General features: G+C 62.0%; 36 protein-coding genes and 2 pseudogenes. 20 read left to right on the top strand and 18 right to left on the bottom strand.

The window, feature by feature from the left end; genetic code table 11:
* The 3 genes and pseudogenes from DJ70_RS17375 to DJ70_RS08315 all read left to right on the top strand — a co-directional run.
* A pseudogene (locus tag DJ70_RS17375) lies at positions 1-403 on the top strand (hypothetical protein); the annotation flags it as partial.
* Positions 342-2,624, top strand: a complete 2,283-nt coding sequence (locus tag DJ70_RS08320) for a CARDB domain-containing protein (RefSeq protein WP_143420982.1) — start codon at positions 342-344, stop codon at positions 2,622-2,624. The pseudogene DJ70_RS17375 and the gene DJ70_RS08320, both read left to right, overlap by 62 nt.
* A 94-nt stretch (positions 2,625-2,718) precedes the next feature.
* Positions 2,719-3,492 carry a hypothetical protein gene (locus DJ70_RS08315; RefSeq protein ID WP_094531880.1) on the top strand — a complete coding sequence of 258 codons (774 nt, stop codon included), beginning with the start codon at positions 2,719-2,721 and terminating at the stop codon, positions 3,490-3,492.
* Between the two features lie 217 nt (positions 3,493-3,709).
* Here DJ70_RS08315 and DJ70_RS08310 read toward each other — a convergent pair whose 3' ends face one another.
* Complete coding sequence (locus tag DJ70_RS08310; RefSeq protein ID WP_094531878.1) at positions 3,710-4,828, bottom strand: DUF1616 domain-containing protein; 1,119 nt, start codon at positions 4,826-4,828, stop codon at positions 3,710-3,712.
* 125 nt (positions 4,829-4,953) lie between these two features.
* On the opposite strand from DJ70_RS08310, the gene DJ70_RS08305 reads away from it, so the two are divergent.
* The 3 genes from DJ70_RS08305 to DJ70_RS08295 are packed head-to-tail and all read left to right on the top strand — an operon-like array spanning position 4,954 to position 7,465.
* Entirely contained in the window at positions 4,954-5,229 is a 276-nt protein-coding gene (locus DJ70_RS08305; protein WP_094531876.1) for a hypothetical protein, read from the top strand.
* The gene (locus DJ70_RS08300) at positions 5,230-6,381 is read left to right on the top strand and encodes a DUF4350 domain-containing protein (RefSeq protein ID WP_094531874.1); all 1,152 of its coding nucleotides are present in this window, start codon (positions 5,230-5,232) and stop codon (positions 6,379-6,381) included.
* Complete coding sequence (locus tag DJ70_RS08295; protein ID WP_094531872.1) at positions 6,374-7,465, top strand: AAA family ATPase; 1,092 nt, start codon at positions 6,374-6,376, stop codon at positions 7,463-7,465. Before DJ70_RS08300 ends, DJ70_RS08295 begins: the two co-directional genes overlap by 8 nt.
* Positions 7,466-7,556: 91 nt before the next feature.
* On the opposite strand, the gene DJ70_RS08290 is transcribed toward DJ70_RS08295, so the two are convergent.
* From DJ70_RS08290 to DJ70_RS08280, 3 genes are read right to left on the bottom strand one after another with little or no spacing between them, the layout of a single operon-like run.
* Complete coding sequence (locus DJ70_RS08290) at positions 7,557-8,567, bottom strand: hypothetical protein (RefSeq protein ID WP_179234013.1); 1,011 nt, start codon at positions 8,565-8,567, stop codon at positions 7,557-7,559.
* Between the two features lie 4 nt (positions 8,568-8,571).
* The gene (locus DJ70_RS08285) at positions 8,572-9,069 is read right to left on the bottom strand and encodes a hypothetical protein (protein ID WP_094531870.1); all 498 of its coding nucleotides are present in this window, start codon (positions 9,067-9,069) and stop codon (positions 8,572-8,574) included.
* Positions 9,069-10,493, bottom strand: a complete 1,425-nt coding sequence (locus DJ70_RS08280) for a DUF58 domain-containing protein (protein WP_094531868.1) — start codon at positions 10,491-10,493, stop codon at positions 9,069-9,071. Before DJ70_RS08280 ends, DJ70_RS08285 begins: the two co-directional genes overlap by 1 nt.
* 162 nt (positions 10,494-10,655) lie before the next feature.
* On the opposite strand from DJ70_RS08280, the gene DJ70_RS08275 reads away from it, so the two are divergent.
* The 3 genes and pseudogenes from DJ70_RS08275 to DJ70_RS08265 all read left to right on the top strand — a co-directional run.
* Entirely contained in the window at positions 10,656-12,917 is a 2,262-nt protein-coding gene (locus DJ70_RS08275; RefSeq protein WP_094531866.1) for a DUF4129 domain-containing protein, read from the top strand.
* Positions 12,918-13,198: 281 nt separating this feature from the next.
* Positions 13,199-23,317, top strand: a complete 10,119-nt coding sequence (locus tag DJ70_RS08270) for a PKD domain-containing protein (RefSeq protein WP_094531864.1) — start codon at positions 13,199-13,201, stop codon at positions 23,315-23,317.
* A gap of 1,546 nt (positions 23,318-24,863) precedes the next feature.
* Positions 24,864-25,720: pseudogene (locus tag DJ70_RS08265) on the top strand (NAD-dependent epimerase/dehydratase family protein); the annotation flags it as partial.
* Positions 25,721-25,975: 255 nt separating this feature from the next.
* On the opposite strand, the gene DJ70_RS16830 reads toward DJ70_RS08265, so the two are convergent.
* Positions 25,976-26,203, bottom strand: coding sequence for a hypothetical protein (locus DJ70_RS16830; RefSeq protein ID WP_143420981.1), 228 nt, complete (start codon positions 26,201-26,203; stop codon positions 25,976-25,978).
* 599 nt (positions 26,204-26,802) lie between these two features.
* Here DJ70_RS16830 and DJ70_RS08260 point away from each other — a divergent pair.
* The 4 genes from DJ70_RS08260 (at position 26,803) to DJ70_RS08245 (ending at position 30,499) form a co-directional block, all read left to right on the top strand.
* Positions 26,803-27,336, top strand: coding sequence for a metal-dependent hydrolase (locus tag DJ70_RS08260; RefSeq protein ID WP_094531862.1), 534 nt, complete (start codon positions 26,803-26,805; stop codon positions 27,334-27,336).
* Complete coding sequence (locus DJ70_RS08255; protein ID WP_094531860.1) at positions 27,326-28,069, top strand: ABC transporter ATP-binding protein; 744 nt, start codon at positions 27,326-27,328, stop codon at positions 28,067-28,069. Before DJ70_RS08260 ends, DJ70_RS08255 begins: the two co-directional genes overlap by 11 nt.
* On the top strand, positions 28,020-29,270 hold the full coding sequence (locus DJ70_RS08250; RefSeq protein ID WP_179234012.1) for an ABC transporter permease: 1,251 nt from the start codon (positions 28,020-28,022) through the stop codon (positions 29,268-29,270). Before DJ70_RS08255 ends, DJ70_RS08250 begins: the two co-directional genes overlap by 50 nt.
* Positions 29,271-29,347: 77 nt before the next feature.
* Positions 29,348-30,499, top strand: coding sequence for an ABC transporter permease (locus tag DJ70_RS08245; protein WP_321169296.1), 1,152 nt, complete (start codon positions 29,348-29,350; stop codon positions 30,497-30,499).
* Between the two features lie 65 nt (positions 30,500-30,564).
* Here DJ70_RS08245 and DJ70_RS17370 read toward each other — a convergent pair whose 3' ends face one another.
* Positions 30,565-30,717 carry a hypothetical protein gene (locus DJ70_RS17370; RefSeq protein WP_179234011.1) on the bottom strand — a complete coding sequence of 51 codons (153 nt, stop codon included), beginning with the start codon at positions 30,715-30,717 and terminating at the stop codon, positions 30,565-30,567.
* Positions 30,718-31,089: 372 nt separating this feature from the next.
* Between DJ70_RS17370 and glmS the strand changes: the two genes are divergently transcribed.
* A complete protein-coding gene (gene glmS, locus DJ70_RS08240) occupies positions 31,090-32,892 on the top strand; it encodes a glutamine--fructose-6-phosphate transaminase (isomerizing) (RefSeq protein WP_094531888.1) in 1,803 nt (600 codons plus the stop codon).
* Between the two features lie 10 nt (positions 32,893-32,902).
* On the opposite strand, the gene DJ70_RS08235 is transcribed toward glmS, so the two are convergent.
* The 7 genes from DJ70_RS08235 to DJ70_RS08210 form a co-directional block, all read right to left on the bottom strand.
* Complete coding sequence (locus DJ70_RS08235; protein WP_094531854.1) at positions 32,903-34,060, bottom strand: sugar phosphate nucleotidyltransferase; 1,158 nt, start codon at positions 34,058-34,060, stop codon at positions 32,903-32,905.
* Between the two features lie 224 nt (positions 34,061-34,284).
* Positions 34,285-34,980, bottom strand: coding sequence for a nucleotidyltransferase domain-containing protein (locus tag DJ70_RS08230; protein WP_179234010.1), 696 nt, complete (start codon positions 34,978-34,980; stop codon positions 34,285-34,287).
* Between the two features lie 671 nt (positions 34,981-35,651).
* Positions 35,652-37,451, bottom strand: coding sequence for a hypothetical protein (locus tag DJ70_RS16825; protein ID WP_143420980.1), 1,800 nt, complete (start codon positions 37,449-37,451; stop codon positions 35,652-35,654).
* Between the two features lie 70 nt (positions 37,452-37,521).
* Positions 37,522-40,179, bottom strand: coding sequence for a hypothetical protein (locus DJ70_RS08225; RefSeq protein ID WP_143420979.1), 2,658 nt, complete (start codon positions 40,177-40,179; stop codon positions 37,522-37,524).
* A gap of 55 nt (positions 40,180-40,234) precedes the next feature.
* On the bottom strand, positions 40,235-41,116 hold the full coding sequence (locus DJ70_RS08220; RefSeq protein ID WP_094531850.1) for a hypothetical protein: 882 nt from the start codon (positions 41,114-41,116) through the stop codon (positions 40,235-40,237).
* Between the two features lie 1,025 nt (positions 41,117-42,141).
* Positions 42,142-42,639 carry a type II toxin-antitoxin system VapC family toxin gene (locus tag DJ70_RS08215; protein ID WP_245810768.1) on the bottom strand — a complete coding sequence of 166 codons (498 nt, stop codon included), beginning with the start codon at positions 42,637-42,639 and terminating at the stop codon, positions 42,142-42,144.
* A complete protein-coding gene (locus tag DJ70_RS08210; RefSeq protein WP_094531848.1) occupies positions 42,639-42,950 on the bottom strand; it encodes a hypothetical protein in 312 nt (103 codons plus the stop codon). Before DJ70_RS08210 ends, DJ70_RS08215 begins: the two co-directional genes overlap by 1 nt.
* Before the next feature lie 202 nt (positions 42,951-43,152).
* Between DJ70_RS08210 and DJ70_RS08205 the strand changes: the two genes are divergently transcribed.
* Positions 43,153-43,554, top strand: a complete 402-nt coding sequence (locus DJ70_RS08205; protein WP_094531846.1) for a PIN domain-containing protein — start codon at positions 43,153-43,155, stop codon at positions 43,552-43,554.
* 18 nt (positions 43,555-43,572) lie between these two features.
* On the opposite strand, the gene DJ70_RS18040 is transcribed toward DJ70_RS08205, so the two are convergent.
* Together DJ70_RS18040 and DJ70_RS08195 are read right to left on the bottom strand one after the other, a co-directional pair.
* Positions 43,573-44,007: a hypothetical protein gene (locus tag DJ70_RS18040; RefSeq protein ID WP_094531844.1), complete on the bottom strand. Its 435-nt coding sequence runs from the start codon at positions 44,005-44,007 to the stop codon at positions 43,573-43,575.
* An 8-nt stretch (positions 44,008-44,015) separates the two neighbouring features.
* Positions 44,016-44,549, bottom strand: a complete 534-nt coding sequence (locus DJ70_RS08195) for a DUF7342 family protein (protein ID WP_094531842.1) — start codon at positions 44,547-44,549, stop codon at positions 44,016-44,018.
* A 391-nt stretch (positions 44,550-44,940) separates the two neighbouring features.
* Between DJ70_RS08195 and DJ70_RS08190 the strand changes: the two genes are divergently transcribed.
* Positions 44,941-45,936, top strand: a complete 996-nt coding sequence (locus tag DJ70_RS08190; protein WP_094531840.1) for a hypothetical protein — start codon at positions 44,941-44,943, stop codon at positions 45,934-45,936.
* Positions 45,937-46,085: 149 nt separating this feature from the next.
* Here DJ70_RS08190 and DJ70_RS08185 read toward each other — a convergent pair whose 3' ends face one another.
* From DJ70_RS08185 to DJ70_RS17940, 3 genes are all read right to left on the bottom strand, one after another.
* On the bottom strand, positions 46,086-46,568 hold the full coding sequence (locus DJ70_RS08185) for a hypothetical protein (protein WP_094531838.1): 483 nt from the start codon (positions 46,566-46,568) through the stop codon (positions 46,086-46,088).
* Between the two features lie 3 nt (positions 46,569-46,571).
* A complete protein-coding gene (locus DJ70_RS08180; RefSeq protein ID WP_094531836.1) occupies positions 46,572-47,162 on the bottom strand; it encodes a DUF7342 family protein in 591 nt (196 codons plus the stop codon).
* Positions 47,163-47,363: 201 nt separating this feature from the next.
* The gene (locus tag DJ70_RS17940) at positions 47,364-47,495 is read right to left on the bottom strand and encodes a hypothetical protein (RefSeq protein WP_271930182.1); all 132 of its coding nucleotides are present in this window, start codon (positions 47,493-47,495) and stop codon (positions 47,364-47,366) included.
* A gap of 50 nt (positions 47,496-47,545) precedes the next feature.
* Here DJ70_RS17940 and DJ70_RS08175 point away from each other — a divergent pair, with 50 nt between their 5' ends.
* The 4 genes from DJ70_RS08175 to DJ70_RS08160 all read left to right on the top strand — a co-directional run bounded on the left by DJ70_RS08175 (position 47,546) and on the right by DJ70_RS08160 (position 49,621).
* On the top strand, positions 47,546-47,812 hold the full coding sequence (locus DJ70_RS08175; RefSeq protein ID WP_094531834.1) for a hypothetical protein: 267 nt from the start codon (positions 47,546-47,548) through the stop codon (positions 47,810-47,812).
* Between the two features lie 27 nt (positions 47,813-47,839).
* Positions 47,840-48,913, top strand: coding sequence for an RNA ligase family protein (locus DJ70_RS08170; protein ID WP_094531832.1), 1,074 nt, complete (start codon positions 47,840-47,842; stop codon positions 48,911-48,913).
* A gap of 235 nt (positions 48,914-49,148) precedes the next feature.
* Positions 49,149-49,439 carry a nucleotidyltransferase family protein gene (locus tag DJ70_RS08165; protein ID WP_094531830.1) on the top strand — a complete coding sequence of 97 codons (291 nt, stop codon included), beginning with the start codon at positions 49,149-49,151 and terminating at the stop codon, positions 49,437-49,439.
* Entirely contained in the window at positions 49,436-49,621 is a 186-nt protein-coding gene (locus DJ70_RS08160) for a HepT-like ribonuclease domain-containing protein (RefSeq protein WP_094531828.1), read from the top strand. The genes DJ70_RS08165 and DJ70_RS08160 overlap by 4 nt, the downstream gene beginning before the upstream one ends.
* Positions 49,622-50,107: the final 486 nt, after the last annotated feature.

The following is a 50,107-nucleotide window of genomic DNA, read 5'->3' as shown; positions in this document are numbered from 1 at the left end:
CATCGAGAACACGACCACCACCAGGGACACTACCGACGGTACCAATCAAACCACCACCGACGGTACCACCAACGAGACAGACGAGACCGACGACACCAATCAAACCACCACTGACGACACCAATCAAACCACCACTGACGACACGGCTACGCCGGACGGAGGAGATGAAACCGTCGGAAATCAGACATCGGATGACGACTCCGACGGCGGAAACGAAACGGAATATACGACATCGGAGGAAGACGAAACCGACGGAGCGAACTCAACCGCGTCGACGACGATCGCTTCGTCCGGAATCCTGACGACGACCGGGAAGACGACCGACACACGGACCGGAAGGAGTGATCCCGCTTACGCCGCTGCTGGAGGAGAGGCGAGACGGCCGGAGGGGCAGAATGCGTAGCGACTCGGAGGATATGCGAGGAGGGACGGGCGTGAGACCGGCCACCGTGACCCCACATCGCGTCTGTGTGCTCGCACTGATCGGATGCGTCCTCTGTGCGACGCTGGCGGCCACCGCGCCCGTGACCGCCGACGAACAAGACGAGCCACCATCCGTGCCCGCAGCTTACTACGGCGAGATCACGATCGACGGCGAGCCGGCGGCGACGGGAGTCGAAGTCGAAGCCGAGGTGAACGGTGAGGTTCGCGGCTCGATCACCGTCGAGGATCCGGGAGAGTATGGCGAAGAGACCGCGGGGGGTGAACAGCTGTACGTGGAAGGTAACTCCGACGACGAGGGGACGCCCGTCCGGTTCTACCTCATCACGACCGACGGCGAGCGGATCAAGGTCAACGAGACCGATCCGGACGATGTCACGTGGTCGTCCGGAGAGCTCGAGCGAATCGACCTCTCGGTCTCGACCGGATCTGCGGAACAGCCCGCGGTGTTCACGCTCCCGGAGGTGAGTCTCGACCCCGAAGCGATCACCGAAGGCGGCACCGTTACCGTGAACGCGAACGTGACTAACGGCGGCGATCGCTCAGGCGAGCAGTCGGTGGCGTTCTCCGTCGATGAGGAGGTCCTCGCCGATCGAACGGTCGACCTCGGACCTAACGAGAGTCGATCGATCGAGTTCGAGAACGTCACCGTCGATCGGGACCCGGGCAACTACGAGTACGCGATCCGGACGGACAACGAGACCCGGACGGGCACGCTGACTGTCGAGGCTGCCGTCGAATCCGCATATTTCAACCTTACGGACGTCGAGCCGAACGAGCCCGCGGTCGAGCAGGGCGACCCGGTCGCAATCAACGCGACGATCAGCAACGGAGAGAACGTCTCCGGCGAACAAGCGGTACGATTCGTCGTTAACGACCGAGTCGTCGACGACCGGACTGTGGAGGTAGCGGGCGACGAGACCCGGACCGTCACTCTCGAGAACGATAGTCTCGAGCTCACGCCGGCAAACTACGAGTACGCGATCCGGACGGACAACGAGACATGGACGGGCACGCTGACTATCGAGGCGGCTACGCAACCACCGTACTTCGAGGTCATGGACGTCGACCCGGACGAACCCACGGTCGAGCAGGGCGATCCGGTCGCAGTCAATGCGACGATCAGCAACGGAGAGAACGCCACTGGTGAGCAGACGATACGATTCGTCGTCAACGATCGAGTCATCGACGATCGAACCGTGGAGATACCAGGAGACGAGACCCGGACCGTCACTCTCGAGAACGATAGTCTCGAGCTCACGCCGGCAAACTACGAGTACGCGATCCGGACGGACAACGAGACATGGACGGGCACGCTGACTATCGGGCCATCTCCGGAACCCGCCTTCGTTGCGGTAAGTAACCTGACACCGAAGAAACCCACCGTGGAGGAAGGCGGATCGATCACACCCGAGGTGACCGTGACGAATACCGGCGACGAACGCGCCGAAGAGACCGTCGAACTCCGTATCGACTCGGAAGCGATCGACAGCAAACAGGTGAACCTCGCACCGAACGAATCTCGCCGACTCGCCTTCGAGGAGCAAGCGATCGAGATCGCTCCCGGCAACTACACGTACGGCGTGTACAGCGGGAACGACGATCTGACGACGACCCTTACCGTCGAAAAAGCTGGAGATTCGGATCCGGATGGTGACCCCGGTGACAGCGACGATTCCGACGACGGCAACGGTTCCGACGACGGCAACGGTTCCGACGACGGCAACGGTTCCGACGACAGAGATAACGGGTCTGATGACGGAGATGGCTCCGGCGACGGACCAACAACCGAACCGGAAACACTCGTGATCAGTAATCTTGCCCCGGCCGCAGTCGAGGTCGAGCAGGGCGAGGAGGTAACGATCTCGGCAACGATCGAGAACGTGGGTAATGAGTCGACCACACAAGACGTTACGCTCGAGATCGGGAACGATCAACTTGTAGAGCGACAGGAGATCACTCTCGGCGCCGGCGAGGAGACGACAGTGAATTTCTCCGGACTCGACACTTCCGGAGTACCGACCGGGGAAACGGAGTACACTGTCAGCACGAATGCCGATCGGAGCGCGGGTACGCTAACCACGGTCGTCGAGGATGAAACCTCGGGATTCACCTTCATGACCGCGGTGCTGGCGATAACCGTCGCAGTCGCAACTCTTAGACGGCGGACACGTTGCGAGTGAGATCCGTCGATGGATACGCTCGATTCGTGAGCATACCATCGACTCGCCGAGGAGACGCGTTAGTTTCAAATGAATAAATTACTTTGCTGTCTGTATGGACAGACGGCGGTTTCTCGCCGCGACGGGCGCGGGCGTGGCGGGGTCGACGGGGCTCGCCGGCTGCCTCGCGAGCGCGTCCGCGGGTCCACCGGCCGTCCCGGACGACAGGCTCGACGCGAACGGGTGGGAGCTCGTCGACCGCGTACGGACGGAGGCGTTCGACTTCGCGATCGCGGGACAAGGGGTGACTGCGACGTCGACGACCGAGGTGTACGAGAACGCGACCCTCCGCGAGGAGATAGTCGAGAAGACGCTCGGCCAGGTACGTGACGCGCCGCTGCTCTTCTTCGCCGGGCGAGTCACGATCGACCCGGATCTCACGAGTCTCCCCGGCGAGATCGGACAGGAACGAATGATCGATGAGGTGGAAGCGATCGCGCGTACGATCATGGTGAACCAGATGGGCACGAACGGGGTCGAGGGAATCGAACGCGTCGGAACGGGGACGCTTCGCGTCGGTGCCGACGAGCCGGCGCGGCGAACCGATCTCCGCGGAACGGTCCCGGTCGGTCCGATATCGATCCCGATCGCTGACGGTGAGGCCGTCGAACTCGACGCCGACGCGCTCCCGATAGCCGGACGGCTGGCGGTGTGGGGGGCCGAGGGGAGCGTACTCGTCGGCGGCGGTGCGTTTCCGGCCGAGAACCTCGCGGTCGAAACCGAGGCGGCGCTGTCCACCGCGATCTCGGTGTCGGTCGGCGTCGACCTCGGTCTGAAGCCGGAAGAGTACGAGGAGCGTGTCCTCACGCTCGTCCGTGGGATCGAGTGAGGACGGTGGGCATCCTACGAAGGGGGTCACCGGCGGAGTCGGGTAGCGAAGCGAGACGTGCCGAGCCGAACCGCGTCAACGACGTTACCGACGACCGCCGCTCGTCGAGGACGAGACTGGCCAGCCGTCAGTCGACTGACTGGACGACCGGATCCGACGACGGCGCTGACCGAGGACCGATCGCGGCGGGTCGACGGGCCGGCGTCGATCCGGACGGTCACTCGACGTCCATCCAGAGGTGAAGTTCACGGTACGCGTTCTCGCCGGTCGGATCATCCGGCGGCTCTTCCATATACAGGAGGTACTGAACGCGAAGGTTCTCGCCGCTCCGCGTCGGGCGAAGCGTGTGTCGCCGGTGATGAGTTTCGTTGTGGGGAACCGTCGTCTCGAACCTGTCGAGCTCCGTTCGATCGAGCACCGTCGTGGAGTTGTTCGCCACCTGAACCTCCTGGAGCTGGACGACGACGGTGTACGTCGCGGTCCGGTACTCGTTGTTGCCGATCCCCACGACCAGTTCGGTCGTCTCTCCCCGCTCCATCGTCTCCGGATATCCGTCGGCGACTAACTCGCCATCCGGATCCTCGGTGAGGAGGTAGAACTCGGTGAACTGCTCGCCCTGGGGCGGAACCGCCACGGCGTATCCGACGCTGCCGACGGCGAGCAGCACGGAGACGACGAGTAGGACGGTGAGCGTCGCGTCGACGCGGTCGTCGGGCTCGAACAACTCCCTCCTGGCGGCGGCGATCCACTGGTCATACGGAACCGCGAACCGCTCCGATTCGGGCAGTTCTCGACGACGCCGTGCCGCGACGGCGACGCAACCCAGCGTGAACCCGGCGACCGCCGTCGTGACGGGGACGAGGCGGATCCCCCACGGCGTGAAGTTCAACACGAGCCCGATCAGCGGGACGACGGCGATCGAGAGCCCGAACGACAGCGCGACGCGTTCGATCCCGTCGATGCCCGACCGACCGGACGCCCCGGCGGGGTCGGCGTCGCGTTCGGGGCGGACGGTCGAGGCGTTCTCGGCCGCCTCGGTGCCCGGAACCGGGCGGGGCCCGTCGTCTGAGTTGAAGGTCGTCTCCGTGGCGTCGAGTCCGTGTTCGTCGGACGCCTCGCTTCCGGACTCCGGAAACAGCGCGGCGATGAACGCGTAGCCGGGTAAGAACAGGACGAAGACGATCCCGAAGGCCACACGCAGCGGCGTGTCGTTGACGACGGGGACGAACACGGTCGCGAGCGTCAACAGCGTCACGGCGACCGTCGCGGCGAGGTCCGCCGGGAGCCGGCGAAGGGGGGCCGGGAGCAGCAGCCACGCGCCGCGACGATCGACCATACATCACGCCAACGACACGGCAAACAAAAGCGACTCGGTCGCCGAAGCGGTGCGGACCGCTCACGGCGGGGAGCGGAATCCATCGTACCACAGGATTGATATCTCCTCGCACGAAGCGGAGCGTGATGGCCATCGGAAAGCGACGACGGTTCGTGTACGGCGTCGTCGCCTGGATGCTCGCCACGATCGTCCTCCTGAGCGTGCTCGGGTCGCTGTCGTTAGAGCTCTTCTTCGTCGTCTCGCTCATCGGGCTGCTCGTCGTCGTCGAGTTGACGGCACCGTTCAACGTGACGCCACGCTGGCGACGCCGACTGCTCCCGGTGATCGTGATCGGCCTCGCCGGGTTCGGCTACATCGTCGTGCGCAGGATCCTCGAGATCCTCCCGGAGGGGATACTGTAGATGCGCCGGCCGGCGCTCCCGCAGCTCGTCCTGTACGCGTTGGCGCTCGTCGTCGCCGTCGCGCTCGTCGTCGCCGCGAGCACGACGACGGCCGCGTTCGGCGCGTACAACGTCGAGTGGGACGGGACGAGCGACTTCCGCGAGGTCGCCGATCGGGAGTCGGACGCTCGCGTCGTACTCGAGACGAGTGCGTATGAGACGGCCGATCCCGACGACGCCGTCGCGGTGGCGCTCGCGCCGACGGAGGCGTACGGGGAGAACGACTCACGGTACGTCCGCGAGTTCGTCGCGGCCGGCGGGACGCTGGTCGTCGCGGACGACGTCGGCCCGCACGGGGATCGCCTCCTCGGCGACGTCGGCGCGACCATGCGGTTCGACGGCGCACGGCTCCGCGACGAGCGGAGTTACTACCGGGCGCCGTCGCTGCCGGTCGCGACGAACGTCGCCGAGAGCCCGTATACGGTGGGCGTCGGGCAACTGACGCTGAACGGCGCGACCGCCGTCGAGTTCGCGAACTCGACGGCGGTCGGAAACGAAACGCCGGCGACGAACGCGACGGCGATCGTCACCACGTCGCCGTTCGGGTATCTCGACCGCAACGCGACCGGCGCCCTCTCGCCCGACGACGAGCTGGGAAGGTATCCGGTGGTCGCCGTCGAATCGGTCGGTGACGGACGGGTGATCGCCGTCGGCGACCCGAGCGTCTTCATCAACGCCATGCTGACCGAGCCGGACAACGAGGCGTTCGCGACGGCGCTTCTGGAGGCGGGCGATCGTACCCTGCTCGACTACTCGCACGCCGGCGACCAGCCGCCGCTGGCCGTCGCCCTGTTGGAGTTCCGGTCGTCGCCGGCGGCACAGGTCGCGTTCGGGCTGTTCGGTGTCGCCGCGATCTGGAGGTACGGACGGCACGGAGCCGGCGACACGCGCACCGTCAAACGTCGACTGCGCGCAGCGTTGCCGCGACGCTGGCGAACTCGGCTCCCGGTCTGGCTCCTCGGGTCGGGTTCCGAGGACGACGGGCCCGCCGTCGACGAGGCGACCGTCCTGGCCGCGCTCCGGCGTCGATACCCCGAGTGGGACGAGACGCGACTCCGGCGTGCGATGACAGACGTTTTGTCCGAGCGGGACCGAGGTGGGGAGGATGAGTAGCCCCGAGACGGTGTACGACGCGATCCGGGAGGCGACGAGCGACGTCGTCGTCGGCAACGACGACGTCCTCGAAGGGCTCACGGTCGCGCTGCTCACCGACGGACACGTGCTTCTCGAGGGCGTTCCCGGCGTCGCGAAGACCACGATCGCGAACGCGTTCGCTCGCGCGCTCGGACTCTCGTACGGGCGGGTCCAGATGACCCCCGACATGGTCCCCGCCGACGTCTCGGGAACGAACGTCTACCAACAGGCGACCGGCGAGTTTCAGCTCCGCAAGGGACCGGTGTTCTCGAACCTCGTCGTTGCCGACGAGATCAACCGTGCCACGCCGAAGACCCAGAGCGCGCTCCTAGAGGCGATGGAGGAGTCGACGGTCACCATCGAGAACCAGACCCTCGAGCTTCCCCGGCCGTTCATGGTGGTCGCCACGCAGAACCCCATCGAGATGGAGGGTGTCTTCGAGTTACCCGAGGCACAGCGGGACCGCTTCCAGCTGAAGTATACGGTCGACGTGCCGAGTCGCCCCGACGAGCGGGAGGTCCTCGATCGATTCGACAACGCGCCCTCGCTCGACGCCGAGGACGTCCCGCAGGTCGTGGAACGGGAGGAGGTGCTGGCCGCGAGCGAGGCGGTCAGCGACGTGTTCGTCGCGGACCCCGTCAAGGAGTACATCCTGGATATCGTCTCGGGGACGCGTGACTCGCCGGCGCTCCGGTACGGCGGCTCTCCACGGGCGACGCTGGCGTTTCTCAGGGGAAGCAAGGCTCGCGCCGCGATCCGTGGCCGGTCGTACGTCATCCCGGACGACGTCAAGGCCCTTGCGGAGCCGGTGCTCGTCCACCGGGTGATCCGAACGACTGACGCGGAGCTCGCCGAACGGTCAGTGACCGATGTCATCGCGGAGGTCGTCGACGGGATCGCACCCCCAGGCGCCGACGTGTCGTTCACGGAAACGGAGAGCGTCGAGGCGACCGGTGAACGGGACACGGGCGAAACGACCGACGGGACGGAGCCGGATCCGAAACCGCTGACCGACGGGGCGGAACCCGAGACGGATCGATCCGACTCGGAGACGATCGAGTGACCGGATCTGACGGGAGAACGGACGACGAGAGGGGATCGCCGACGCCTTGCTGACGGTCACGTGCGGGAACGCCTGACGCTCGAATCCGGCACTACACCGTCGTTTCCGAGCCGTTCACCGCCTCATCCGCGTCTGCGTCGTCTCCATCCACGTCGTCCGGTGCCGCGTCCGCCGTCGCCTCCGCGGTCGCCGCGTCCGACCGCGGATCGTATCGACACGTGACCGTCAGCGGGTCGTCGCCGGTTATCTCGACCCGAACGGGTGTTTCGAGGGTGCGGACGAGCGCCACGGCGATCAGGGAGGGGACGGGATGGTCCATGCCCGTCGGATCGCCGAGCCCCGTGCCGTCGATCTCGAACGTGACGCGGTTCGTCTCGGAATCGACGTCGTACGCCGTACCGTCGGCGAGCTCGAAGATCTCGACGAGCGCGTCGGCGACCACCGACGCGGTCGTCCGTGGTGTCGCGTCGATCGGGCGATCGTGTACCGTCTCGAGCTCCTCGAACAGCGGTTCGCCCGTCGGGTGGAACGACACCCCGCCCCGGTCGGCATCGGCCGGAACCACGAACATATCGGTCAGATCGGCAGCACCGGGAAGCGGGCGGTTCTGGCGTCGCGGAACGAACAGTCGAACGCCGTCCGCCGGCACGTACACCGGGTTCCCGCGGAGGCCGAGTTCGTCGATCATGGCCTCCCGATCGGCCCGGAGCGCCCGGAGTACGCGGGCACCGACGCGAGCCGAGATGAACCGCTCGGGGGTGAGAACGGCGGTGAGCACGCCGGCGAAGACGCCGGTCCCGCCGAGCGCGAACAGCACGGTCCGGGCGTCGGGAAAGCCGAGCCCGCCGACGAGCGCGACGAGTCCGACGGCGACCAGTCCGATCGCGGTCCGGCGATACGTCGACTGGCGCGCTCGTGCGTACTCCTCACGGAGCTGGCGGTTCTCCGCTTCGAGTACCGCGAGGCGAACCTGTCGGTCGGCAGCGTCACGCGAGTCGGCGTCGGGTGACGCCGCGTGACCCCCTCGCGTCGTCTCGGTCTCCGGGCCCGATCCCGGCTTCTCGGAGCCGTCCATTCCGTCGCGCCTGGTTTCGAGGGTCACGGGTTTACTCTTTCGGCTCCGTGTCCACCACGCCGAGCCGGACGAGCGTCACCCGTCGGGCGATGTACACGCCGAGCGCGACCGCCAGACAGAGCAGTCCGCCCGCCACGAGGAGTCCCTCACGCAGACCGATCGCAACGAGTCCGGCCAAGCCGACGTACGCGGCGAGCGTTCCGAGGATCGCGAGCGGAGCGGAGCCCTCTCTCGCGGGTTCGGTGAGCACGGCGAGGAGCGCCAGCTGCGTGAGCCCGAAAGCGACCGACAGCTCGAGCGTCATCGGCGGGACCAGCGCGAGCTGGGCGACGACGAACGCGAGCGTTGACGGGAGAAGGAGCGCGCCACAGAGGAGGGCGGCCGCCAGCAGGATCTCTCGAAGGGTCCCGACGGTTGCCACCACGCCGAAGACGACGAGCAGCCCGCCGAGGCTGAACGGGTCGCGCGCGAGGTGTGACCTGACCGTCGTCACGAGGGCCGGCGGCGGGGTCGTCGATCGCGACGCCATCAGCGGACCGCCGTCGGAGCGTCCCGACGGTGTGCCAGAACCGCGTCGATACGGCTCTCGGGGGCGATCTCCAGTGCGGTAACTCTCGGATGGGCGTCCAGATCTCGACGGAACCGTTCGAACTCGAGATAGCGGTCGTACACGTCGTTGAGAGCCGCCAGGTCCGTCGACTCGAACAGACAGCGCGGGGTGATAAAGACCAGTACCCGTCCGCCGCCGCCGACGACCGTCGTTATCGCCTCTCGAAGCCTGACCGGCTCGTCGTCGCTCGTCACGATCACGGTCAGGCCGAGTTCCTCGTTTCGGCTCAGAACCCGCCGAACGCTCCCGAGGAGTGGGTCGTCACGGATCCGCCTGACGTACTGGATCGGGTCGCCGACGTACGCGTCGAGCACGCGGGCGAAGTCGTCGTCGCCCGCGATCCGACCGGCGATCTCCTTGGCGCGGGACGGGGACCGAGCGTCGGAACCGACAGCGCCGGCCGTGGGTTCGAGATCGTACAGGGTCGACTCGGCGAGAGCGTACGCCCGCGTCGTCGTGCTCGACCGGACCGTTCCGGTGACGCCCCCGTCGCCGACCGTCTCGAGTGCGAGCGGATCTCGACGGTCGGCGGCGGTCCGGACGACCCCGATCGCGACCTCGCGGGCGTGATCCAGCATCGTCTCGTTCGTCGCGCCGGCCGACATCCGGCCGCGGTGGTCGACGATCAGCGACGTTCGGCGGTCGGTCTCGCCCTGCGTCTCGCGGACGTAGACGTCGGCCAAGCGGGCAGTCGCCTTCCAGTCGATCCGACGGAGGTCGTCGCCGGGGACGTACCGTCTGATCTCCTGGGTCGTCACCCCCGGACCGGGTCGATCGGACTCGTGGTCGCCGTACGCGTTTCGGATCGCCTCGCCACCTCGTCCGACGTGAACGTCGAGCGGCTGCGAGCGCACCGTGACGGTCGGCCTCGGGCCGCGGTCGAACGTCGCCCGATACAGTCCCGTCGGGTCGCTCATCCGGACGGTCGGCGTGGGAAAGGAGAACCGTCCGGCGACGGGAAACGACACGTCGAATTCGGCGTCGCCCTCCGTGTCGTCCGACCCGAGGCTCACCGCGCCATCCGCCGTGCCGCGGTCGGCACCCACCGGAACGCCGGCTCGCACCGACAGCGGAACCGGCATCGTCGTAGACGAGCGACGAACCGCGAGCGTGACGGAGACGTCTCGTTCGACGAAGGTGTCCGTGGTGGAGACGGCGTGATCGATCGCGATCCGATCCGCGACTCGAGCGAACACGCGGCTCGTCGCGACGGCGACACCGACGAGCCAGGACCCGACCCCCGCCGCCGCGACGAGGAGGATCGGTCGCTCGGCGACGATCCCGATCGCGACGAGTACGAGCCCGGCGCCGGCGGTCGCCCACCAACGGCTCGTAACCTCCATTGGCTGCGTCTGGGGGCGGCATCCCTTGAACGTTGGCTTCCGAGCAGGAGCGGAACGTCACTCGATCGCCGCACGGTTACTCGTTTGCGACGGGGACCGACGACGCTCGCGTTCGAGACGGTCCCTCGTATCATTTATGCTCGGGGAGCATAGAGGGCGGACGTGTCGACGCGCTATCAGGGTCTCGTCGGGGTACTCGCGGCGATCCTCGTCGTCAGTGCCGTCGTCGGGGGCGTCGGTGCGGCGTCCTCGCCCGATCCGGCTCTACAAACGGGCAGCGGAGCGACCGGAAACGGGACGACCGCCGACGGAACGGTCACCAACGGAACGGCCGCCAACACGACCCTCCCTCCCCACCAGAACCCCGAGGAGGTCCGACAGGAGGGAGACTCCCAGCGTGTCGCGGAGCATCTCGCGTCGCGACTCGGGACGCGACTGGCCGAGAGCGCGGTCGCGATCAGCGAACAGGACCTAGAGCGCGGGCAGGTCCTCCTCGACGAAGGATACGACGAGGAGCTCGCGAGGTACGCGACCGTCGCTCGCGACCTCGACGAGGAGGAGCTCGCGACCCGGTTCGATCTGACCCGCGAGGAGCAGGCGTCCCTGGCGGAGACGCTTCGCGAGACGGAGACGCTCGCGACCGAGTACCAGCGCGCGGTCGAGAACGGCGACGACGAGCGCGCCCGCGAGCTCGCGCGCGACCTGCTCGAGCAGGCCGAGAAGGTCACCCGAACGACCGCCGACCTCGAGGAACGGTACACGGTGCTCGAAAACGAGACCGGCATCGAGCTCAGCGAGGCCACCGTCGCGATCGAGGAGATCCGGCGGACGACCGGCGAGGCGACCGTGGCGATCCAGAGCCGGGAGTTCACCGAGACGCGGCTCGTCGCGGAGACGAACCGAACGCGGATCTCCGCGAGCGACCCGGCCGGGATCTCGGGTCGATTGACGACGGCGGACGGCACGCCAATCGAGAACGGAACGATCCGCATCCAGCTAGGCGACGACATCGTCACCACCGAGACGGGGCAAAACGGGTCCTTCACGGCGACGTACCGGCCGCTCCTCGCGGCGATGAACGCGTCGACGGTCGCCGTGGCGTACGAGCCCGAGCCGACCGATCCGTACCTGCCCGCGACCGACACGATCGCCGTGTCGATCGCCGAGCAGGCGGGGACGTCGGTCGATCTTGAGAACACGAGCTCGACGGCCGCGTTCGACGAACCGGTTCGTGCGACGGGGGCCGTGCGGGTCGCCGGCGTCGACACGGGAAGCCTCGACGGGATCCCGGTCGTGCTCGGCGTCGGAGGACGGCGGCTCGCGACCGGGGAGACGGGTCCGAACGGCGGCGTCGAGCTGGCCGGAACGTTGCCGGCGACCGTCCCGACGGGAGAAAACGAGCTTCGGGTGGCGATCGATCGGCGGGACGCGGCGATCGCACGGTCGGCAGAGACGGCGTCGCTGTCGGTCCGCGAGACGCCGACGGCGCTCTCGGTCGCCGCGGCGATCGACGGAGGCGGCGACGGCGAAGGCGACCGAGCGGACGAGGTGGACCTGTCCGGGCGTCTGGTCGCCGCGGAAGCGGCCGCGAGCGAGGGAGGACGGGGACTCGCGGGACGACCGGTCGTGCTCTCCATCGGCGGGGCCGTCCTCGGAACCGTGGAGACGGGGGCCGACGGCACGTACCGAACCACGGTGGACGTACCGGCGTCCGCCGGACCGGGCGACGAGCTTCCGGTCACCGCGAGCTACGAGGGGGCCGGAACGAACCTCGCCGGAAGCACCGCGGAAGCGCGAACGCTCGTGCCGCGGCCGGACGCCGCCATACCGCGTCCGGACGCCGTCGTGGCGAGCGATTCGGCCGTCGGCGACGGCGTCGTCGCGGGAATCGTCGCGACGCTGCTCGGGCTGGGTGCGTACCTCGTCGTTCGGCGTCGCCGTCCGGAACGACTTCGGCGGGTCCGGCGGCGAGTCCTCGGTACCGATCTCGGAGACGCCGGGTCGGGTCCGGACGGGGCGGCCGAAGCCGCGGGCGCGTCGTCCGTGGTCGGCGAGGTCGCCGACGGGCCGAGGACGCCGAGCGGTGTGGCCACCGATCCCGACCGGTCACCGCTCTCTCGCGCACGAGCGGAACTGGCCGCCGGCCGCCCGGACGAGACGGCCCGGATCGTCTACGCGGTGGTCCGCTCGAGGCTCGGTCGATCGGCGGAGGACGCCTCCTCGGAGACGCACTGGGAGTTCTACCGGCGCTGGCGCGACGACGACGAGGTGGACGCGGCGGGACTCGAGACGGTCACGGAGGCGTACGAGCGGGCGGAGTTCGCCCCGCACGAGGTTCCGTCACGGACGGCCGACGACGCCGTCGACGCGGGCGACGACGTGCTCGATTCGAGGACGCCGTCGGCGGATCGCGAGGAGCGCTGACGGCTCCACCGGCGACGCCCTTCCCGTTTCGATCGCACGGGCAGCCGACGCGCCGCGCCGGCCCGTGGATAGTTTCAGATCTCGAGTCGGTACACGCCGATGAGATCGGTAGGATCCCGCTTCGAGGCCAGACGAGAGTGATTACCGGCGGTCTGGCTATCGGGAAAAAATTTATACAAAATGTGTTTTTGTAGTGTAGTATGCCATATTCGGGGGAGGGATGCGGTGTCGTATGCGAGAAGTTGACTGTCAAGACCGTTCAGAGCGGGGCGGGGTGACCGATGACGGAGAGAGACAGCAAGGTGGCCGCGCGAGCGGTCTTCCTGTCGCTGCTGATGCTCGTCTCGATGGTCGGTGCCGGCTTCACTGCCGGGGGTGCCGTGGAGCCGGTGTCAGCCAACGATGGAGCGACGGACCCGGCACAGTCGGCGGTCGAGGAGTGCCGGACGATCGATGAAGGAGGGACGTATCAACTCGCCGTGGACAACATCTCGGCGACCGGCGGCACCTGTATCAGCATCACTGCCTCAGGGGTCACGTTCGACGGCAACGACAACGAGATCAGAGACGGCACGTACAGCGCGACGGCGGTCAGCGTGAGTGCTGACGACGTCGTGGTGAAGGATCTCAGGACGAGAGAGGTCGGGACGGCGGTCGATTTCGCTGGCGTCAGCGACGGGCGGATCGAGAACGTCGTCGTGGAAACGCTTCCGGGAGCAGGGCGTGGCGTGCCGTCGACCGGCGGCACCGCGATCGTCGTCAGCGGCGGGGGGAACAACGAGATCCGTGACAACGGTCTGTACAACCCCGGAGACGGGCCCCGCGATGACGGTATCGTGATCCAGGATTCCTCCTCTAATCTCGTCGTCGACAACACGGTCTCCTCGCCGACCGGAAGCGGGATCGCGCTCTCCAACGCCGACGACAACAACGTCACGAGAAACGAGATCAGCGGGGCGGCACTCGGAAACAGGAACTCGGACGTCGGCATTCAGATCGGCGAGTTCGATGGAGATGCGAGCAACGACAACCGGATCTTCGACAACGATCTACTCGGAAACGGGTTCGGCGGCGTCAGCGACCTCCCGGAGCTGTCCAACGGGATCGTCGTGTGGACCGGCACGGGGAACGAGCTCGGCACGAACCTCGTTCGTGGGGCCGCGGACGAGGCCGTGACCGTGCGGGACGACGACACGACGGTCGTCGACAACACCCTGACCGCAAGCGGCGGAAACGGCATCCTCGTCGGCGACGTCTCGAACGCGAACGTGACGGACAACACCGTCCGGGACGCCGGAATCGCGGACGACGGCTCCGCCGCCGGCGTGAGAGATCAGGGAACGGAAACCATGATCGTCGAGAACAGGATCGAGTCGGGCGACGGACGAGGGTTGTACGTCACCAGTGATGCGTCGACGCCGACGGTCGAGAACAACAGTATCCTGTTCAACGACGGCTACGCGATCGACGTCGAGACGTCGGTACAGGCCATCCGGACCGATCTAGGAAGCGGCGCGTCGTGGGTCACCGTCTACGGGACGGGATACGCGATCGACGACGGACGGAAGCCGTCCACCCTCCCCGAGGAGCGGCAGGACATCGGGATCTATCTCGACGTCGACGACGCGGACGGGATCGGCGAGATCCGGATGAAGTACAGGGACGACGCCGACGCCGTCTCGACCGTCGACGAGTCCACCCTTCGGTTGTGGCAGTACGACGGCTCGTGGGCGCAGCCGGGCGACAGCAGTGTCGACACCGACGCCGACGTCGTTTCGGGTGGCACGACCTCGGCCGGTGGAACCGTCGCACCGCTCGCGAACAACACGCTGCCGACGGCGGACGCGACGATCTCTTCGACGTCTCTGGCCCCGAACGAGGCGGTGACGTTCGACGCCTCGGGCTCCACAGATACAGACGGCGAGATCGTCGAGTACCGGTGGGACGTCGACGGTGACGACTCTCCGGAACGGAACACGACGTCGCCGACGTACACCCACGCGTACGCGCAGACCGGTGACTTCGATCCGACGGTGACTGTCGTCGACGACGGTGACGACACCGACGAGACGACGCTGTCCGTGAACGTCAGCGAGCAGCCGATCGCCAAGCTAGCCGTGTCGCCGACGCCGACGTCGATCGACGCGAACACGACGCTCAACGCGTCGAACTCCACGTTCGCGTACGGAACGATCGACGAATACCGGTGGGACTTCGACGGCGACGGCGTCGTCGACGAGACCACCGCCTCCGCCACCACGAACCACACTTACCCGACGACGGGTGACGTCTCGCCGACGGTCATCGTGGTCGGCGACGACGACACTAACGGGACGGCGAGCGAGTCATTGTCCGTCCAAGAGAACCTCCCGCCGACCGGAGAAGCGAACAGCGGGCTCTCGTTCACCTGTAATCGTGGGTTCGGCCGAACCTGTGAAAATTGGGTCGGAGATACTGTTCCATTCATCGCGCAGAACTTTGAAGATCCGGACGGCGAGATCGTCGAGTACCAATGGGACTTCGACGGAGACGGATCGATAGAAGAGACCACCTCGGATCCGCGGCCAAGCTACACGTACACCGAAACTGGCGTCTACACCGCCACAGTGACGCTCGTCGACGACGACGGAGGCACGCTCTCTGCCACGAACGACGTCTCGATCTCCGAGCGGAAGACCGGAAACATCACCGGGGCCGTGACGAACGCGAGCGGCGACCCAGTCGCCAACGCGACCGTTATCGTGTACCGTGAGGACGTGAAACACGGCGGGACGACCACGGACTCGAGCGGAACGTACGAGCTGACCGACGTCGCAGCGGACGATTCGACGTACAACGTGACCGTCGATCCGGCGGGATACGAGGCCGACTTCCAGGAACTCAGCGTCGAGGAGAACGCGACCGAAACGGCCGACTTCCAGCTCGACTCGACGGACGCCGATCCCGGAAGCGGAAACGTTCTACTGACCGTCGAAGACAACGAGGGATCGGCGATCGCCGATGCGACGGTCGAGGTTCGAAACCGGAGCGGCGTGGTGACGACCGAAACGACGGACGGAAACGGTCAAACGTCATATATCAGCCTCCCCGCGACACACCACAGCATCACCGTCGAGAAGAACGGTTACGAGACGACGACCGCGGTGGCAGCGATCAGCGAGGGCGAGACCTCGTTCGTGGACGCCGTCCCCGAGACCGAGCCGGTTCCGTTCTTCGACGTCCGGATTGATTCGACGAACGAACCCGTGACGGAGGGGGAGACGCTATCGGTTACGGCGACGATCAACAACACCGGTGAACGGTCCGATACCCAATCGATTGGTCTGTCGGTGGGGAACACACAGCGCGACTCGACGACGGTTTCGCTCGAGAGCGGTGAAACCGAGACCGTCTCGTTGGAGTGGCCTACCGATATCGGCGATGCGAGCCCGTACGCGGCGATAGTTTCCAGCGAAAACGACTCGGTGCCGACAAGCGTCGTAGTTGATGAACGCGACGTTCCGGCGAATCTCTCTGGTCTCGATATCGCCACCCAGGGCTCGACCGCGACCGTCGAGGAAACCGCGGCGGTACCGATCGACGTCACCGTCGAAAACATCGGTACGGTCCCGTCGTCGTACACGCCGACACTCGCCATTACCGACAGCTCCGGCATAGTGGACCAGCGCCGAGCGACGACATCGACGCTCGGACCCGGCGAAAACGAGACGGTCAGCTTCAGTCTCGAGGCACCCTCCGCCGGTGATTACACGGTTGAGATCGCCACCGACAGCAACGCTACAGCGGGGAGTCTCGACGTCACGTCCGTCGGCGACACCGCACCCGTGTTGAACGACGCGAGTGCCGTGGCGCGTGACGACCTGAGAAGCGTCGTTCGGGACGACGACGTGGTCGAAGTGAGTGTCAACGTCAGCGACCCGCAAGACAGTCCCATCACATCCGTGACGACCGACGCCAGCGGGTTCGGGGCCGGCACGGTGAGTCTATCGGAGACGAACGTCGAGGGCGTCTACGCCGGCATCTTCACCGTGAACGCGAGCAAGACGAGAGACAGCTCCGAGTACCTTCGGGTCACGGCCACGAACGACGCCGGGGAAACGAACTCGACCAGGACGGAGTTCCCGCTGGGACTGGACACGCAACCGCCGACGGCGAGGGTGACCGCCAACCGGACCGCGATCACGCCGGGCGAGACCGTCCGGTTCAACGCGAGCGGCTCCACCGACGACAACTTCAGAGGACCCAGCAGGCACCGGTGGGACTTCGATTCGGACGGCACCGACGAGGCGCGAAAAGCCTTCATAAACACCGAAACGGCCACCTACACGTTCGCGTCGGCCGGGACGTACACGGTCGAGCTCACCGTCTCCGACAGCGCCGGCAACACGAACACGACGTCGATCACGGTCGACGTGGGCGGGGCGAACCAGCCACCGACGGCGGTCAATGACACGTACACCACGCCCGAGAACGAGACGCTACGTATCACGGAACCGGGCGTACTGGGGAACGACTCGGACCCGAACAACGACGTGCTCAACGCGACGCTCGCGAGCGGCCCGGCGGACGGAACGCTCTCGCTCGACGCCAACGGAAGCTTCGAGTACACGCCGAAGCAGGGCTTCACCGGCACGGACTCGTTCACCTACAACGCCACCGACGGGACGCTGAACGACACGGCGACGGTCACGATCACCGTCACTGAAGGCGGTGACGGCGGTCCGTCGGTGATCAGCAGCCTCATCGAGAACAACGAGACGACGTTCACCGAGACCAGATACATCGAGCAGATCTCGTTCACCACCGATACCGGCGTTCAGGGGCTGATCAACGTCACGGAACGGGATCCGCCGAATCAGAATGCGTCGACCTTGGAAACGATCCAGACGGAGTTCGTCGACGCCAACGACAGCGTGACCGGATTTACCTCGGTGATATCCATAGACGTTCGTAGCGCCCCGTCGCTCGACGGGAGCGAGACGGCGACGCTCCGGGGGTCGGTCCCGGCGGCCGCCATCGAGGATCCCGCGGCGCTGACCGTCGTCCGCGTTCCGGACGATCAGTCCTCGGCGGAGGGCCTGCCGACCGATGTCATCGACACCTCCGGCGGAACGATCTCCTTTGCGGCCACCACGACGAACTTCTCGACGTTCGTCGTCGGCGAAGCGGCGACGTCGACCGACGATGGGCCGGCCCCGGCGGTAAACATGACGGCCTCGTCCGTTTCGCCGAACAGCGTCACCAGCGGCGAGCAGACGACGTTCGACGTCACGGTCAGGATCGATAACACTTCCTTAAACGACGATGCCGGCGAGGTCGACGTCCGATTCGAGGACTTCGATCTCACCGGGGACGAGACCGACCTGACGATCGAGTACACCGCGGACAACGTGACCGGCGGTACCCTCACGGTGTCAGAGAACGTGTCTGCCACCGCGCCGGCGACGACCGGCGTCCGCAACGTCACCGTCACCGACCTCCGTCGTGAGTCGAGCGGTGATGAGACTGAGTACCTGATTGAAGACGCGAACGTCACTATCGACACGATCGACGTAACCGATGCCCCGGAGGACGGCGGACCCTCCGAAGTGGCGATCGAATTCGTGCCGGACGGTGGCACGTCGAGTTTCGCACGGGACGGATCCCGCGTGTACGCCGAGAAGATCGCGGTCGCCGTGTCCGGTTCGGGCTCGGACGGAGTCACGATCGGTGACGCGAACTCCCGTGCGTTCCGCGTCGTCCAGACCGACACGGATCAGAACGAGTCGGTGGTCATCGAACCGGAACCCGGCGTCGGCACGTACAACGTCACTGGTGTCGCGTTCGAGGTCTATCAGCCCAACGGTACGATCGGATACACCGACCCGCTCGCGGACCGGGGGCCGACGCTCAGGGTTCGGCTCGCGAACGGAAGCAACGCCACCATCCCGGCCACGGTCTCCGGGAACCGGGGGCTGTTCGATCCGTATCGCCTCGGCTCGAGCGTGTTCGATCCCTACGCCGTCCAGCTGCTCGACGAGAACACGACTCAACCGTCCGACACCTCGATACTCGCCGGAACCGAGTCTCGGATCCGCGGTATCGGCTACGACGGCGGCCCCGGAACCGCGGATGGGCTACGACAGAACTCGACCGAGGGCACGATAGCGGTCTCGATCGATCGTGAAAGCGATGTCAACTCGTCGTGGGACGTCGAGTACGTCGTCGCTACCTCACCTGACTCCGTGATCCTGAACCGATCGGTCGACAACTCCGACGCGGCGAGCAACTTCACCGCGACGTTCGACGCCGGCGGGATCCAGAACGGTAGTTACCTTCACGGATTCCTCGTTCGGCCGACCGAGGGCTCCGACGAGCAGTTCATCACGCTGATCGACGAAACCCTCCGGATCGGTGACTCTGCCGGAGGACCGGACGACGGAGAGGACGGCTCTCAAGAGGTCGACATCGATCCGGGCGATCTCGCGGGCACCGGCACCCAAGACGACCCGTATGAGATCTCGAACGCCTCCGAACTCCAGGCGATGGAGGACGATCTCTCCGCGAACTACACGCTCGTGAGCGACATCAACGCGTCTGAGACGAGCGCATGGGACGATGGATCCGGGTTCGATCCTGTCGGTGGAAACCCGTATAACGAAAGTACGCCGTCACCGTTTACTGGATCACTTGACGGCGACAACCACACGATCTCCGGGCTGGCAATAAATCGTTCCTCTCGGAGTTATATCGGTCTCTTCGCAGGAAGCGAGGGCACGATCACCGATGTTAGTCTCACAAATGTTGATGTTACTGGCTACGATGTGGTCGGTGGGTTCGTCGGGTTCAACAGAGGAGAGATCAAGAATGTCACGGTGGCTGGAGAGATCACTGGCTCCGTGGAAGTAGGCGGACTGGCAGGATACAGTTCCGATGGCGTAGTAACGAACGCCACGGCAGCAGGGACGGTTTCCGGTACGAACGACGTGGGTGGACTCGTTGGAGAAAGCTGGGAAACGATCGAAAACGTCAACGTATCAATGACTGTCGCTGGAACAGACGATGTAGGCGGACTCGCCGGAAGCGCTTCCGGCGGAACGATCAAGAGGGCCGCTTGGTCAGGGAGTGTCAACGGCACTGATGGAGTGGGTGGTCTTGCCGGACATAGTGATATAAGACTTGAGAACGTGGTTTCTATCGGAACTGTCAACGGATCTACTCGGGTCGGCGGTCTCGTCGGAAGGTACTACGGAGAGTCCGAGAATAGCACCATTGAGCATGCCACGGCGACCGGTGCTGTCACCGGTTCCGAGAGCGTGGGTGGACTCGTCGGAGTCACCGATCAGGACCCCACGGTCATGAACGCCACCGCGTCGGGGAGTGTCGACGGGACAGATACGGTTGGCGGACTCATTGGAGAGAACGATGGAGAAGTTGCGATCGCGGCTGCGTCAGGGACCGTCAACGGATCAACTAACGTGGGTGGACTCGTTGGTGAAAACCACGGTCCGATCGAGAATGCTTCGGCGACTGGAGTCGTCAGTGGCTCCGAGGCGGTAGGTGGGTTGATCGGAGATAGCGGACCGAATACGATCACAGATACGTTTGCGACGGGGAGCGTGACTGGAGATTCTGACGTAGGCGGCCTTATCGGAGCGTATTCCGACGTATACGGCAATCAGGTAGATGACTCCTACTGGGACGAACAAGCAACCGGACAAGCAACATCAGCAAGCAACGCGACCGGTCTGACAACGGCGCAGATGTCCGGCGAGGCAGCCGAGAGCAATATGACTGCCCTCGAGTTCGGGACAGTCTGGCAGACACGGCCCAACGAGTATCCGGAGCTGATCACACAGAGGGAACCCGATCAACAGCCTGACGGGAGTGAACCCGCGCCGGCGATCATCGCGCCGAGCGACGGAACGTACGATCCGACCGAACCGCTCACGATCGGCACGGGCCACAACGCGACCGGAGTCATCGACGACGGCGACGTCGCGATACGACTCGTGAACGTGACCGACGGGAACGCCACGCCGGTCGCGCTGAACGGCTCCGACGCCGTCCCCGTCGAAGGGAACGTGAACACCACGATCCCCGCCGGAACGCTCTCCGGGAACGCGACGATCGAAACGCAGCTGTACGATAACTCGACTCAGACGGTCGAGGCGACCGACCGGATCGATCTGACGGCCGACGACGGCGACGACGACGCCGACGGGGTCCCGCCGGTGGTCAGTGAACCCATCGGCAGCAACGGCGAGGCGAACTTCAGCGGAACCGGAACCGACTTCATCAGGGGGATCGCGTTCGACACCCGAACCGACCTCGGAGGCCGGCCGGTCAACGTCACGGAACGGGGCACGCCGAGCGAGTCGATCTCGGAGACGATCCGGACGCGGTTCGTCGACGCCAACGACGACGTGGCCGACTTTACGCCGGCGGCATCCATCGGAGTCCGTGGCGCGCCGTCGCTCGGCGAGGGCGAGACGGCGACCATCCGTGGGTCGGTCTCGGCGTCCGCCGTCGACGATCCGACCTCGCTGACCGTGGTCCGCGTTCCGGACGACCAGTCCTCGGCGGAGAGGCTGCCGACCGAGGTCACCGACACCTCCGGCGATACGATCTCCTTTGCGGCCACCACGACGAACTTCTCGACGTTCGTCGTCGGCGAGGAGACCTCGACCGCGAACGTCACCGGAACCCTCACCGCCGAGAGCGGAGCCTCGCTGGAGAACGACTCCGTCTTCGTCTACCGCCAGATCGCGGACGGCGACATCGAGTCGTACAACGGAACAGTCAACGCGGACGGGAACTTCAGCGTCGCCGTCAACTCCACGGACGCGACGTACACCCTCGCGTTCGGGGACACCGGCTCGGCGGAACCGAACGGCGTCCCCGACCTCTACGCGATCGAGGAGGTCACGCCATCTGAGGACGTCGGTGAGGTCACCATCCCCGAGGCACACAACGTCACCGTCCGAGTCATCGATAACAGCGGCGACCCGATCGAGGACGCGACCGTCGCCGTCGGCCACGAGAACGGAAACGCCGCCATCGAGGACGGCGAGCGGAACGCGACGAACGAGAACGGGTATCTCACTGGGCAGAACGAGGCTCCCTTGGAACTCGTCGGCGAGGTCGCCGTCTACGCGGAACACCGCGGCGTCAACGACACGACGAACGTGACCGTGAACGGCGACAAAGAGGTCACCGTCGAGTTGAACCGGCCCGAGGTCACCGGAACCCTCACCGCAGAGAGCGAAGCCTCGCTGGAGAACGACTCCGTCGCCGTCTACCGCCAGACCGCGGACGACGATCTCGAGCGGTACAACGGCACGGTCGACGCGAACGGGAACTTCAGCGTCGCCGTCGACTCCGCGGAGGACACGTACGCCGTCGGGTTCGGGGACACGAACGACTCGGTGACGTCGAACGGCGTCCCCGACCTCTACGCGATCGCCGAGGTCGTGCCGCCGGCGGACGTCGGTGAGGTAACCGTCCCCGAGGCGTACGACGTCACCGTCCGAGTCGTCGACGAGAACGGCGACCCGATCGAGAACGCCGACGTCGCCGTCGGCCACAGGAACGGCGACGCGGCCATCGAGGACGGTAGACGGAACGTGACGAACGCGAGCGGCTATCTCACCGGAGACGGCGAGGCTCCCTTGGAGCTCGTCGGTGACGTGAGCGTGGTCGCCAAAGACGACGGGGTAACCAACGAGACCCGACTAGCGGTCACCGAAGAGGAAACGGTCGAGCTCACGCTCAACCGGACCGACGGCGGTGATGGCGGCGACGGCGGTACCGGCAGCGGCGGCGGAGACGACACCGGAACCGGGAGTGAGGCGGATCCGGCGGTCGACGTCGCCCAGTCGTCGGTGACGCCGACGAACGCGACGACCAACGAATCGAAGCAGTACACGGTGGCCGTGACCGTCGAGAACGCGTCGACGGCCGAGTCCGGAGAGATAGTCGTGAGGTTCGCGGCGTTCGACCTCGACGTCGACGACGATTCACAAGACGGCCCCGAAGAGGATCTGACGATAGAGTACACGGAATCGGACGTCACTGACGACACGATCGCCGTCACGACGACCGTTTCCGGGACCGCCCCGACGGCGGCCGGTCAGTATTCGGTCGCCGTCACGGACGTGACCAACGGGACCGGAGCGTTCCTGATCGAGGACGCGAGCACGGAGATCGCGACGATCGACGTAGCGGACGGCGAGCAGGATGGCGGCGGGATCGACGACGGAACCGACGGCGGGACCGACGACGGCAGCGGCGACGGAATCACCGACGACGGCAGCGGCGACGACACCACCGACGACTCCACGCCCGGATTCGGTCCCCTCGTGACGCTCATCGCGCTGCTCGGCGCGGTCGCGATCCTCGCCCGGCGCGAGGACGGCTGACGGGTGGGTGATCCGGTACGCTACCTCGAGCGTTCCTCTCGGGGTCGTCGTCTTCACGACCGAGAGCAGTTACTCGACCCCGTCACGGCTTCCCTCGCCGTGTCCATGGCGGTCGGGCTCGGCGTCCCGTTCGTGTCCTCGTCGGTTTCTCTCCCGGCGAGGTGAGAGCATGGCACCGGTTGGTGACGCGTGAGAACGTCAGGAACGAAGCACGCTGTTCGGGTCGAGTCCGCCGAGCTGCCGGCCGGCGATTGTTCCGCTCACCAATGACACCGCCGCGGCGATGGTGGCTTGTTTGCTGGCAGGTCGGACCAGCAGAGGCGATTTAATTGTTGGTGTTCTCACGCTCTGACCCGTGTGGGTACGGAGAGGGACGTCGTGTCACGTTGGCGATCGTCGTTCCCAACTTGAGGCCAGGTGACTGTGGCCCGTTCCATCCAAGAAACCATCATAGTTGAATCCTCGCAAGATTGCTGTGACCCTTTACAGGGGAACGTTTGCCCGTGTAGAACGATATCACGATTAGCGGGTCGTCGGTATAAGGATTTGCGCTCGAAACGAACGCGGTTCTTCTCCTCCCTACTCACTTTGCTCGTTCGTTGAGAAAGTGGCCTCCGCGCTGCCGCTTAGGTGAGACGTCAGCCACGGCGGTGACCGTCTCAGCATTCGCGGATCGGTGATAGAGAAGGCGTCGCCGCCCGAACGCGTGAATGTTCAGGTAACGTTCCGACAGGCCACGACTGGAGGAGATTCCGTGGTGGATCGAGTGTTCGGGGCCATCGGGTGATGGCTGGCGGGGTGAATGTCGACCGCCACTGGATACGTTCCGGTATATTCGCCGGGTGCCCTAATCAGCTTCGACCGATGAGATCGCTCCTCGACGTCGGCGGCGCTGATCGAAACGGAGAGTCCCGTGGGATCGGCGCCAGTACATCACCATCCACGAGACACATGTAACCGACGTCGGCCGTTCTTTTCGAGGGACCTCGGCGAAGCGAACGGTCACCCGTGGTCGAGCAGGCGTGCGGCCAGGCGGGCTCACGACGAGCCTCGCGCCGGCCGTGTCGAATGCGGTCGTATCAGTAAAAATTTATATTTGATTTCTATCGACCCCGCAAGCGTGTGTTGGAGTCCGAACCGCCGCCCCATCGTCCTCTCACGAGTATTATATAATTAAAATATACTGATGTGGTCGGAGGATTTTTGTGAAATAGCTAACGTTATCCACACACTGTGCCCATTCCCACGAGTTGTCCTGAATGCGGGCACGCGGACGTGAGCGTCTCACAAATTCCGCCCTTGGAACACGACCGCGGCGATGAGTGGGAGACACGGCTGCGGTGCCCGGCGTGTGAGCACGTTCAGTGGGCCAACCGATAGGCCGACAGGCGCGTGCGATCGGATCCGTGACCATCGGGGCAGACGCCCACGACCCATCGTGCGTCTCCGTGAACTCGACACGTCTAACGGCAGCACTTCTATTAATCTACCAATAGGAACTCGCATGTAGGATCAATGCGTTCTCGTCACGGGTGGCGCCGGCTTCATTGGATCGAATCTCGCGAACCATCTCACCGACGCGAACGGAGTCGTCGCCATCGACGACCGCTATCTCGGAACGCCCGAGAATCTGCGTGGGAACGTCGAGTTCGTTGAGCCCTCCGTTCTCGACCGGAACTTCCCGACCGATGTCGACATCCTGTTTCACCTTGCGGCTTTCTCGTCGTACAAGGTGTACGAGGAGGATCCGACAGTGGGGCGCACGTCACAACGCTCGAGGGGTTCCGTCAACACGGTCGAGCAAGCCCAGGAAGACGGGTATGACACCGTCGTGTACGCGACCACCTCCTCGATCTACGGCGACCGGACCGAACCCTCCTCCGAATTTATGGTCGTGGAGACGCAGACTAGGTACGAAGCCTCGAAGCTCGCCCGCAAGCGCTACGCCGAGTACTCCACGACATGACGCTCGCCGGCATGCGCTTTTTCTCCGTGTACCAAGGGTTCGGCGGCGCCGAAGAACACAAAGGCGAATTTGCGAACACCGTCGCGCCGTTCGCCGACGCCATCGCCAATGGCGGGCGTCTGGCGGTGTTCGGTGGCGGCATCCAGATTCGCGACTTCACCCATGTCGACGACGCTAGTGCGGGGGTATGAACTCTCGGCCGACCACGAGCTCCAGAGCATCTACAACGTCAGCACCAAAGAGAGCTACTCGTTCAACGAGAAGATCGATCTGATCAACGATGAGCTTGGCACCGATGTCGAGCCGAAGTACGTCGTGAACCTGCTCGACGAGTACGTCCACGACACGATGGACGATTACTTGAAGCTACACGCGGCCACGGGCTGGGGGCCGACGATCGACTTCGAAGCGGAGTCGCCCGCGTCTGCGAGCCGTACAAGTGGCCCATCCGCCACGTCGTCCGAGTTCGGAGACGCTTCCGAGGAAACGGCAATGAGAGGAGGGAAGGAGCGTGTGGCTGTTCTCCCTCCAAACGAACTTTATTAATCACTTCGTATAAATTTTGGCAGTCAGACCGGATATCAAGCGGAGACGGCCACTGAGGATCGACGTGCGAGACGAAGTCGCGGCGATTCGGGACGGAGGCGATCCAGTGTTCGGACTCGTCTCCGTCGGCCGCTTGCCGTCCCGGCTCAGGCGTCGGTCGTGTTGCTTTCCTGTGAGCGGCGAGCGGCTCCTACAATTGCTGCTGGAGGTACTGATCGGAGCACTCGCGGGGCAGGATCGTCGATATCTCCGCCCTGGATCCCACTCACGAAGGTCGTGGCGAGTGAGGTGACTCGGAGGAGACCGTACTCCGCTTCCGCGTTCTCGACTGAGACGGCGTCGTCGTTCGCTGCGATTTCCTCGTGGGCGGTCACCGCTTTCATCGTGAGTTCCGTTTGTTTGTGCTGGGGCTCCCGTTGTGCCTCCTGACGACTGTTGGTCCTCGATCTCCGCCCGGAGATCCTCCTGGATCGCCGTCAATGCTTCCTCGCTCTCTTAGAGAATCTGTCACAACGCCATTCGACACGACAGCGAGATCCCCAATCTCAACGGCTTGCTCAGCGCGGAGCGGAATCTGATAACCCGGTGGAGACAGTCACGTAGATATCGCTGGATTCAGCCCACGAAGCACTAGCTGCTGGCCGCCCGAATACGGCCGTCCAATCCGCGTACGCAGCCGTCCGGTCACGATTACAATCTGATGACTCACTGTCGACGCCACAGACACACTGGGAGTTCTATCGCCAGTTACGTGCCGATACTGAGATCGACACGGCACGGTTAGCGCAGATTACCGAAGCATACGAGGCCGCCACGTATTCGCCAGACGGACTGTCATCAGATGTAGCTTCTGAGACCCTTTCAGCAGTGAATGAGTTGATCGCCGACTCGATGACAGTTTCCACTCCGTGATCGCCTGCGGAAGATTTACTTTCAATAGTGTTATATGTTTCCCATGATTAACTTAGGATAGATGTTACCGTGGGGACATGCTGCGTTCGGCTATCTCATCTACTCGGTGTATTCTCGCTGGAAGATCGGGCATCCGCCGATCGGCTTAGCCGTCTTCGCGCTCGGATTGGGAACACTGTTTCCCGATCTCATTGATAAGCCGCTGACGTGGACGATCCCACTGCTTCCGTACGGACGGAGCCTCTCACACTCACTGATCACGTTCGCGCTGATCGTACTCGTCTTGTGGACACTCATACGACATCCCGATCAGCGCACACTCGTCGGTGCGTTCACGATCGGGTACTTCTCGCATCTGGTTGCGGATAGCATCCATCCAGCGTTTACACAGGAGTATGCCGGACTCGGGTACTGGCTCTGGCCGCTGACTTCCGTCCCGGAGAGTGAACCCCGGAGTTTCATCGAATTCTTTCTCACTCTCGAAGCGACACCGATGGTGGTGTTTGGCGGTGTCCTCACCGTCGTGGGCCTTGTGGTGTGGGTGTATGACGGCATGCCAGGGATAAAGGACTTGTACGCAGAGTATGTCCAGTGAAGCAGAGACGACCTCGATGAACGACTCGCCCGTCGTCGAGTGTACTGATGTTGTTCGAACGTACGCACGCGGCAGTACTGGACGCCTCTTTTCACGACAGCCCGGAACGTCAGTGACGGCTGTGGATGCCGTTTCGATGGCGGTTCAACGCGGTGAGTTAGTCGGATTGGCTGGACCAAGCGGTAGCGGGAAATCCACGCTGCTTCATTTGTTGGCTGCGCTTGAAACGCCGGATAGTGGTCACGTACAGATTACTGGTGTCGATACTACCTCAATGGGTGAGCGGGGACGCACCGCCATTAGACGCGATCACGTCGGGATCGTGTTCCAGCGATTTCATCTCCTTCCGTCGTTGACGGCGCTTCAAAACGTTGCGCTGCCGATGATAGAACAAGGGAAAGGGAAACGATCGCGTCGACGTCGAGCCCGATCGTTACTCGAAGACGTCGGATTAGGCGATCGGCTCTCGCATCGTCCAGCAGCACTTAGTGGTGGTGAACAACAGCGGGTTGCTGTCGCGCGAGCCCTTGGCGGGAATCCGGATCTCGTGATCGCCGACGAACCGACTGGGGAGCTCGATTCGACAGCCAGCGAGGCGGTCTTAGATCTCCTTGCGGATGTCGCGACCGACCATGCAGTGGTTGTCGCGTCACATGACCCGATGGCGATCGACCGAATGGATCGTGTACTTCGACTTCGTGACGGGAAACTCACAAATGGGCAAACGCAGTAGTCTCTTCGGGCTGGGTGTCACCCGGACCGTAGGCCGGCTGCGGACCGGTGAGAGCCGCCGACTCCTGTTGAGCGTCTGTGGCGTGGCACTCGCCGTGGCGTTGATGATCAGCGTGACTGGCGTCGCCGTCAATCTGGCTGGCGGATCGACGATCCAAGGTGATGACGTGGATTACTGGATCGTTCCCGACGGCGGATCGGTCAGCAGTGTCGCCGTCTCCGTGGAAGGCCCCCAACTTGGTGCCGTCCATGAGACGACAGCACGCCTCCAGGCTGATGAGCGAGTGACGTTCGCCACGCCGGTTGAACTCCAGATTCTCCAGATCGACACGGGATCGACACGTGAGTACGTCCTTGCGGCGGGCGTGATTCCACCGGAGAGTGGCGAGCGTCTGTTGGGGCTGCCGACCGACCAACTCACGCCGGGAGATCCGCATTACGCCGACGGCGAGTATACTGGCCCCTGGACCGGTGAAGCGATCGTGAGTAGTGCCGCCGCCGAGATCGTGGGCGTCGAGCAGGGTGATACCATCCGTCCCGCCCGAGCAGAGCCGAATCAGACATTCACGACGACCGCCATCGCAGACGGCGATCTCTCCGGTGGCGTAGGTCCCGTTCCACTGATTGTAGTCCACACGAGTGAGCTTCAGAGCCTGACGAACACCGCAAGCCAAGATTCAGCTGATCAGATCCTCGTCAGTACGAACGATCCAAGCGTCGAATCCACACTGGAGGCAGCGTATCCGGAAACGCAGGTGTTGACGCGAGCAGGCCTCGGCGGAGAGGATCTCTCCACATCTAGTTTGCCGGTTGCCGTCGCCGTCGCCGCCCTCATCGCGACCGTCGCGATCGGCACGCTGTTCGTTGCGACCCTCGTCGGGTTAGAGACGATCGCCGTCCGCGAGATGATCGCCGTCCAAGGAGCGCTTGGCTTATCCACGTCTTCACAGATGATCATCGTGTTCGCACAGACGCTTACCATCGCCGGGCTTGGCGGGGTCGTGGGCACACTCGGTGGGGTGGCTGGCCTCAAGGCGTTGAACGTCGGGGCGACCGTCTTCGGATCCGTCAGCCAGATCGCGGCGTTTCATCCCGGCTTGCTCGCGTACGGCCCCGGTGTCGCGCTCGTGATCGGCGTGTTGGCAACGCCGTATCCTGCCTGGATCGCGGCGCGAACCGACCACCTTGAGGTGCTGAGCTAATGCGTGGGGTGTCGCGCCTGCGAGCGGTCACCGGTATTGGGCTGACACAGTTGCGACATCACCGCACCCGAACGCTGTTGGCGATCATCGGGATCGCGCTGGCGGTGTTGTCAGTCACGCTGCTTGGCGGGGTGGGGCTTGGCGTCGTCGAAACCGGCCAAGAGCAGTTCGATGCGTCCGGCCGCGACCTGTGGGTTACTGGTGGGCCAGTCCAGCTTGCGCCGGGGACTGTTGGGGGCTTTGAGAACACTGTCGTCGATGCGCATTCGGTTGCGGCCTCGATCGACTCGCGTGCGGACGTGAGGGCGGCGGTGCCGATGGCCTACCAAACCGTGTATGTGAGCCCGACCGGTGACGAATGGGAGACGATCGTTGGGGTCGGATCCGGCGTCGGGCCTGCCGTGGAGATCACGAACGGGACACAATTTGAACACGGTGACGTCCACTATGCGAACGGGACCTACACTGGTCCGATGACCCACGAGATCATTATCGATCCGCGGACTGCCGAGCTGCTTGATGTCGGCGTTGGAGATACCATCTATGTCGGCGGGACGATCTCCGCAGCCCGAGCCAACCAGTTCGAGATCGTCGGCGTCTCGCCGACGTTTTCACGCTTTCTTGGAACGCCGTCCGTGACGCTTCATCTGAGCGAGCTCCAAGAGGTCACGGGCACCACCGCAACTGATCGGGCCTCGCTCATCACGGTGAGTCTCCACGCAGATGCCTCTCCGGAGACCGTTGCGAGCGCGATTGAAGCCGAGTATCCCGAGTATACGGTGCGAACGAACAGCGAGCAGTTGGAAGCCACGCTCGAACGGCAGGCCGTCTTGCTCGCAAGTGGGGGGAGTCTCGTCGTGCTCGGCGTGCTTGCGGGGCTCACGCTCACGGCAAATCTCATGGTGTCGGTGGTATATCAACAACGACAGGAGCTTGCGGCACTCAAAGCGCTTGGCTCACGGACTTCGACGCTCGTCGGCGTGGTTCTCATACAGGCGTTGGTACTTGGCGTTCTCGGGGGTATCGTCGGGGTGGCCGCCACGCTGCCGCTTGTCGAACTGCTTAATTTCGCTGCAGCTACTCTCGTCGGCTTTGAGGACGTGGTCCGGACGCCACAGTGGTTACTCGGTGCTGGGCTCGCGATCGCGGTTCCGATGAGTCTGGTTGGGTCGTTGCTAGCCGGCTGGCAGATCGCGTTGTTGTCTCCAGAAGAGGGACTACAGTGGTAGTGAGACAGTCCAACTAGTATCCAAGATGTTGCCGGACTCCACTCCATCGATGGCAGCAAGAAACTTTATTCATCAAGTTCACGGGCGAAGACACGTTCGTCACAGTCATCACACTCGATTGCTGTCTCCCACCCTTCGTACCCATGATCTGTCGGGGGAACGGTGACGATATCGATGTCGGTATCGCCACATCTGGGACACGCCGGCGGGAGGGGCATACAGAGGATTCTATCAGAATCTCTTAACAAACTTTTTATAGGAACTCGAATAATTTCAATATAGTTATATGTGGACCGGCGACGAGTATCTGCTCGAGGGGCGCTTTCAGGGTTTTTCGGGCGAACCCCCGCTTCAGAGAGCAATCGGCAGTTTTCCCGCTTTCAGAGGGATGGAAAAAATATCAATGTAAGATAAAAACTCACGAATGCGACGATCGTGGAGAGTCGTTCGACACTCTCGCGTCTCCATCTCCACGACTGTCGGGTTCCTCCCACGGCTGAAGTCGTTGGCTTCCTCCTCGTCACCCTGTGAGATCCCGTGCCAACCCAATGATTCAAGTTCACTTCTACAGATATGTCTTCCAGCTAACTATGTGTGGGATCACGGGCTACATCGGAGCAGAGGATACCGGTCGGATCGTCCATGACGGACTCAAAAACCTCGAGTACCGGGGATATGATTCAGCAGGTATCGCGCTTGCGGGAGACGATCTCACCATCGAAAAAACCGAAGGCGAGGTGGATGATCTGACGGCGCCGCATGCCGCTGCTGCCACGGTCGGCATTGGCCATACCCGGTGGAGCACCCATGGTGAGCCCACCGAAACGAACGCGCACCCCCACACCGACTGTACCGGTGAGGTGGCTGTCGTCCACAACGGGATCATCGACAACTACGACGCGCTCAAATCGGAACTACAGCCCCGACATATCTTCGAGAGTGCGACTGACACGGAAGTCATTCCTCATCTCATCGAAGATCGACTCGCCGATGGCGCCTCGCTTGTGGCTGCGGTCCAACGGACCACGGCACAACTCGAGGGCAGCTTTGCGATCGCGGTCACAGCGGCCGGCCATGACGGAATCGTCGTTGCCCGCGAGGATAGCCCGTTGTTGCTCGGCCACGGCGATGAGACCACCTTCATCGGCAGTGACGCCACGGCCTTCATCGAGCATACCAACCGGGTTACGTATCTCGAATCGGGCGACATTGCGCATCTAACCACGGATTCAGTGACCATCTATAATGACGGCGAACGCGTCACCCGCGAGACGGAGACGCTTGAGTGGGACGCCGAGGCGGCTGGAAAGAGTGGCTATGACCACTACATGCTCAAAGAGATCCACGAGCAGCCGCGCGCACTCCGTCAGGCCATCTCAGGGCGGATCGATGATCTGGGAACGGAGGTTGAACTCGATGTGGGGCTTCCAGAAGAGTATCTACACTCACTCGAAGAGATCCAGATCATTGCGTGTGGGACATCGTATCACGCCGGGCTCTATGCCAAAGAGCTGCTCGAGACCCACGCGGACATTCGCGTAACGGTCCACATCGCAAGTGAGTATGAGTTCACAGGCGATCGGGATCCGTGGCGTACGCTCGTGCTGGCGATCACCCAGAGTGGCGAGACGGCCGACACGCTCTCTGCGTTGCGCGAGGCGAACCGCGCGGGCGCCCGGAGTCTGGCGCTCACCAACACGCTCGGGTCGACGGTCACTCGCGAAGTCGATGACACGATATTCATCCGGGCTGGCCCCGAGATCGGCGTCGCCGCGACGAAGACGTTCGTCTCGCAGGTGGCCACGGCGACGCTCCTGACGGTACATCTCGGCATGATCCGAGGTAGCCTCACGGGCCAGACTGTCGATGCGTTGTTGAACAGCATTCAGGACCTCCCAGGAGCTGTCCAACAGATTCTCGATCAGGAATCCACGATCAAACGGGCGGCCCAACAGTATGCCGACAGTGACGCCTTCTTTTATATTGGGCGTCAGGCTGGCTACCCCGTGGCGATCGAGAGTGCGCTCAAACTCAAAGAGATCGCTTACGACCACGCGGAGGGATTCCCTGCTGGCGAACTCAAGCATGGCCCCCTCGCACTCGTGACACCAGATACCCCTGTTATCGCGTTGTTGACTGCGGGGACGAACGCCGAGAAGACACAACACAACATCACGGAGGTAGCCTCACGCGGCGCGCCTACGATCGGGCTGACCGGGTCACCGGACGTAGACCCCGATCTAGATCTGACGTTTGAAATCCCTGAGTGTGGACTCATGGAGCCCGTCGCCGCCAACGTGGCACTCCAGCTGTTCGCATATCACGTCGCGAACGAGAAGGAGAGACCGATCGATAAACCCCGGAATCTGGCGAAAAGCGTCACTGTTGAGTAGCGGGTTCTGTTCACGTGACATGCGTATCGTCAGCGATCCGCCCCGAGACACGCGTTCCACCCTCAATGGTGACCTCGTTTCCGATGAGTGTTCCAGGAGCGAGAGTGACGTTCCCACCAATTGAGACGTTGTCTCCGATGAGTCCCCCAAACGACACGTCGTCGTAGACACTCCCGTTTAGCACGACATCTCTCGTGCCGCTCTCGATGGTGGTATTCGGCCCGATGGTCGTGTTGGCACCGATAATACAGTCTGTGACTACCGCACCAGCCTCGATAGACACGTCAGACAATAGGATCGCATTCTCGACGATCGCGCCGGGTCCAACACGGACGTTGTCGCCGACGGTGGTACGCTGGAGCACGGCGGCCTGTGGATGAACGGTTGTGCCGGCGCCGAGAATCGCCGTGTCAGCCACGACCGCGGATTCATCGACGGTGGTAGTGGTAGGTGTCGATGAAGATTCTTGAGCCGAGTTGAGCGCGTTGTTGACGGCGAGGAGATCCCAAGGGACTGACACGTCGAGCCACCGGCCGCGATACTGGACTGCTTGGAGGCGGCGATCCTTGATGAAGGGAGTGAGCGCATCGGTGAGGGCTTGCTCGCCATGACTCTCCGTGTCGCGGATGGCACCGAAGATCTCGGGTGTGAATGCGTACACACCGGCGTTGATATATGTCGATCTGACCTGATCTGGATGCGGTTGTTCCGTGATGTCGGTGACTGTCTGGCCATCAAGATCGACGACGCCATAGCGGCTTGGCGTCTCGACGCGAGTCACACCCATAACGAGATCCGCGGTGGTGTGTTGGTTCCGGACCGCGTTGATGAGGTCGGTGGTGATGATCCGATCGCCGTTGAGCGTAATGAATGACTCGCCGATGTGTGTTTCAGCTTGAAGCAGTGCATGCCCCGTGCCGAGCTGTCTGGATTGAGTGACGTAGGTGATATCGAGGTCACGATCGTGGCCGTCGCCGAAGTGGTCTTGAACGCGCTCACGATTCGATCCGACAACGAGGATGACCTCGTCGATACAAGCAGCTTCGAGTGTCTCGAGAATGTGTTCAAGGAGTGGGCGATTCGCCACAGGGAGCATCGGTTTCGGACGATGTTCGGTGAGCGGCCAGAGGCGTTCGCCTTTGCCCGCGGCGAGCATGACTGCTTTCATACCTTGAGTGAATGGAGATGGGGTCTTAGCAATTTGGCTGCGCAGGATTCGAACGAACAGGAACGTCTGGATCCATCAGGCGGCCATCGTGTGCGCCGGTGACAGTGTGTTCCTCCGTGCGAACAGCGGAAGCGGTGGGGTGGGTATATCGTATTGCTACGCGATCACTAGCTGGCGCGTGTACCGTAGGAACTCCGACGATCCGATTGAGCCGAGGAGCTGCTTCACTCATCGCTATTACCCTCACTCAGGAGTAAATTTTCGACCATCTCAAATTTGTTAGTGCTGTAGATCGCGATACCTGATACGATGATTTCCCGGATGTCTTCAGTATACGTGGGAATCGCGTGGACCGCCTCAACGTCGATGTCGTAAGCATATCTGTTCCCGTCGAACTCGACATCTTCGAGGTCGTGACTAACACCGTTCGCCTCTCGTTGGTTTGGGCCTCGATCCTTCGTCGTGAGCACCCAGAGGTCAATGTCGCTGCGCCGATCGGCTTCGCCACGCGCCACACTCCCGTACAGAACGATCCCGATGAGGCCGTCGAGACAGCCGGTGAGTTCGTCGACGGCAGCCTTCACGGGCTTCTGGAATTCTGGTTGCGGTATTCGGAGGAGAGGGTCGTCCGGAATAGCGAGTCGCTCTCGGTTGATCTGAACGAGCCGTTGATTACCCTCGGGCGATTCGACCACTAATCCGTTCTCTATGAGGGTTTTGATTGCTCTCCGAACCGTCTGTTGGGAATGGCCAATCTGGTCTGCCACTTCGCGCTGTGAGAACTGATTGAATCGATGGTTGGTTAAAAATAGCAAAATGTCGTTCGTTGCCTTGCTTTTGAATAAATCCGTGTCTGCGGCGGGTATTGGAACGGATATGGACACACCCTGTGTGGCGTTTGATTCCGTTTCACGGCTCATGTGCCATGCTATGGCTCATTACTATATATACCATATATTATACTGTGGCTATACCTAATAAGCTCAGGAGTCGGTCGGTCGCAGTGTGGCGGTTGTGTCGTCCCATGTCCGTTTCCTCCCCGACCTACTCGCTCACTCCGTTCGCTCCTTGAGGTCGGGGGCTCCACCTCGAAAATGCGGAGATCATGTCACGGCCACCTTTCTGTCAAGAACTAATCAAACAACCCTGCTCGTGCAGGTGGCGTGTACCGCAACCGGACGCCAGGAATCATCTTGGTGGGCTGAGTGGCTATAGAACGGTGGTCAAACGATGCCTTTCTCAGCGCAACCCAGCCAGCGGGCCTCGTTGGCCGATCGGTCTGATGGCGTGCGTACGAGACAACCTCAGATAGCGTCGTCTCGTAGTGGACTGCGGCGTCCGCGTCGGTGACCGTATACGTCTCTTTGAATGCGGCCATGAGCATCCGTCTTTAGCTAATACTCACAGTAATACGATCTAGCCGTGATCTGCGGTCGAATTTCGCTCGTACACCTCGACAAAACGCCGAAAACACCAATTTTAGCGTTTCTAATCGCCTGGTTTCACGATGAACAGCGTCTCACCGGCTGGAATTGTCTTTCCCAACACCTTTAGTTATATTCTGAGCTTTGAATATTACTATCAGTCTTAGCTAAAGACGAATGGCGGCCATGAGTTCGTCACGATCCGTGGACGTGGACTCACTCGTCTTCGATGGCCACCGGACGCCCCGGAAGTCTGAGCCATTGTGGACAAACACACTCGCTGTTTCTCGTCCCATTGCGAGATGGACCGGCCGCGCAGGTGCATATACTGGACTCACGGTTGCTTCCACCGCTTTCCGATCGATTGACGTCATCGTTGTGCCGTCCGGATACGTCACTCTCGCGCCACCGTTGTCGATCGCAGACACACGAGGACACTGGGCTGTGAACGTCTCTAGTGGGGCCCGCAAGCGACCACTGGCGAGACAGTCACCATCCACCAGACACCGTAGTTCGTTGCTCGGCGTAACCTCCCACGTTTCGGGTGGAAGCTCGGCTGTGCGAACGGCAATCCCGGTCTCGTCAGCAAGCATCGTCGGCTGCCGGTACAACGTCGTCGTTGGACCTGTTGGCGGCTTGAACGGTCTGCCCAGGATGGTTACAGCCTGCTGGCCGATCGCCTTCGAGGCCGTGAAGACGCTAATCCCCGACAGGGCCGGATCGTGGTGAGCATCCCAAACAGCAGCGAGCAATCGGCCCGGATGGAGTGGCTCAGAAGCGGCCAAATACACGAGGGTATGGGTACCATCGACAGCAGTACGGTGAAACGACACTGCTGACGAGGAGTGCTCGACAGGGGTTATTGTCTCGCCGCGTTCGAGACACCACCGCACAACGCCTTGTTCGAACGCCGAACCCGTTGGCGTGATATCCTGTGTGGTCACCCGGCTCGTTTGCGCAGTTGGATCGGTGTCGGCTACGTGCATCCCGTTCGGGACAACCACCGGTGTGATTGTGGTGATCCGAGCAGGGGCGCGGCTCTCGATCTGGTCCCACAGCGAGGTGGGATAGAGGCGAGTTACAACTGGATAGAACGCTGGAAGGTGGGTCCCTGTTGTGGTGAATCGGCCAGTGACGCCGAGTGACTGATAGTCGTGTGCAAGTGGATCTGCGGGCGACTGGGTCACCACCTGAGCGTACTCGGCGGATGAGCCAGCAATTGCGAGGGCGTGATTCGGCGCGTTGTCGTCGTACTGTGAAGCGGACGTCTGGCGGAACAGCGGCTGGTCCGTTGGCAGTCCATCCTCGATTTGACGGTCCCACCCGTGTGCCTCCGGAAGCTCCCAGTTGGTGAGCGTGTCTGGACTGTCGATCACGTCGCTCATCGAGCCGCGCGGCGGCGCTGCAAGTTCGTCGCGATCACAAATCTGCGCTGCGGGCGTGAAATCGACGAGTCTAACGGCGAGTTCCGTTCCGTCCGTTCCACGGTCGGCGACGACGCTGAGGGCGTGTGGATGGCTACTGGCGGCGTCAAGCACGGGCGTAAGCGGCGGTGATCGTGTTGAGTTGGTCAGGGCCGTTGGATCCTCAGCGAGAAGCCGTTCAGTAAACGCACTCGTCTGCCCGAGTGGACGCGGATCGACGTCGACGATGCTGATTCCGAGATCACCAGCGCCTGCGTTGACGGCGAGTTGTGCGAGCGTCGCTGTCGCGTCCGTAATTTCACTGCAGTCGACGTTCGGGATCGAGAGCGGATGTTCGGGCTCGCTGCCGGCCCACAGCAGAGTTCGGTGGCGGACGATGCCAGGAAGCGAGAGATAGGCGACTGGGCCACACCCGTGATCCCACAGGGCTGTGTGGACGATCTCTGCGAGCGTTGTCGACAGCGGTGGCGCATGGCGTGGTCGAGGCGTCCGTGGATCAACGACAAGTTCGACGGCTTGCCATGGTGTGGGTGATTCGGTCATTAGTCGTTGTGGGTGCTCAGCACCGATGTGTAGTGGTGGTGTGAACTTACAGGGGGAGAGTCCCCTGCGGTTACGCGTCCTCGGTGGTCCGTTTGGTGGTGGTGTCTTCGGGTTCGGCAGCGGCGTCGGGGTCGTCCGTGGCGTCGGTGAGCGTTTTTTGAACGCCACTACTCTCCGTGGAGTCGTCGCTGGCGTCGTCATCGGTGTCCTCGTCGACCCCTGTCTCATCCACATCAGCAGTCGCAGCTTCTCCACCGGCCGTGGAGTCGGCTTCCCCGGTATCGCTGGACTCCTCGGTGTTGGTGGAGTCGTCGGTATCGCTGAACTCCCCAGTGTCAGTAGAGTCGTTCTGCTCGGTTTCGGTATACTCGTCGGTAGAGTCGCTCTCGTCGGTGGAGTCGCCAGACTCATCCGAGTCCTCGGAGTCGTCGACCTCGTCGGGGTCGTAATCAGCCGGCGGACCCGTTTGATGCGGCGAGTCGATCGCCGGATCGAACAGCCAGTCGTACCCATCGAAGTACTTGTATTCGTTCCCTGTCGCACCGGTCTTGGCCTTCTTGAACTCTTCAGGGAGGTACCCACCAATGACGGACCTGACTGGCGCATCGTACTGCGAGTGGCCCTCAAACCAGGTAGCGAACGTCTCCTTGAGCGCGTCGTAGGTGAGCTGCGGGCCATCGCGGGCGACGATGAACTGATCAAAGAAGGCCGCAAAGCCCGCTTTCTGTGTTTCTGTTCGCTCGTACGTCGCCCACTCTGGAGTGGGGTCGTACACTTCGATCTGGTTTGTCTCCTCGTCGAGGTAGGTGACCGTTACGTGGTCGAGGTAGCCGAACCCCATGGGAATGTGGGGTTCATAGATCCGACACCAGTCAGCGAGGAACGCCTTCTTTTCGCTGTAGGTGATGATGGCCGTGCCGTCGCGAGTCTCAACGCGGTGGGTTCCATCCTCGGTCTTTCGGTAGTAGCCACATCGGCCAGCTGATTCAGTATCCTCGTCGGTTGGCTCACCAGCAACCGGCCAGTCGAAGGTGCTGACATCTTCGCTTGCGTCTCCACAGACGAGTTCTCCGTCGTCGTCGCTGGCGGTCAGTTCTCTGCCACGGAGTTCATACGTGGTTGCCCCGCTCCCGCGACGGACGACGCTGCGTCCATCGACGGTCCGCACCGGGTCAGTCCGGTTATACAGGACAGCTCCAGTCCCGTCGGCCGTCTTCTTTTTGTAGCCGCGACTGAGCGTCCGGTAGCCGCGCTCAACTCGATCTTGGGTAAACCCGAAGATGACGTGCCGGCCAGCAGCGATGGCCCGCTCAGCGTTTTTGAGCGTGTTCGAGGGTTTTGTGCTGTTTTCGTCCTCGACTTCGAAGGCGACGATTGTCGAGCCAACAGCGATTCCAAGCGTGAGGATGAACTGCTCGTCGGTCCAGATCCGAAGGTCTGGAAGGGCTTCTGTGGTCTGTTCGACCTTCTCGATGTCGTCACCCCCTTCGGTGAAGCTCCGTTCGACGATGTTCTCGTAGCTCCGGTGTGGCAGGTTGCCCTCGTTTTGGACCTCCGGCTCACCAGACGCTTCGTCGGTTGCTCCCTGGCCAAACCCGAACTCCGCGTCGGTCTCGATTGTAATCAGCTCAACCGAGTGGAACCCTGGTTCTGATCGCCCGTCGACGTCCAGCCAGGGATTTGTCTCCCATCTATCGGTGACCGTTTGCACGAAGGGTCCAAGCTGCGCTTCAAACAGCGAGAACCATCCATAGAGGTTGTAGTCTTCCTTGAGGAAGTGCTCCGCACTTGTGTCGCCCGACATAAGCCGCCGGTGTTCGCCTTTTCGGAGGATGATTTCGCGGTTTCGGTCCGCGAGGACTCGAACTTCTCTGCGGCTGGTGTACTGGTTTGTCCGCTCGTCGTTGTACTCGACACGATATTTGTCGGGGCCGTTGACGCGCTTGGTGTAGCTGGTCTTCCAGAGGCCGGCTGCGAGCCGCGGGTCATGGTTCGACGTGAAGTTTCCAGGCGCGAACACTCGCGAGAGATCCGACGGCTTTCCCTGTTCGACGAGTCGCGCAAAGTCACGGTCGCCGGTGTAGGTATCTTTTGGTCGGTAGGTCGCACAGCGGACAGACGCGTTATACTGCCCATCTTTTCCGCTCACGATGACCTGATAGATGAACGGGTCATGGTTCTCCCGGAAGGCGTCGAAAAGCGCTTTGAGCGGCTTCGTCTTGCTGTTGCCGGGCGTTTCTCTGTTGCCGTCTTCATGCGAGTAGAGGCGGGTCGTCGTCACATCAGACAGCCCGACAGGCTCGAGATCGAGGTGACCGACTTCTGCGGTTACGGCCGCCGGGTAGCGGCGCTTCACCGATTGTTTGAGCTTACTTAGTGGCTGCGTGTAGGTCTTTTTCTCAGCTGAATCGAGTGTCGACTGGGTGTTGCTGTTCTCATTAAGCCCGTACGGCCGCGGGTGGAGGACGAACTCCAGTCCGTATTTTGCGGGGTAGATGAGAATTTCGAGGCTCTCGATACAGCTTTCACCGCAAGACATCGGCGATGATCCACACGAGGACGCCCGCGATATCGTTTGGTAGGTCCGCTCGCGCTTGTGGGTCTCGCGGGAGCCGGATGCGAATCGCGTTTTTTCGTTGCTTTGCGCCGCCTCGAAGCGACCGTACTGGGGTCTGAAACGGAGAGACGTCCTCCGGGGCTGGAAGCCCCTCGGCGTCGTCGTCGTCATCCGAATCCGGCGATTGGATCCGTTCAATTCGATCGATTTGAATTGACATTTTAGGTTACTTTGGGGTGCTGTTGACGATGCTGTTCCAGTCCGTCCGCGGGATCAGATGGACTGTAGTGAACGGTCGGCTGTTCGGGCTGTTTTTCTGCGCTGCGGGTACTGGGGGACTGCGAGCTTGCTCGAGTCCGATGTTGGCGGGACGGTTCTCTTTGAGCGTCAACTCGCTGTCGAGAAGCATGACCTTGGTGTGCCCCTCGTACGACGAGCACTGCGGGACGAAGGCTGTCCGGAGGAGCGACGATCGTTCTGCGGGCGGGCAGCGGCCGTCGTGTTCTGTTATCCACGCATCGTAGCGGGGTCCCTTCTCGATTGTACTGTTCCAGCGCTCGGATTGGGTGGCATCCGTTTCGATGATATCGTTCTCGAACTGGGTTTCAGGCTCGTTGCTATCGCGCACCGGGAGTCGGTCACCAGCGTCGGCCTCTTGCTCGGACGCGGGGGAGAGCTCAACAGAGAGGATCGGTTCAACAGGCGCCGGTTGCTCGTCGGTTATAGCGACCCACACGCATGGCTCCGTACAAGTCCGCTCGTTGCCGTCCGGGGTGAACGGGGCCGGTTGGGTGTAGCACTCTGTGCCGGCTGCCGTCCACAGCACCGCTGGGCACTCGAGTAGTGCCCGAAGCCTCGCAGCGCGTCGTGCGGATGTGGTTACGATGTGGGCTGGTTCTTCGAGCGCGGTGAGTTGGTCGACGGTTTTGAGCACCACTCCCGGCTTGATGACGTTGCTGGCATTGATGAGGACAGCAATCTGCTGTCCAGCGCGGGAGACGCGGAGATCAACCGGACCATGCTGGTCGGTTCGATCACCGTCGATTGTGTAGCCGGCCGCCCGATAGGCCGCTTCGACTCGGTTCGTCCGTCTGTCGTGGTTCGTCATTTCTGACGATTCTGCTCACTCAGGGGGAGATAATAATGGATTTGAGGAGTAAACGGGCGTACAATGCTTAATATGGGCGTTTAGGGGACTACACGACCGTTCACCAACCCTGTAGTTTTTTATATGATGAATAAGCGCGCTGGCAGAGAAAAGAATAGTATATAATAATATTGGTTACGGCTATTCTGACCAGAATGTATATAATGGGGGTCTGAGAAGCGTCTGGTAATGGCCACCCAAGCAACACGATCTGAGGTACTTCCCGAGGCGCTGGCTGACGCGCTTATTGATGCTGAATATAATCCGTTCAAAACGCACGCGCGATACAAATACCTCGAGGCGTTTGTCGATCGTGGCGCAACGAGTCAAACGCAAGTGCTTACGCGAAGTGATGTCGAAGCGTATCTCGAAACGACATATCCCAATCTCGAGATCAATTCAAAGAAGACGAGTCATGATACGTTACAGGAGTTAGTCGATGACGGGTTTCTCGAATGCGACACCCAAACACAGACTTATCGGTACTGGTTAGTTTGGAGCGGTGCGGACGGGTCGGAGGGTGCCCAGTGTGATTCGACAGCGGAGACGGATCGTAGTGGTAGTGATGAGTCGGTTAGCGCCGATCATGAGGGGACTGATCTCCGAGAAGACGGTACTATGGCCTCCGGTGAAGGGCATCAGACTTCAGCTGCGGCGTCGACCGACTCTGCGACTACTGATAGTGCTACTACTGGTTGGGGGTCGTCTGTAATCAGCTTGTCTCGTCCCTGGGAAGCTGCGCGGGCCACCCTCTTCGTACTGTTTGCTGGCGGGAGCGTTGCGTTCGTCACTGTGCTGTTGGCTCGGCTTGCGGTCCCGTCACCGGTTGTGACCGGCAGTGCGGCAGTCGCGTGGGGGCTACTCTCGCTTGCGCTCGCTGCGGGGGTAGTGCTAGGTTTGGGCTCTGTGAAGCGTCTCGGCGTCGCTGGCCAGGTCCACTAGCAGAGCACTCTCGACAGAGGATTGTATTCTGGATCGGATGGCTATCACTCTTGGCTTCGATACGGGAGTGTCGTGACATCGAAGGCATCGTAATGGCGATCGTACGTGAGCACGTGATCAACATCTAGCTCGTCCATGTGTGCAGCGACAACGAAATCTGTGAATGACGCACCGAGATCCGTCCATTCAATGAAGGTCTCTTTGGCATCGATAACGACGCTCTCGGGGACTGCTTCAAATTGGTAAAGAGAACTCTCGTCGAGCGTCGTCAAAAATGAGACGGCATTGTTCATCGACGCCTGTTTCTTCAGCCGGGTGGCCGCCTCATCGGCGATGTGGTCGTTAACGATGAGTCGTCGATAGGGAAGCTCACCATCACGGAGAAAGGTCATGAAGGCACGCGAGACGCTGTGCATCTTGTCGCGGGGGTTGAACAACGCGTACAAGAACTTCGGACCAACGACGACTTGGTGTCGAACGTGACCAGGTCGGAAGTGTTCGGCCGTTACGACGCCGATGGGCGTCTCGACTGGCTCAGCCATTAGTGAGACGTGTTCGGAGCGTCAGCGAGTGTGAATGATTCCTCACTTCCGTCCCATTCGTTGATGAGATCTGTCTCGGTACGGGCGTCGGTCGCAGCGGTTTCCGACAGCGACTCTTCCTCAAGAGTCTCGAGTACGGTGAACGCCTGATCGTTCGGATCAGCTTGCTGCCGTCGATCGATCCATTCGACTAGCGCCTCACGTCCAGCCTCTTTGAGTGACAGTCCATGTTCCTCCGCAAACGCTCGGAACTGTTCGTATTTGTCCGCATCCAGTTCAGTTTGTACGTGCTTGGTGTCGTTACTGCTCATGAACGTCGCTCACTACTCTTAGATAGCATCTCATGAGATATATAATGTTCGCATGAGTTTTTTCATATACAGCTGCCGAGACATCGGAGCGAATCGCCTCATCTCGCACGGCCGACGAGCTCAAAGCAGAGGCGCGTGAGGCGATCGCCAACGAGGTTCGAGCAGACGCCGCCGATCGGTCAAACGAGGCCACTGAGTAGCCGTGTACGTCGAAACGGACTTTCTCACCGCGTTGGTGAAAGACGACGATTGGCTCCAAGACGCCGCGATTCGGGCCCTCGACGAGCGCGACGACATCCACACCTCGATACCCGCGTATGCCGAGGTGCTGGTGTTGTTCTACGACCGCGAGGCTGCCGAGTACGAGATTGATGCGCCGCGAGCGATCACCAATTTGCTCGAACTCGTTCCGATTGTTCCGGCCGAACACGAGGACGCGGTGTTGACCGCAGCCGCGTTCCTCGACGAGTACGATATCACCCCGTTCGATGCGCTCCGCGCCGGCCTCGTTACCACCCGCGACGAGCGCGTACTCTCGACGGAGGAAGACTACGACACCGTCGGACTCACCCGGACACCGCTCGACGCCGAGGAGTCCGGGTGAGCACAGAGGGAACGTGTTCTACTCGCTCCAGAGGGTCGTGACCCGGTCTTCAATCTCGTCGAGAAGAAGTGTAACGACGTCACGATGGTCGGCTGGCCACGATGCGTCCTCGCCGGGCGTCGGGGCGGTGGGCGGGGGGTGGAAATGGTCCCGTGTATTGTGCGGATTGGGATGCCGGTCCCACCGGCACCTCCAAGCGTGGTCTGCGTGCTGCTCCCGATAGTGGCATTTGAAGTCATCGTTCGTGTACCAACGAAGTGTCAACTGCGCCTCGTCGACGGCTGCTGGGTAGTACGACGGGGCCAAGACGACCTGAAGCCTGAGATGGCCGCTGGCATCCGTGACGGTCGCTCGAGAGACCTGCCTCGTCGCTTGGAGTCGTGTCTGGAGAAACTCGAGAATTGGACGATCGATGGGGGCAGGACTCCCACCATCGCCTGTCGGTGGCACCATCGAGCGAGCTATCCGGATGCCTGTTCGCGCTCGCCGCCCGTCCGTTGCTGGCGCGCGCGTTCGTAGCGGTCACGCTCCTCGCGGGCAGTCGCCCAATCAGCGAGGTCACTGTACACGGCGTCGATGGTCAACTCGTCGCTGCCGTCCGCGGCGGCGACGGCATCGACTGTGGCCGGTGACGCGGCATCGTACGTCGCCTCGTACTCGGTGATGCGCGTCGTCAACTCACGAACATGATCCTGTAGCTCCTCAACGGAGTGATCAGCTGCGAGTTGGTTGATGCGTCGCCACTCAAAATACGCGTCGTTGCGCTCGTAGGTGGCCGGATGGCCGTCGTGTCGGGTAACGATGCCAAGGTCATCGAACCACCCCAGATACTTCCGGGCGGTCTTGGGGTCACAGTCGGCGCTGTCGGCGATTGCGCTTGTCGGCGTCGGCTCGCGGGTCTGGAGGATGATGCTGTAGATGCGCTGTTCAACGTCATCGCTGGCGAACGCATCCTCGAAGACTGGCGGTCCATCGCTGGCGTCTGTCTCGGACATACGTGAGATTACAGAGCCGAGGATATAATTCTTACTTCAAAGAATAATTTCCTGCCTTCGTCTGGGCTGGGATCTACAGGCTGAGCAGGCCGAGTGCCTCGGGGCTTGACCCTGAGGCGGTTCACAGGCTACCCTATGCGAAAGTAGGAATCGGTCGGAACGGAGCGGATTCCGAACCGTCCTTCGGAGGTCGTTCGAGAGAGCTTTGCTCTCTCGTCAGTGACCCACGAGTGAAGTCGTGGGCTTCCTCCTCGTTCCTCTGTGAGCCGCCAGACAAGGTATGTGAAACCGGCCCGTCGCAGTTGCGCAGAGAACTTGCGATAGTCCGTCTCAGCGGGGTCGACTATCGAGGTCAGAGATTTTATTTTGCCTACATCCCTGTAGTAGGGCTATGGCCCACGAGTGCGACGATTGCGGAGCGTCGTTCGAGACACTCACCCGTCTCCGTCTCCACGACTGCGAGGATGTTCAACCAGAGACACCCGTTGCCTCGGCTGATCTCGAGAAGTCTCAATCCGCGGGTTCGTCGCCGGCCGACGAACGAGACGCATCCGTCGCCGAGCTCGACACCCTACTCAACCGCTTTTCTGGTGATGACAGAGCCGCCCTCCACGAGACACTCGCCGAGTTCGAGTCCGCGCTCTCGGCTGCGCTCGAGGAAGACGACGGCGGGGAGACATACCGGGATGTGTTCTGGCGATACCACGAGCGAGTCAGTGACGCCCTGGACGAAGCGGTGCGAGCAACCGGGTGGAGTCTCCTCGAGGAGGTCATCGATGCGTACGACCCGACCGCGGACGACGAGCTGCCGCTCGTGACACCCACGATCGCGAATGCTGTCGGACGGAATCTGATCCGCACGCGGGTAACCGAGAGTGTGGAGGCGATTCCAGTTTCAGCACTCGAATACCTCGATGGCGTCGCAGTCACTGCCAGCGATACAGCCGATACCACACAGGAGGAAGTCCACGCGTACGGGTGGGGAATCGGCCATCCCGACCACTCAGTGGCCGACCGTCTCCACGCCCGCGTCTCGGAAGATATCTTCTCGGTTACGCCGACGCTCGAACACGCGTTCTACGCCGACCAGTACGCGGCGGTCGATCTCCTTGAAGCGCTGGTGAAAGACGAGTCGATCGACGGGACGTTCTCGCGTCCCGCCCGTGACGATATGCCGTCTCGTCGCTATCTGCTTGACAGTGTTTACGGGCTGAAGACGGACGACCACTGGCCAGGGATGCCGCGGTACTACGACTGGCACGAGGAATTCGACGACACGTTTGAGTTAGACGACACGGTCGAACAGCGCATCCGCGACCTCGTCGAAGAGATCGGCTTCGACGCCGACCTGCCGAACGACTGGACGTTCCGGGATCTCGGCGTTTGAGCAGCATCGAGGAGAAAGCCTTGGGTTCAGCGCAGAGAGGATGTCAACGTGGTTGGGAACCGACAGAAACTCTCGGGGTCGTACGGACGGCGAAGTCTTCCGTGATGACGAAACGGCCCACGTCTCGAACCACTTGCCCCCGAGAGGGTTCACGGCGGATTTCGGCCAGTATTGAGCGGGTCGTACGAATCCATGTGGTAGGCGACCCGCCAGAGTTTGAGAACGGCGCGAGTGACCAATACTTCGGGAGCCTGTTTAATACAGGATTCTTCGACCTCGTCTGGCTTTGAGCTCGCAGTCGGCGGCGGATGATAATGTTCGAGCCCCGGGACGTTGAGATAGTCGTCCGCATGTGGATGCTTACCCCATCGAAAATTCACCGCTTCTGTGTCCGTATAGTGGAACTTGTAGTGGGCCTGTGTGGTCCACTGGACGTCGATCCGCGCCGCGTCGGCCGTACACAGTCCATCGTCGAGCGCAACTTCGAGGACAGATGGATGGAGGTAGTCATCGAGTTCGGCTGTCGCAAGCGGCTCCATTTCCTCGATAACATCGCGAATCGTGAGTAGTGCCGGACGGTCTGTCGCTCCACGGAGCGTATGGTGTTCGTTTTGATCTGAAGCGTTCACCATCGCTCAGGCCGGGACGTTCTCATCAGTCGAGCGACGGTCATCGTCGACAAACTGCTCGGCGGTACTGATCGAGAGGGCCGCATTTGCGAACGCGAGGTTTCGACGGAGCGTCTTCCACTCACGGATCCGCTCGGGATCGATCTCTTCTTGTGGAACTCCGGACTCGGCGAGAGCCTGATTCGTTTGGCTGACGGCTAACTCTTCAGGGGACTCGACGCCGAATTCAGCCTGATATTCTGTGAGCTGCTCGCGCATTTCCTGAATCTGTGTGACGAGTTCGTCAGTCGAAACGTGCTCTAGGATGTCGGACGCCTGTTCCATGACCAGTGATTCAGGCGAGCGACGATACCGCGTACTGCCGTGCTCGCCGGGTGTCGTCTCGACGAACCCCTCGTCTGCGAGTGTGTTCAGATGCTTTCGAGCGGTCTTCGGAGCGGTCCGCGCATTGTCAGCGACCGAATCAGCCGACAGTGGGCTGTATGTGTGGCTAATGACATGCCGGATGCGCTCGTATGGCGTCGTGTTAGACTCCCAGTCTGTCCCGACTGCCTCGTTGATATTTGCAAACGTATCTGGTGGGTGCCGGTCGCTCATGTAGGCTCATACGAACTAGAGGAACATAGTGCTTTGGTATCATAGTATATTCTTTCATTGCTCTCGAAAGCTGTGGTCCATCCACGCAAACCAGTACGCGGCGGTCGACCTGTATTGAATCCGCAGCGGGTGCGTCGGGATCGGTCACCTTCTACACGGCTCAGGTGCGCTGTCGAAAGAGTAGGCAGGTCCGGATCACAGTCACCCGAGCAGGCTCTCGCCGTCGAACTCGTCGTCGGTGTTGACACCCATCAGGTCGAGAAGCGTCGGCGTCACACCGAAGAGGTTCGCATCGTTGAGATCGAGGTCCGGGGTTGTGGTGTACAGCGGCAAGTTCTAGTCAATCTACCGGGTTCTACATGATATAAGCGCCTCGAACGCACATGGAACTCACAAAGAACACGATATACAGCCACGACGAACTCGGAGAAGTACTCGTGCTCGATGTCCACCATATCTTCGAAACGTACGATCTGGACGCGGGCGACGGTTGTCTCCGATCGAGAATCGTCCGCTACACTACGGAGTGGGACAACTACGGTCCGATGCCCTCGAGTATCCGTACCGCTCCTGTCGAAGAGTTTCGGACGGTTGTCGGCGACGCCGTTCGAACGTGGGATGGAGGTGAGGGTGCAAACGGCGATACTTGACCGTGCACAACACGCTACCACTGACCGATGAAAGTATACCCGAAGATCCCACGATACGATCACCCCGTCGTCCCGGAGTCGTTCTTCGACGCCGAGGACTTGGTGGTCCTCGAGAAGTTCGATGGCAGCTCGTTCCGCTTCACACTCTATGACGAGCGTCACGCCTCATCGTATCCCGAGCCCGTCGTGAACGCCGCCGACGGGGACGGCAGTCTCGTCTTCGGGACGCGGCGCTCGATCATGGGCAGTCATCGCGACGATCTCGAGGATATCGACGGGGCACTCCACCGAGCCGTCCGGTGTCTCTGTGACGGGATCGACACGACCGCTCTCCGTCGAGTCCACGATGAACACGACGGCCCCCTCATCGTCTACGCAGAAAATCTGGTGTACTCGACACTGGACTACGGCTACACAGATCACTCCCTCCCCGCTCTCATCGGCTTCGACGTCCTTCCGTACGCGGCCATCAAGTCGATGACGCCACCGGGCAGTCCGTACGCTGAAACCTTCGAAGGGTTCCTCTCGACCGAGGCGGCCTGGCGCGTCTTCGACAGGATCCGAGTTGAGAGCGTGTCGCCGGATCGCGCGTTCGTTCCTGCGACGATCATTGCCGAGACTGCAGAGTTCGATCCCGAGAACTACACTGTTCCGTGGTCGTCGCTGGCTGCCGATCTCCGTGCGGAGGGCGTCGTCGTCCGCAGTGACAGCCACGACCGCCGCGTGAAAGTGGTCCGCGAGGACTTCGAGGAACTGAATTGTGAGCAGTTCGGAGAAGATCCGGCTGACGCAGAGACGGGTGCGGAACAACTCGTTGCGATGTACTGCACGTCCGCCCGGATTCGCAAGACAGTCCGTTCACTCGTTATCGAAGAGGATCGTGAGTTTGGGGTTCACCTCGTGGAAGAGCTGTACCCCCGCGTCGTCGAGGATATCTGGGCCGAACACTGGCACGAGATCATGCAGCTCGAGTTCGAGTTCACACCCGCAGAAGTCTACCCGCTCGTCGCCAAGCGGTGTGTTACTGAACTCCGAAAGATGGAAACAAACGCCGAACTGAACGACGCCGACCCGACGACCATCTGGCAACACCTCTCGTGAACCGCTTCAGGGTCAAGCCCCGAGGATTTCCGTAAATTAGTCGGACAGTCCCGCGACACCATCGGTCTGATACTCCTTGATCTTGAACGCCCGAATCTCCATCTCAGCGAGTATTTTACCGAAGAAGTTGTCTGGTTCGTCCCGTCGGAGAGTCCGCCGTGCGTCTCCGTCGGTTTCGAGCCGAATAGCCGCGTATTGCCAAAACGTAATTAACTAGCGCAATCGTAGGCCCTCTATGGCAACCGAAGATATCTCAACTCGACTTGCACAGCTCAAGCCGAAACTTGAGCAGGAGTATCCGATCAGCGAGTTGGGTATCTTTGGGTCGTATGCGCGTGGAGAACAACAACCCGACAGCGATCTCGATGTACTCGTCGTCTTCGAGCAGCCTGTAACGTTGTTCGATCTCGTTCGGTTGGAAAACGAACTGACGGACGAGTTGGGTATCGAGGTCGACCTCGTGACGAAAGATTCGTTGAAGCCACGGATTGAATCCCGCGTTCATGACGATCTCGTCACGGTATGACAGAGGTTTTGGACTATCTCGATGACATTCTTGACGGCGTCGAGAAGATCAAGCGATATACACGTGAGATGACCTACGAAGAGTTCGTTGATGATCCAAAGACAGTCGACGCAGTACTCCGAAATTTCGAGGTGATTGGTGAGGCAGCGAAAAACGTTCCAGATGATATCTACACGGAATAGCGTTAGTAACCCGGGCATACCAACTGCTAGGAGACCGAGTTGTTATAGGGGTCCAAACGAGAGACTGATTCCGATAGCGATCACTGAGATGACGAAGAGGAGCACGAACAGCGTGGTCATCAAGCTACCGAGTTCAATAAGAAACTGGGAGGTTTTCGCATAATCGAGGCGGGCTGGAAATCTGTCCATATACCCTTGCTTAAGGCGCGTATAATATACTCTAGATGCTAGGTGTCAAATTGGATATTTTGGTGGGTTCATGGGTTCAACAATAGCACCGACAGGCCGTCAAATACCCCACATCGGCAGGTAGCGACACAATCGAAGTGACGCGATACTGCTGAAATCACAGTAAATCTTTCTGTAAATGTAAGGTCCAAGATCACTACTGTCTGATGAAACACCGCGAACTGCCGTGTACTTTATGATGGCTTGCCTACTAGTTTCTTTAATGACGAGGGTGTCATAGAACGAGTAGCACACCAA

Origin of the sequence: Halorubrum halodurans (genome assembly GCF_002252985.1) — an archaeon.
GTDB classification, from domain to species: domain Archaea; phylum Halobacteriota; class Halobacteria; order Halobacteriales; family Haloferacaceae; genus Halorubrum; species Halorubrum halodurans.
This window is presented reverse-complemented; position numbering and strand designations above follow the sequence as displayed.

Coding starts and splice junctions, on each gene's coding strand:
- DJ70_RS08235 (WP_094531854.1), bottom strand. CDS start 34,060: ATGAAAGCAGTCATGCTCGCCGCGGGCAAAGGCGAACGCCTCTGGCCG.
- DJ70_RS18040 (WP_094531844.1), bottom strand. CDS start 44,007: ATGGTGCCACCGACAGGCGATGGTGGGAGTCCTGCCCCCATCGATCGT.
- DJ70_RS08285 (WP_094531870.1), bottom strand. CDS start 9,069: ATGGCGTCGCGATCGACGACCCCGCCGCCGGCCCTCGTGACGACGGTC.
- DJ70_RS08220 (WP_094531850.1), bottom strand. CDS start 41,116: ATGACGAACCACGACAGACGGACGAACCGAGTCGAAGCGGCCTATCGG.
- DJ70_RS16825 (WP_143420980.1), bottom strand. CDS start 37,451: ATGACCGAATCACCCACACCATGGCAAGCCGTCGAACTTGTCGTTGAT.
- DJ70_RS08210 (WP_094531848.1), bottom strand. CDS start 42,950: ATGAGCAGTAACGACACCAAGCACGTACAAACTGAACTGGATGCGGAC.
- DJ70_RS08185 (WP_094531838.1), bottom strand. CDS start 46,568: ATGGTGAACGCTTCAGATCAAAACGAACACCATACGCTCCGTGGAGCG.
- glmS (WP_094531888.1), top strand. CDS start 31,090: ATGTGTGGGATCACGGGCTACATCGGAGCAGAGGATACCGGTCGGATC.
- DJ70_RS08255 (WP_094531860.1), top strand. CDS start 27,326: ATGTCCAGTGAAGCAGAGACGACCTCGATGAACGACTCGCCCGTCGTC.
- DJ70_RS08175 (WP_094531834.1), top strand. CDS start 47,546: ATGGAACTCACAAAGAACACGATATACAGCCACGACGAACTCGGAGAA.
- DJ70_RS08165 (WP_094531830.1), top strand. CDS start 49,149: ATGGCAACCGAAGATATCTCAACTCGACTTGCACAGCTCAAGCCGAAA.
- DJ70_RS08190 (WP_094531840.1), top strand. CDS start 44,941: ATGGCCCACGAGTGCGACGATTGCGGAGCGTCGTTCGAGACACTCACC.
- DJ70_RS08195 (WP_094531842.1), bottom strand. CDS start 44,549: ATGTCCGAGACAGACGCCAGCGATGGACCGCCAGTCTTCGAGGATGCG.
- DJ70_RS08170 (WP_094531832.1), top strand. CDS start 47,840: ATGAAAGTATACCCGAAGATCCCACGATACGATCACCCCGTCGTCCCG.
- DJ70_RS08180 (WP_094531836.1), bottom strand. CDS start 47,162: ATGAGCGACCGGCACCCACCAGATACGTTTGCAAATATCAACGAGGCA.
- DJ70_RS08300 (WP_094531874.1), top strand. CDS start 5,230: ATGCGCCGGCCGGCGCTCCCGCAGCTCGTCCTGTACGCGTTGGCGCTC.
- DJ70_RS08225 (WP_143420979.1), bottom strand. CDS start 40,179: ATGACGACGACGACGCCGAGGGGCTTCCAGCCCCGGAGGACGTCTCTC.
- DJ70_RS08310 (WP_094531878.1), bottom strand. CDS start 4,828: ATGGTCGATCGTCGCGGCGCGTGGCTGCTGCTCCCGGCCCCCCTTCGC.
- DJ70_RS08315 (WP_094531880.1), top strand. CDS start 2,719: ATGGACAGACGGCGGTTTCTCGCCGCGACGGGCGCGGGCGTGGCGGGG.
- DJ70_RS08215 (WP_245810768.1), bottom strand. CDS start 42,639: ATGGCTGAGCCAGTCGAGACGCCCATCGGCGTCGTAACGGCCGAACAC.
- DJ70_RS08305 (WP_094531876.1), top strand. CDS start 4,954: ATGGCCATCGGAAAGCGACGACGGTTCGTGTACGGCGTCGTCGCCTGG.
- DJ70_RS08260 (WP_094531862.1), top strand. CDS start 26,803: ATGTTACCGTGGGGACATGCTGCGTTCGGCTATCTCATCTACTCGGTG.
- DJ70_RS17370 (WP_179234011.1), bottom strand. CDS start 30,717: ATGCCCCTCCCGCCGGCGTGTCCCAGATGTGGCGATACCGACATCGAT.
- DJ70_RS08280 (WP_094531868.1), bottom strand. CDS start 10,493: ATGGAGGTTACGAGCCGTTGGTGGGCGACCGCCGGCGCCGGGCTCGTA.
- DJ70_RS08230 (WP_179234010.1), bottom strand. CDS start 34,980: ATGAGCCGTGAAACGGAATCAAACGCCACACAGGGTGTGTCCATATCC.
- DJ70_RS08270 (WP_094531864.1), top strand. CDS start 13,199: ATGACGGAGAGAGACAGCAAGGTGGCCGCGCGAGCGGTCTTCCTGTCG.
- DJ70_RS08295 (WP_094531872.1), top strand. CDS start 6,374: ATGAGTAGCCCCGAGACGGTGTACGACGCGATCCGGGAGGCGACGAGC.
- DJ70_RS08160 (WP_094531828.1), top strand. CDS start 49,436: ATGACAGAGGTTTTGGACTATCTCGATGACATTCTTGACGGCGTCGAG.